This window comes from Coleofasciculus sp. H7-1, assembly GCF_057473865.1.
On sequence record NZ_JBYCCT010000026.1, the window covers coordinates 137824 to 195494 of the forward strand.

Sequence of the window (57671 nt, forward strand, 5' to 3'; positions counted from 1 at the left end):
AATTACTTATTTTTAGTGTTAATAACAATAACTTAGAAAAATCCCAACTTCTCCAATTATGAATTTGTTTAAAATGGCTTTATTTTTAATCAAAAATGATTAAATTGGCTCTATTGAACACAGTCAAATAACGACTGCTGTAACCAATAATAGACCAATAAAAATACCCCAGACTAAGCTGGGGGTGCTTCCTAAATACTAGATGGTAATTAAAAAGGAACCTTTACTAAGCGCTCTGCCGAGTTAACAAGCCCCACAGGAAGAGCAGAACCATTGCGCCCAGCACAGCAAAAGCAATACTAGGTACCGTCAACGGTGCCGAGGCTGCGCCTCCCGATATCCCCAGGAAAGTTTGTCCTAAATAGCCACCAACCAGGGCACCTAAAATACCTAACGCCATTGTAGCGAGAATACCGCCGCCTTGATGACCGGGATAAATGGCTTTAGCAATTGCACCCGCAATCAGACCTAAAACAATCCAAGCAATAATTCCCATTTTTTTGCTCCGTTCTTATTAATGTTTTTTGTTGATGTTGTTTATTTTTGTTGTTTCTAGAATAACAAGCTGGATTAAATGTCTACCTCTATCAGAGGGTATAATCAAAAGGCATAGATCCTGAAGGCATTGCTTAGGTTTGTTTATATATAAAGAAGTAGTGCCTAGGTGAATCCCAACCCCGAAATTTTCCAGTCAGACGTTTTCAGCAAGCCTCCCTACAATCGCTCGCGCAGCGCTCAGTCAACCCCAGGAACCCTGCCATCCCCGGCGAAGGCTCTAACCCGGCTGCCACAGAAGGGATGATGCCCACAAGTAGTAACTTGGTTGCGCTTGCTGCCCAAAATGGTTCATTCAAAATTCTGACTGCTGCCTTGGAAGCCGCAGGTTTGACAGAAACCGTTATATAATACCTATGCAAAACTATGCAGAGTTAGACAAATCTAAGCTAGGTAAGTTTTGCTGCTCACTTCCTGTTTCACTCTGGGGTGTCGGCACTTACCAGTCCACAGGCTATTCACTGTCTAACTGACAGCTACACACAAATTAATCGATGCGTTTAAGTCGCGATCAATCTCCAGACCACAGCATTCGCAATTGAACACTCTTTCACTCAGTGAGAGTGTTTCTTTCTTAGTGCCACAGCCAGAGCAGGTCTTGCTACTGGGGAACCATCTGTTAACTACGACTAACTCACTACCGTACAGTTCACACTTGTAAGTTAACTGACGGCGGAACTCAAAAAAGCTCATGTCTGCAATAGCTTTGGCTAGCTTGTGATTAGCTAACATTCCAGACACGTTTAAATCCTCAATCCCTATTGAGCCGTGGTTCTTGGCAAGATAGGATGTCAATTTGTGCAATGTGTCTTTGCGGATGTTGGCAATTTTCTGATGTAGCCTTGCTATCTTGCGCTGTGCCTTTTTCCAGTTGGATGAGTCGCGCTGCTTGTGTCGGCAGAGGTACTGCAAGCGTGAGAGTTTCTGCTCATATCTGCGGTAACTCTTGGCACCTTCAAACACTTCACCCGTCGATAGCGTAGCAAGTACCTTGATTCCTAGATCAACACCAACAACAGGGACTGGTTTAGACTCATTGGTTGGCTCAATCTCTATTTTCCAACTTACATACCATTTATCGGCAGTGCGGCTGATTGCGAAAGACTTAGGCTGATAATCCATCGGTAATCGCTCGTATGTTTTGAGCCAACCAATCACAGGTATCTTTACGCGGAAGTTGTCAACTTTGAGCGCACCGTCAACGGTAAAACTATCAGACTTGCCTCTTTTCTTGAATCTGGGTGGTTTTTTAACCTTCTTAAAGGCTTGCTTCCAGGCTTCTGCTAGTTGCCTGAGGGCATATTGAGGAGCGCATTTACTGACTTCGTAGTACCAAGGACACTCAGGCTTAACCATTGCAACTAACCACTTGTGCAAATCTACCGCAGTCGGAAATTTAACCTTGTCAGTAGGATTAGCTTTGTTGTGATCTAAGATATTTTTTGTCAAAGCCAGTCCCCAATTCCAGGCATGACGCGCAACACCACAGTGCTTGGCTAGTTGTGTCCTCTGATGATTGTTGAGTTTCAGTTCGGTCTTAAAGCCTAAAAGCATTACTGGACATCCTTTACGGCTTGAGTCATGCCGTCAAGCAACTTCTTATTTTTCTTAGAGCGGGAGCCGTACAAACGAGCTGAAAATACTGTAATTAGTTCAATCATGTCTTGCACCAACTCTTGCTCAAATGTCATTTCCTCATGAGATTTGTTGACGATAACCACTTCGGTTTCAAACTCTTCACACATCGCAAAAACTAACTCGGCTCCAAAGCGCAAAAGTCGGTCTTTATGAGTTAGAACTAGCCTGCCTACATCGCCTTGCATGATGCGCTTGAGTAGCTTTTGCAATCCTTTCTTGTTGTAATTCAGCCCACTTCCAAGGTCTTGAATGGTTTCATATTGCCAACCATTAGCAGCACTGAACGACTCTAAAACCTGTACCTGTCTCACTAAATCTTGCTTTTGGTCGTGACTGCTAACACGAGCGTAGTTGATGGTGATGCGCTCATCTAACTGCTTAAGTTCTCTTGGTGTCAGTCTTTTGATATCTCCTAGGTAAAATCTTCTGTGTCCGCTAGGAGCGCGAATACTTTTTAGCTTTTGGGCGTCCGCCCATCTCCGTATTGTGTCAACAGAGACGCCTAGTTCCTTAGCTGCCTCTCCTATGCTTAACGTCACGTCCTGAAAGTTCTCCATATAATCCTTACTTTACTTTTTTCTCTCGATTATATGGGCAATCAAAACGATTTACATAGACTTGCATAGAAATTATCTTGCAGCTTCTAGCCCTCGAACAACAAGGACCGTTCACGGTTTTTGCACCGACTGATGCAGCATTTGCGGCTTTACCCGAAGGCACTGTCGAAAAGTTGCTGCAACCAGAAAATAAAGCGATGCTGGTCAAAATTTTGACCTACCACGTCATTCCCGGCAAAGTTAGTTCCTCCCAGTTGAAGTCTGGAGAAGTGACTACAGTTGAAGGCAGCCCAGTCACCGTTAAGGTTGGAACCGATGGAGTGATGGTGGGGAACGCCAAGGTCTTGCAGGCTAACATCGAAGCCACCAATGGCATTATTCATGGGATTGACAAGGTGATTATGCCACCTATGCCGACCAAGTAGGCGTGAAACATAGTCATCGTTTGTAACGCTAACGTCTTAAAAGAATAAACCCGGTTCCGAGAAGGCTTGGGACTGGGTTTTTTATCTCTGGCTATCAATAATTCGGTACTGAGGAAATTCAGGATAAATTAGAATAAAATCGACACAAACATGGAGCATTTTGCTTCATGGGCGCTGAGGAGTGGGGAAATGGAGGGTTTCAAGGGTTTATTTTTGCAAGAAGGAGCCGCCCTAGAAGGGGACAGGAAAAAGGTAAAAAAAAGCCTTTTTTACTTTTTACTCTTTGGGTTCTACTTTTTGCTTCCCGTAGCCGATTCGGCTTCTGGTAGGATAGGGTTTGCTTTTTGTCAGCCAGCATCGGCTCAGGCAGCATACGGCAGCTACGTGGGCGTTGGTGCTACGGTGGGGATTAATGAGAATGATTTTGGAGAAGGTCGCCAGATAGGTGGGGTAGTTGCTGTACGCTACAAACTCCTGCAAGCTCCCCTTTCCTTAAGGGCACAAGCGCTGATTGGGGCAAGTCCAGCGGTTGTGCCAACGATTTCCTATGATGTCCCCCTCAACTGGCAAACAGATGTCTATGTGGGCGCAGGCGTTGCTTTTGGGAGTGGGAATCGGACGCCTTCGCCGGTGGGAGATAAAACCAGTTTTGCTATCCAACCGGGGATTGATTACGTCGTTCCTAACAGCAATGCTGTTCTTTTTGGCAATGCGATTATTGCTTTTGACGCCTACCGCGATGGCGGTGGTACTGCTGTTTCAGTGCAGGGTGGTGTGGGTTTGAGATTTTAGAGATTGCCTGTGGCGAACCAGCGGATTTGGAATGAGATGCGATCGCCAGCTTTAGATTTCTAGACGCCTGCGAATCTGCTGCACAATTCCGTCTAGCGGCTCGGAAATGTCCACCCAGAGGGCATTGTGTGGTTCTTCAAGGGTGTCAAACTGGCTTTGCAGGAGTGTTTTGGTCATAAAGTGGCTTTGGCGCTCTTCCAGCCGCTGCGCGATCGCCTCGAAACTTCCTTTGAGATAAACGAGCCGCATTTGTTGTGGATCTCGCCACAGCATCTGACGATAGGATTCTTTTAAGACAGAACACGCCAGTACCCTATTGTTGCCTTCCTGTAGCCATTGGTCGATGGCGTGTTGCATTGCTTGCAACCACGGCATTCGGTCGGCATCGGTCAGAGGAATGCCTCGGCTCATTTTTTCAATATTAGCGCTCGTGTGGAAGCAGTCGGCATCGCTAAAATCCCAGTTTAGTTCTTGTGCGAGTAGCTGGGCGACAGTAGATTTGCCGCTGCCAGAAACACCCATGACGAGAATAATCACTTCTCACAACTCCAAGTGTAGGGATTTTACAGTGCGATCGCTTTCATAAATTTGTCGATTTTAAATGATTAAAATTAAGCGATCGCGCCATAAGTTGCGCCGTATTGCCTAAAAATATAATATTAAATAATTTAAACACTAACTTAATTGTAATCATGACTGAGAAAACCCATAGACGAGTGCCGCGTGGCAGCAGAATTTCTCCTGACCGCCCACCGCTTTCCTCAGAAGAAATAGCCCGACGGAAGGCTGAAGATGAAGTATTTGTCCAGCGATGCCGAGAGATTTTTAACAAAGTTTACCCAGAATTAGTCGCGGCTCATTACAACTGGTTCATACATATTGAGCCAGAAAGCGGAGACTATTTCATTGATCCCGATGAAATAGTCAGTTTTCAAAAAGCCAAGCAGAAGCACCCTACAGCAGTGCTGATGGCAATGCGCCTGAATAAAACCGGGACTTGCGGCAGAATATGATCCAAGGCTATTTTGGCGAGAAGGGCGATCTATTTTTTGAGATTGACTTAATCGCGGATGATGGTTCATTAGTTACAGTTAATGCGTTACTAGACACCGGATTCACTGACTGGTTAGTAATAGATATCCAAGATGTGGAGAGTTTGGGATGGTCATTTGTCAAGAAAGAGCAAATGCAGACAGCAAGGGGAGAAGCAACGTTTAATCTTTATCGAGGAACTGTTGTGATGGAGAGTCAAGAGTTTACTATTCCCGTTTTAGGAGGTGAAGAAATTACGGAAGTTTTACTGGGTTTGCAGTGGCTAGAAAATCGACGATTAGTGGTAGATAGAAAAGCAGGTTTGCTGACGTTAGGAAAAGATGGAACAGAAAGCGATCGCATTCCCAGCGCTTCATAAAGAATAACGGCGATTTCTCTAATTTTCCATCACCATTTCCGCTACGCTGCGATCGGGAACTGCTGGCGACGAGACTTGTACGCTTCAATTACCTCCGGGCTAGTCTGGGTCATTTGCCAGGTAGCACGCTTCGACAAGCGTTCAGACCAAGCACTCAGTTTTAGATAATCACCCATAGACACACCTATTCCAGGTAAGCCGGGTATCACAGTTCCGGCAACAATATCAGCTAGGGTTAGGCGATCGCTACCAAAATATGGATGTTCGCCAAGTAGATTCTCAAAGAAGGTCAGCACCGTATGTGCTTGCTGCTTTGACTGCTCAAGTTTCTGCTGTTCGTCACCAGCAAGCGCCCATCCATTGCCGACTCAGCGGGGCTATGCCAAGCATCAGTTCATTGACAGTGACCATTTCCACCATCCGCACAGTTGCTCTTGCCTTGGCATCCGCAGGCAGCAAGGTAGGCATCGGATACTTGGTCTCTAGGTAGTCAAGGATTGCTAAGGATTCCACTACATTAAAGCCGTCATCCACCAAGACTGGAATGTGATGAAAGGCGTTAATCGCCAAGGTATTAGTCCTCTGAGGACTTCAGCTATAAGCTGTGGGGTTTGAACCCCTGGCGGGCTTTCAACACAAGTGCAAGAACTGAATCTAACTTCACTGATTTTTCTGTCATTGAAGTTTTCGCAAGAGCGCCATTATCCCGATCATTGCTGCAACAGCTTCAAGAGATTTTCAGGGTTGTCCATTTTGTCCATCACCACTTCAATAAAGGCAAGTTTGTCCCTATTTTGTTCGGCTTGTTGCAGCGCCGACTCTAACTCTGACTCAGTGCTTACTTTAATGCTCCAGCTATTGTTACCAAAAACTTCAGGAAGTTTGTGATAATTCCACCGCTGGATGTCGTTGTATGGCATCTTCTCACCGTGTATATCGCGCTCGATCGTGTATCCATCATTATTGATGAGAAAAATAATTGGCTTGAGGTCATAGCGTAATATTGTTGATAGTTCTTGTGCCGTCATTTGGAAGGAACCATCACCAATGAATAGGATAGACCGACGTTGGGGAGCAGCGATCGCACAACCGAGAACTGCGCCAAGCGAGTAACCTATAGAAGCCCAAAGCAGTTGTCCAACGAAGGTGGTTCCCTTTGGCAAAGGAATTTCTAAGGCTCCAAAAAAAGCCACTCCAATGTCGGCGACAACAATATCATTTTCTTGGAAAAAATGAGCCAGTCTTTGCCAAAACCGCTCCAGCTTAATCGGCGCAGAGGAGTTAGGTTGAAAGCTCGTTGTCAAGCCAGCATTTAAATTGTCTTTGGCGGGTTTTATGTCGAGCGAAATAGCATCCCGATGCTGCAACCGTTTGCTTAAAGCAGGTAGAAAATCCCCCATCGCTACATTATTGTACAAGGCACGCTTTATCTTGAGATACTGCCCATGCACTTCAATAGTTCGACTAGGATCGAGTTGGGCGGAAAACTTTCCGGTGTTGAAATCAGTTAAATAAGTACCGATACTCAACACACAAGCTGCCTCTTCAATACGTGTTCGCACATAGTTTTCACTGACAGCACCGTTATAGATGCCGATATATTGGGGGTGCGTTTCTTCAAGCAGCGCTTTCCCCATGCTCATAGTTGCATAAGGATATCCAGTGGCTGCTAGAAGCGATCGCAATTCATTATGGAGGCGATAGCGATCGACACCTATGTCAGCGAGAATGACTGGTTTTTCAGCCTTCTCCAGCATAGTTACACTGACATCAACTGCCTCATCCAAAGTAGCGCGATCGCTCTCTTCAACGGGAGGCATAAATTCACCTTCAGGTGCAGCTACTTCAGTCGTAGCAACATCCATCGGTAGGCTGATATAAACAGGTTGCTTCTTGAGAAGGCAAGCAGCCAGAACTCTATCGATTTCTGCTGTTGCATTCTCTGGAGTTAAATACGCTTGAGCTACCGTTACCTTCTCAAACATTCGGGCAAACATGGTAAAATCGCCAGTACCAAGGGTATGGTGGAGAGGTGCCCCAGATGATTGCTTTTTGGTAGCAGGAGATCCGGTAATCGCCACAACAGGAACGTACTCCGCGTAAGCGCCAGCAATTCCATTAATCGCGCTGAGTTCGCCAACACCAAACGTAGTAACTAATGCTGAAATGCCATTAATTCGAGCATAGCCATCGGCGGCGTAGGCTGCGTTAAGTTCGTTGCAATTTCCAATCCATTTAAGATTCTCTTGAGCGACAATACGATCGAGAAATTCCATATTGTAGTCGCCAGGGACACCAAAGATATGCTTGATGCCAATTTGCGCCAGACGAAGCAATAAATAGTCGCCAACAGTACAGTTTGTCATTGTTTTAGCCTTGATATTTTATATATGGTTGTATTGCAAAGGTTGTATTGCAAAAACTTTTTGAGGATGAAAGCTCCCCGTCAACTACCTGGCGATGCTCATAATTGCTGCTATTAGTCAGTGGTTATGAGCAAAGCAGACACGCCCTAGTCGGCGTTGCTGGATGCAGGTATGAGTTATGCAGGAACAGGGATATCCCGGAATTTTAAGTAGTGGAGTAGCAATCGAACTGAGTGTTTCAGCATCTCTACGGACTTTGAATAGCACAAGGTCTTGCGATGCAGTCGGGCAAGATAATCTCTTAATCGAGTGTTTTCGCCTTCAACACGAATCATGTAAGTCTTACTGACAATATGGTCTTCGTCTGGGATAAAGAGAGGATAAACGCGATTTCCATCAGTGACATAGAAGAAACAATTCCATAGAGCAACGAGGTTCCATAATGGTTCAAAGGTTTGGGCACTATGATCACCAATGACCCACCCTAAAATACCGCATCTAAAGTGGTCAACGGCTGTCCACAGCCAGATCTTGTTTTTTTTGACCGACAAACGTTTCGAGTTCATCGAGTTTCCCAACTTCAGGAATGGTTTCAGGTGCTACCGTCATCTGGCAAGGTTTGCCCCACGTGCTCGACCCAATCGATCACGGTCGTATGATGCACTCCCTTGACACGTTCGATTGCTCGAAATCCTGAACCGTTGACATACATTTTGAGGCATTCTCGTTTGAACTCATCCGAGTACCCTTTAGGTGGATCATAGCGGTCAATAAATTGGCGACCACAATCGACACAGATGTGATTTTGTTTGCCTCTTTTCTTGCCATTCTTACGGATACGGGTGGAGGCGCATTCAGGGCATTGCATGAAAATTTCTCCTAATTCATACCTTTATTCTGCAACGCCAAATTTCATTCTGCGTTTTACCATGCAAGCGATCGCGCAGAGTAGCAAGATAGCTTTCCTTGTCGCCATCATTTCCTGTCCGCTCAATTGGAAGACGTGGCAATGGCACCATAATAAAATTATCCTGTTCTGTTGCCATCAACAGTAGGCGCAGACACAACAGTTTGGTATTAAACAGGGATTGGTTGATTATCTTGCCATAGCCGCTCTCGGAGGGTCGAATCATTTGGTGCGATAGGAAAACCGCAGCCGCCCTTGCACCAGGCTTGGAGCCTTCCAGACCGTAGATTGCCACCGACGGTTCTTGGGGACGAATTGACTGAGTGCCGCCGATATAGGAACCAGCATAAATTGTGAGATTTTTCAACTGACCGTTGCGGTAAAGATTGCCTCCGGCAGGATAGGGGATATAGCCTAATTTGTGCGGATCTATCGTTGCGGAATCACACTCCCGCATTCGCTGCAACTGCCTTAATGTGTGTTCGTTGCAAGGTACGCGGCTGAAATCGTCTATAAATAGTGGGGAATTTTGCTCGGCAAATTTGTAATCGCGGCGGATGATTGACATCAAGTATCCACCCCAAGCAGCATCGACGTGGATGTTGAACTCTAATCCTTTTTTCCGATAAGTTTCGCGCAATTCTAATATGCTCTCAAGCGGATCGACGGCGCTTTCTTCGACGCTGCCAAGAACGGCTGTGGTTAAAAGTACCGGATTGCGGGAGTCCAAACACTCTTGCAAGCAACGCCCCAGCTTTTGCATATCCATCCGCGCATCGGCATCAACGTAAAGATCGATCTCGTTGTCCGTACCGATGCCAAGAGCCGCCGCCGCCTTGGGCCAAGCATAGTGTTTAGTTGATGATGTTATCATCTTCAACGAACCAACGTCTTGGAAGGCGCTTGACATCCCTCCCCATCCTTGACCGTTGAGGCTGCGCTTCAACAACAAGTCCCAAACGCTATAAACATCTTGCAGTTTTTCGCTCTCACCGCACAGTTCCCAAATTCTCTGCGGCAAAGCGAGAATATCGTCCTGACGGATGTTAAATAGCTGCCATGATGTCGCTTCCAGCAGTTTGGGGTGGCTGCCATCTACAATCGGCACCTCAATGTTGCGGGCTTTAACAAGTGCTGGTTCCTGCCTCAAGGCTTCGCGTGCCGCAAACGGGAAGAATTTCATCTCTCGCGTCGCCCAAACTGCCTCCATGATTGCAATGGAACCGCCCGCTGTAATATGGCTCCAAGGTTAGATTTGGTTATTGGATGGAAAACCAACCATCGCACACAAATCCTGACCCACCTGTAACTCCAGCAATGTTGTTGCTGTTGACATCTGGATAGTCAGTTGGTTGGGATTGTGCAACATGGTCGCGAAATAGCCAAGCATTGCAGGTAGCGTGGTATCCCACAATACGTGACCCTGATAGCGCATACTGAAATAAGGTGTCGCGTACTCGCGCAGATATTCCAGCAATTTGTCATAAGCATCCCTCAAAGCACTCATACCAGCCTGATATTCTGGAGAGGCTTTTACTTCAGGAGTGATGGTTTCCGGATCGCCTGCTAAGTATTCCTGCCGATACTGAATGATATGGTCTACAGCCTTGGCAATTAATTCCTTAAATTCAGCACCATTTTCCGCCCGCGTACCCAAAAACCAGGTGGAAATATCTCCAGGTGGCTGTGGCGAATTGATATTAGGAATCCCAGTTAGACGACCAATGGATAAGTCACCGTTGTCGTCTTGAATGAAGTTTTGGCTAAAGTTTCTGGAAATATTATCAACCATGTTTATCTCCTTTCTTTACCTGATTTTTTTACTAAGATTGAATAAAGTCCCCGCAGGAGTTATTTAAGACAAAACGGCGACATAATTTAACAGTCGTACATTGAGGAAAGTAGGGAGTATGAAGAGGGTAAACTAAAAGCGATTTCCCCGATCATTACTTGCAAAACGAACACCTCCTAACTGGATTTATAAGTTATCTTAAAAGAAGCTGAAACCATTCAAAAATGTGCCCAAAAATACCTACTCTTCAATAGTGCGACCCAAAAAAGGAGTACAAAATGCCAGTTGGGTGAGCTTTTCGCCGTGTCGCAGCTTTAAAGGGCAGTCTTCTAAAATTGATGCTCCCATGCAGCGATAAAACGCTCGTGCAGACTGATTCAAATTCAAAACTCTCCACTTCAACTACCCACAGTTGCGCTCAACAGCTAGCTAGCTAAGAACCACGCACTTATTGATAAATTTTCTATCAAGAATTTAAAATACAGGCTGAGAGTATATATCCCTAGAAAGGGGGATTTGAGTCAAGAAAGAATACCGATCCCGCGAGGGAGGTAAAAACTAGATAAGAAGGCTCACCCGCTTGGTATCAAGCAAAATTTGGTCTCAACGCGAACTAACCATTAAACGCTTGTCGCACTACTGCCATCAAATACTGTGTCAGAGTATACGCATCAACTCCTAACTCAGTACGCTCCTCGGCTGCCAAAATTCCCGCTTGAGCGTGCCACCAAGCCGCACTTTGTACCATCTCTTCTATGGGTAGCTGTTGCTTAGATGCGGTTGCTACCAGTCCACCCATTAGCCCAGTTAGCACATCTCCACTGCCGCCACGGGCTAAGGCGGGAGTGCTTTCGGGAACAATCCATACTGAGCCAGAAGGATGGCATATCGCAGTCCTCGCCCCCTTCAGGAGTACCACTGCCCCACTCTGCTGGGATGCTTTACGAACTGCACTCACCCGGTCTTTCGTGGCATCGGGTGCATCTGGAAACAAACGATTGAACTCACCCGTATGGGGGGTGAGAACAGTTGGTGCTTGTCGTTTAGAGAGGGTCGGGATCGTGTTTAACTGGGCGAGGATATTCAAGCCATCAGCATCTAAAACAACAGGCAAATCGCTAGCTAAGACTTTTTCAACGACTGGCGTGGCATCTTTTGTCAAACCGGGACCGCAAGCGATCGCGCTATAGGAACTCAGATCCGTGTCTTCTGGCAAAGATGCGATCGCACCTGTCTCTGTTTCTGGACAACCAATAATCAGCGCTTCTGGCAACTGAGCCACCAGTAAAGGTTTCAGCGATTCTGGCACCGCAATTGAGAGCATCCCGACGCCACTGGATCTTGCTCCCAAACCGGCTAAAATCGCGCCTCCAGCATACTTGCGAGAACCGCAAATCAACAGCAGATGTCCTTGTTTATACTTATGAGTAACTGCGGGGCGAGGAATGGGAAGATGAGCGATCGCAACTGCCGGTGTCACCCGCTGAATGTTGGGCGTCTCACCCAGTACCGCCGAGATATCCGCCACCGGGATACCAAAATCAATCAGTTCAGCTTTTCCAACAGATTCCAACGCTTGATCTTGCAGAAATGCTAATTTCCACAAACCTAAGCAAAACGTGTGAGTTGCACGAACCGCCGTTCCCAAGACTTCCCCAGTATCGGTATGCAAACCGGAAGGCAAATCGATACTAATCACTGGCTTAGACCACTGATTTAGTTGATGAATAGCAGAGAATATGGGTTCAGCGATCGCTCTTTCCAACCCAAACCCAAATAAACCATCAATAATTAGATCGCACGCTTGCAACGGCTCAATCTGCTCAACACAGGGAATGCCCAAACTCTCAGCATACTGGGCGTGTTGCGAAGTTAATTCCTTCAGCTTGGCAATCGGACGATAGATGACAATTTCATAACCCTGAAAATGCAACTCACGGGCGACCACCAACCCATCGCCCCCATTGTGACCAGGCCCCACCAAAACGCCTACACGTCGCATCTGGGAACGGGGATAAAGCGCTTGAACTCGACTGGCAATCAGTCCCCCCACCTTTTCCATCAAAGCCGCCACCGGCATTCCAGCCGCAAATACGCGCCCTTCAATCTCGCGCATCTGCTGGGCAGTCACCACCATTTGCTGAATCTTTTCCTGCCTCTGTTGCATCTGTGCCACTTTCAGTGCTGATTCCTGTGAGTTCTAAGTTTTATCTTACTCAGCATAGGCATGAGCGGGGTCTCCCCGCCCCTACAGCAGGGGCACGCTATTGACCGAAATAAACCCGTGCATCCATACCATTAGAGCGGAGAAAGCGACTCCAGCGTTCTGCTTGTGAGCGATCCTCAAAAGGACCGACCGCAACGTGGGGTCCGCGTGGTACCTCTCTTTGAAACACCGCATCCTTGGGGAACCCCAGCCGGATCATGTGGGAAGCAATGTCAGGTAAATACTCCTGACTCCCCGGAATCACCACGAAATAAGCAACTTCCTCCACTTCATCTCTACTGGTGACTGGACGAGAATCGAAATTCTCTGCATCAGCATCAAAATTTTGGTCAGAATAAGCACTGATTTGCCCTCGAATGCCCCATTCTTCCAAAACCCGAACCCGCTGCTGGGCTTTAATTTCATCAGCAAATACTCCCGCTTGGATCACACCCCCGCCGTACCGCACAAAAGCTTCGGGTTCTATCTTTCGGACTTGCGCTAACAACAGCGGACTATCCCCATTAATAAAAACCCCATAGAGACGAGAATTCCGACGCACCGGGCGAGGATTCTTATTTCTATTTCTGCTGGGTGTACTTCTGCTGGGTGTACTTCTGCTGGGTGTCCTTCTGCTAGGTGTACTTGGCGGCGGTGCCTGAAATTCAATCTCACGCCTGCCCGCAGGATTCGGTGAAATCGAGGGCAAAGTATCTTGAGGAAACGCTGGCGGAGCATTTGGCGATGCAGGTAAGCCAGGAACCACATCAGGTGGTGTAGGGAGAGGTCTGGCTGCTGCTGGGATCGGGTGTGGAATCAGCAAATATCCACCCCAGAACCAGCACGAGGTAAGGGATAACAGCCAACAGGTTTTTCTTTTTCTGTTGCCATGAGTGAGTAAACGCTGCTGATTGCTCCTCATTTAAAATCAGCTCTCCTCGGCGATCTTCCAGGAATTGTGCGGACAAAATTTGTAGTCAATCTAGCATAATTAGTCATTAGTCCTTCATCATTAGTGATTGAAACGTTGGAATGTTGTCAGGTTGGAACGTTCTAACCTGATAACGCCTACAGACAAAAGACTAATGACTTTAGACTAATGACGATTATCAAAGTGTTAGTCTAGAAAAGAAAAAACTGATAATTCAGTAATTCACTTTTTCGTTCTATGAATAAAGTCGTCGTCGGCCTCTCCGGTGGAGTTGATAGTTCCGTCGCAGCCGCCACCCTCCATCATCAAGGATATGAAGTTGTTGGTCTTACCCTCTGGCTAATGAAGGGTAAAGGTCAATGCTGTTCTGAGGGAATGGTCGATGCGGCTTCTCTTTGCGAACAGTTGAGCATTCCTCATCACATTGTTGATAGTCGGGATGTTTTTCAGGCAAATATTGTCGATTACCTGGTTGCGGGATACGAATCGGGGATTACTCCGTTGCCTTGTTCTCAGTGCAATAAGGCGGTGAAATTTGGCCCGATGCTGCGCTATGCCTCTGAAGAGTTGGGTATTGATAAAATTGCCACGGGTCATTATGCGCGGATCGGGTATGACGCAGAAACGGGACGTTATCAGCTGCGGCGGGCTGTAGATTTATCTAAGGATCAGTCGTACTTTTTGTACGATTTGACACAAGAAATGCTAGCTGGATCGATGTTTCCGTTGGGAGAACTGCACAAGACAGAAACTCGGCGCATCGCCGCAGAATTCGGCTTAAAAACCGCTGATAAGCCGGAAAGTATGGATTTGTGTTTGGTGGAATCCCACGGTTCCATGCAGACGTTTCTAGATAAGTACATTCCTCAGCAAACGGGTGAGATTGTTGACCAGTCTGGCAAAGTGTTGGGTCAACATACGGGTATCCATCACTACACAATTGGGCAACGGAAGGGAATTGGTGTTGCGGCGGCGGAACCGCTGTATGTAGTGGCGCTGGATGCAGTTCGGAATCGAGTGATTGTGGGCGATCGCGCTAGCACACACAAGCCTGAATGCACCGCCGCGCGGTTAAACTGGGTTTCAATTCCCGAACCCACCAGTCCCATCCGCGCCGAAGTGCAAGTCCGCTATCGCTCAAAGGCAGTCCCAGTCAGCGTAATTCCCCTGGAAGATTCGCGAATCAAGCTTGTCTTCGATGAACCCCAGTTCGGGATTACCCCTGGACAAGCTGCGGTTTTGTACGATGGGGACATTGTACTCGGCGGTGGCATTATCGAAAGGTTTGAGTAAACAGTAAACAAGCAACTTTTTTAGAGGCAAAAGTAAAAATTTTTGCCTCTTTTTAGTTGTCCTCATTTCTTGAGAAAACAGTATCAATATCCCGATAGCCACTAATCACCCGAACTACTTCAATACCGTTTTCAATTGGACGATAGAAAATCAGGTAGTTATCTATTGGAAAACTTCGCAGTGGAGGATTGAGGTCATCTCTTCGGCGACCCATGTTAGGGAAGTTAGCAATATTTTGAAATTTCTCCTCAATTTGGTCTAAAAAACCCTCTGCTGCACCAGGGTTTCTGGAAAAAAGGAAAGAGATAATGTTATCAATATCTTGTTTAGCTGGAGCAGTAAGAATGTAAAATTTACTCATTGGTCGCCGTTAGAGGAGCGTTGGCGAATTTTATCCCGGAGTTCTTGAATTGCTGTGGCTCCATCAACCACTTCCCCTCCTTCAGAAGCTTCAATACCAATAGTAATTTCCTTTTGAAGTTCAGCCAATCTAGCTTGATATACAATGTATCGGTCTTGTAGCGATCGCAGCCCCTCACAAACAACCTCACTAGCAGATGAGAATTTGCCGCTCTCAAGTAACTCGCTAACAAACTGCTCCAGTTCAGGTGTAACTGATACAGTGATGGAGCGATCTTGTTTTTGTCCAGTTAAAGTCATAGGTTCTATTTTTAGAATATATAAAAACAATAGCATAATAACTATTAGTATTTCTATTAATTTGTAGATAATGATTAGTCAACTTACCTCTGAGCAAGAAGCCCTGATTCCGGTTTATCGGCAGAAGTGGAGGCGAATCGCACTTTGCACTGAACCAATTGACCGTCAAAAAGCAACAGAAGCCATAAAAGCAGCTTACACATGGATTGGCGAAAAGCCGCCTGAGATTATTTTTTTTGATAGCCCAAAAACAGCTTTGATAGATACTTTGATAAGACTTAGGAAGGAACTGGGCAATGACTGGGATAACCGAGATTTGTGGATGGAATTGTATATTCCTGAAGACCCAGCAAGACAACTGGTGGACATACTTAGGGGCAAGCTCGAAACTCAACTGACCCGTCAATTAGAGAGCCAACTAAATAGCAACTTGAAAAGCAACCTGTTCTGGCAACTGTGGAACCGACGGGAGAGTCAACTGGAGATACAACTGGAGAGTCAACTGTAACTTGAACTGGAACTTGAATTTGAAGAAAATCACTACATTCGACACGATAACTTGTCTTGTAATAACGGTGTATATGATTTTTGTTTTTCCGCCTTAAATTGCGATTGCGATCAAAAAACATGGTATTTGTTTCAGTCTCTTGCTAAAGAGTGTGGCTGGATTTTCCCTTTTGAAAAGATTTGCTTGGTAAGCGATCGCCCTCGCGTCCTCTCCTTCGACAACCAACAACGCCTACACGCAGAAAGTCCCGCCATTCAATTTGCTGATGGATATAGTCTGTATTCCTATCACGGTGTAACCTTACCTGAAAAATATGGTCAAGTGCATCCGAACCAGTGGCACGCACAATGGCTTTTAGAAGAAAATAACGCTGAACTGAGGCGAGTATTAATTCAAGGAATTGGCTACGCCCGAATCTGCCAAGAATTACAAGCTGAAGAATTGGATACTTGGCAGGAATACACTCTATTAAGAATTGATAATGATGTGGATATCGAGCCAATTTATTTATTAAAAATGACTTGTCCCAGCACCGGATTCATTCACGCCTTGCGAGTGCCACCGGATATTAATTCAGCGCGTGAAGCTATTTGCTGGGTAAATTGGGGACTCGCTCCAGAGGAGTTTTTAGTGCAAACTTGAAGAACCTCTCCCTAACCCTCTCCTAAAAGGAGAGGGGACAAGAAAAATATTTGTAGCTGGAAGAAACTCCGGCTCCCCCTTCCCTACTAGGGAAGGGGGCTGGGGGGTTAGGTTTCTTATCTCTCGGTTCTATATATTGGTACGATAAATTTTTGCAGCTAACACATTTAAAATCGATATGAGTCTAGCACCTCACGGCGGTCAGCTAATTAATCGCATCGCTACACCAGAACAACGACAAGAATTTCTCGATAAAGCCGACTACTTGCCTAGAGTGCAACTCGACGAACGGGCGACATCGGATTTAGAACTGATTGCTATTGGTGGATTTAGCCCATTGACTGGCTTTATGGAACAAGCAGACTACGATCGCGTAGTTACTGAAATGCGGCTTGCCAATGGGCTACCGTGGGCAATTCCCGTCACGCTATCGGTGGATGAGTCGGTTGCGGCGAATCTAAGAGAAGGCACTTTGGTGCGCCTGGATGACCCGACAGGTAGATTTGTGGGGGTTATGGAACTCACACAAAAGTATCGCTACGACAAAACCCGCGAGGCGGTGAATGTTTATCGTACCGAGGATGAAAAGCACCCAGGCGTTAAGGTTGTCTACAAGCAAGGAGAAATAAATCTCGCGGGTTCAGTTTGGCTGTTGCAACGCGACTCTCATCCTTTCTTTCCTAAATACCAGATTGATCCTGCTCAATCTCGCGCCATGTTCAAAGAAAGGGGATGGAAAACGATTGTCGGCTTCCAGACGCGAAACCCCATCCATAGGGCGCATGAATATATCCAGAAGTGCGCTTTAGAAACCGTAGATGGCTTGTTCCTGCATCCCTTAGTGGGAGTCACCAAAGATGATGATATCTCGGCAGAGATTCGGATGCGCTGCTACGAGATTATGCTGGAATACTACTACCCCCAAGACCGGGTAATTTTGGCAATTAATCCATCTGCTATGCGCTACGCGGGACCAAGGGAAGCAATTTTCCATGCCCTGCTTCGCAAGAATTACGGCTGTACTCACTTCATCGTTGGGCGGGATCATGCAGGTGTCGGCGATTACTATGGAACTTACGATGCTCAGCATATTTTCGATGAGTTTGAGCTGGGTGAATTGGGCATCACGCCGATGAAGTTTGAACACGCCTTCTATTGCACGCGCACACAGACAATGGCGACGACAAAGACCAGTCCCAGCAGTCCAGCAGAACGTATTCATCTATCGGGGACGAAGGTGCGAGAAATGCTGCGTCGGGGTGAATTGCCACCACCAGAGTTTTCTCGCCCAGAAGTCGCGGCAGAATTGGTAAGGGCGATGCAGGTACCAGAGGAAGCAAGCAAATTTAAGATTGCCAGTTTCAAATTTGAAATTTAAGATTGGAGGCTACTTAAATTTGAAAATTTGCCATTCTTTCTATTTTCTAAACCCTAGCCCCTGATAGGCTGATCGAGTAATAGCTAATGGCTAATGGCTGATATGGGATTGAAGCGGCGGAGTTTTCTGCAACGGGCAGGGTTGGTGCTGGCAGCGCTGGGCGTGAGCGAAACGGTGCTATCTCTACTGGGAGATAAAAGCTTTGCGGTGCCTTTGCTGGATCGCTATTATCAGGCGCTGGCACAACCGAGTGGGCGGAAGTTGGCGCTACTTGTAGGAATTAATCAGTACCCCCGTGGGACACAGACGCGATCGCTCCCGTCTCTACAAGGTTGTGTTACAGATGTGGAACTGCAACGGGAACTTTTGATTCATCGCTTTGGTTTTCACCCTAGCGATATTTTGACGCTGACGGATAGCCAAGCCACGCGGCAGAATATTGAAACTGCTTTTCTGGAGCATCTCACAGGGCAGGCGGCGGCGGGGGATGTTGTCTTGTTCCACTTCAGCGGCTGCGGTAGCCGCGTCAGAATCAGGACTGAGGAGAAAGGACTGAGGACTGAGTTTGGTGCTGATGAATCCTTGCTCAGTCCTCAGTCCATCCTTCGGGAAGGCGAAAGCGTTGCGGCTGCAAAGCAGCTAGCGCCTACACTCTTCAACACTCAGAATAGTTTGGTGCCGGTGGATGGGGTGCTGCTGACGAAGGGGGCACCCGCGAATGATTTGTTGGAAGAGACACTGCTGTTGCTGTTGCGATCGCTTCCCACAGACCAAGTCACAACGGTACTGGATACCAGCTACACTGACGCCGATACTGTCCTCCAAGGCAACTTGCGGATTCGTTCTGCCCTACAATCGCTAGCAGAGCAAGCGAGCGACGAGGAACTCGCTTTTCAGGAACAACTCCTGCTGCGTCTCAAGTCTTCGCGAGAACAGCTCCATAAGCAGCACAAACCCGGTCAAATGCCTGGAATCGTTCTGGCAGCGGCTGGCCCCAGTCAACTGGCGACAGAAGCTCCTTGGGGCGGTTTCAGCGCTGGATTGTTCACCTATGCCCTGACTCAACATCTCTGGCAGGCGACTCCTCCCACTACACTTCAAGTCAGTTTCAGTCGAGTGGCTGGGGTAGTCGAGCAGCTGGTGGGAAAAGAACAACAACCCCAGTTGAGCGGTCAAAAAAGTAACCAGCCTTCCTTGCTACCCTATCAGCCTGAAATCAGCATCGGTGCAGATGGCGTCGTTACGGCGGTGGAAGACAGCGGCAAAACGGTACATTTGTGGCTGGCAGGATTACCTGCACCCGTTTTGGAATACTACGGAGCGAATTCTCTGCTGAGTGCTTCCCTACCGATGTCTGAAGCTCAGACTCCAGACAGCAACGCGACTGGTGAAGTTTCATCAGTTCCTGCTCAACTGCAACTACAAATTCGTTCTAAGGAGGGTCTGACCGCCAAGGCGCGACTTGTTGGCACCGCAGACACTTCCAACCTCCAAGTGGGGCAACTGGTTCAAGAATCCGTCCGGGTGTTACCAAAAAATATTGGCTTGACGATTGCCTTAGACGCCGGACTGGAGCGCATTGAACGGGTGGATGCCACCAGTGCTTTTGCCAGCGTTCGCTCTGTATCATCCGTGGTGACGGCAGGAGAGCAACCCGCCGATTATTTGTTTGGCAAGGTGCAGACGCCCAATTATTTAGGGAGATATGGGCTGTTTTCTCTCGGTCGGGACTTGATACCCAACACCGTTGGGGAATCGGGTGAGGCGGTGAAGGCGGCTGTGAATCGGTTAGTGCCCAAACTAAGGACGTTGCTGACAGCAAAGTTATTGCGTCTGACGGTCAATGAAGGGTCTTCCCGCTTGGGAGTCGGGGCAACGTTGGAGATGATTTATCCCGCCCAAAAGGTGTTTCTGAAACGCGAAACGCTGCGGCGGACGGGGGACGCAGTTGTTGATTCAAACCCCAGACGCGATGACTCGCGCCTCTACAACTCAAAAATTGCTTCCGAGGGAGGCATCCCCACCATTCCCATCGGTAGCCGCATCCAGTACCGAGTTCAAAATTACAGCGATCGCCCGATCTATTTGATGCTCATCGGCGTTGATAGCAGCGGCTCTGGCGTTGCTCTCTATCCGCTGCAATTTCCCGAAGTTAAGGACAGTCCGGACGCGAAACCAATGGTCAAAGATGTGGTCGTCGAGGCGGGTGCTACCCTCGTTGTGCCACAACCTTCTGCCTCTTTTGAATTGACGATTCACGGCCCTTCTGGGTTGGAAGAAACCCTTCTAATTTGCTCCTGGGCACCCTTTACCCAGATGGCAACTGTGGCATCGGTTCGCGGGTCTAAGGGAGAGGGAGTGGGCGAGTTGTTTAAGCCGCTGACTGTGGCGCAGGCGGTGCTGCAAGATTTGCATCAGGCGAGTACGTTAGCGAAGCGGCATGAAGTGGAGGGGGAAGCGATTGCTTCGGTTCCTGTCGAAACGATTGGTATCTCTTCTGACTCCTACGCTTTAGATGTGAAAAGCTGGGCAACGCTCAGCTTTATTTATCAGGTGGTTTAAAAGTTATTGCGCTACCTTTACATTTCAGATGTGCAGATTGGTTGGGACTGGTAATGGGGAATGAGAGTTATGAGTTCAGGACTTACGCAAAGCTTATACATACAGCGTTTTGTAGGGGCAATCCCCCTGTGGTTGTTCTCAGATGTGGTGATGTTGCGTAAGTCCTGAGTTGTAGAGATGCGATTTATTGCGTCTGAGTTTTGAGTGAGAAGAGCGTTCTTTAATTCAAAATTCAAAAACCTGTCCTTGAGCGAAGCCAAGGGACATAACTTAAAACTTTTTACCCATTACCAAACCTCTGCGACTAATATGCAATTTAAACGCACATCGGCTGATAGTTTTGGCACGGATTGGGAATACTAAGATTAAAGCTAACAGGATGAAAAATGAAAATTCCGAATCTGGTTGCGTTCGCCAAGCGTGCGCTTCCTGCACTTGCGCTTTCTTCCCTGCTACTATCTGCCGTTGCTACCACTGCCCAACCCCAGCCTAATTCACCTCCAACCCTGTCGAATCAAGAACGCGAGGAACTGGAACGACTGCGGCAAGATCAAGAAATACGCGATCGCGTCCAAGCTGAAGTTGACCGCGCCTTTAGCCGCACCACCACGCTGCTCAATACTTTGTTACTTGTTCTGACGCTGTTTCCGATTGCGATCGCTGTTAGTATTGTTCTACTTCGTCGCAGTATGATCGAGCAGATAATTTCAGATGCTCAAAAGGAATTAGCGCAGCTACAAGAAAAATTTACTAGGCAAATAGAAGAGACAGTCAATGCTAATTTAAAATTAGAACAATCTGCTTTGCCGCAAAAAATCAAGCCTTTTCCAACCGATAGTTTAAGTCAATTAAATACAATTTTAACCCAATCTCAGACTATATTAGAAGACCTGAAAGAACAGAAAGAAAGTGTACAACAAGAAATTGCCCAACTCAGGTACGCACAAGCTGTTAAAACTCCGACCGTTATACATAGAGAAATCGAAACCTCTAACTTTGAGCATTCTTATCAAAATTCCGAGCTGGTTTCTGATACTCAATCGGAGTCTGTAGCCCAAACAAACAATGCAGAGTCTGAGCAAAGGGTGACACAAACCGAATCTGCCAATCTAAATCTTGATTTGAACGCCAACGATTACTTAATTTTAGGAAATTCTTGCTTCTCTGAAGGTCGGTATTTAGAGGCAAATCAATCTTACAACTTAGCTGTTAAGATTGAACCAAACTTTTCGGAAGCTCGGTATAACAATGCTCGCTGCTATGCAATGCAATACCGCCTCAATCTAGCAGTAGGAAACCTACAATGGGCAATTGATATTGAGCCTAGGTATAAAGAAATCGCCAAAACCGATGAAGCTTTTAGCGCCATTCGAGGAGAAGAAATATTTAAAAAAATACTAGACGAATAGCTTCCTCGAAGCGCTATTTATAGGTTTGTTGATTAAGCATTAAATTTTATAAAAAGACACGCTGTTCCTCCAGGCGCGAGGGCTTTGAAGCGCCTTAATTATTTATCATTAATTATCATAAATAGAACCTTAAAGTACCAATACGGTTCGGTTAAAAATAATTGTAGGTTGGGTTGAGGAAGGAAACCCAACAAATGCTTATATTTTGTTGGGTTTCCTTCTTTAACCATTCCCTACGCGAACTTTGGTGTTTTTCACTTTATTCGTCTCTACGGTGTCTTGGCGTGACTACAAATACTTCTTCAACAGCAACCCCATTTTCTCCTTCGTTGCTGCTGGAACGTTATCCAGTCGCGTGAGAATTGCATATTTTAAAGCTGAATGAGCATCAGATGGCGGTGGATTTTCGCTCAATCTTCGCACCGTTTCTTGAATTACCTTTTGGGCATTCACTGCATTACGTTGTAGATTAGCAATCACCATTTCTACCGTCACGCTATCGTGATCTGAGTGCCAACAATCGTAATCTGTCACTAACGCTAACGTTGCATAAGCAATTTCTGCTTCTCTGGCTAACTTCGCCTCTGGTAAATTAGTCATGCCAATGATTGTGGCACCCCAACTGCGGTAAAGATTTGATTCAGCTTTCGTAGAAAATGCTGGCCCTTCCATACAAATATAAGTGCCACCGCGATGGAGAGTGACATCGGGTAAGTTTAAAGATGCGATCGCATCTGCCACAACTCCAGCCAATTTATTACACACGGGATCGGCAAATGCAATATGAGCCACAATCCCTTCCCCAAAAAAGGTAGAAACTCGATTCTTGGTGCGGTCAATAAATTGATCCGGCACTACCATATCTAAAGGTTTCGCTTCTTCCTTGAGAGAACCCACCGCAGACGCAGAGATCAGATACTCGACGCCTAGCTGCTTCATGGCATAGATATTCGCTCGAAACGGCAATTCAGAAGGCAACAGCGTGTGATTGCGACCGTGACGTGCCAGGAAAGCCACCCGCGTTCCTTCCAAAGTTCCCAATATCAAGGCATCAGAAGGGAAGCCAAAAGGCGTGGAGATTTGCACCTCTTCCACATCTTTGAGCGCCTCCATCTTGTAGAGACCGCTGCCACCGATAATCCCAATCCGAGCCTGAGTCATTTTTTTGCCTTCTTGCTACAACGCCAAGTTATTTTACGGGAAATTAGGGAGTGTTTTAATAGCCGACCTGATTTGTCAATGATGAGAATCACTAAAATATAAAGAAATTGTTACATTTTCTCTATGATGGCGATCGCTTAGGTTTGTAAAGAAATATTGCAACATCTGTCATATCCCCAGAATCTCCTTGAGCGGGATTCGCAGCATTATTGCATAAAGTTGCTAAAGAACGATGCCAGCTTCAGCTAGTTTACCCGCAGTCTCAGTCAAACAAATCGTTGAGCGAATCTTTGTCTTTCGCCAAATTACTCGTACCGATCAACGTCTATTGATGTCAACATTCCTATCGCAGGAAGCCCTGAGTGAAGCAGAACACCTGCTAATTAATCGGGTGTTTGATGCACTGAAACAGGAATTGTTGAGAGTAGTGGATTAATTAAGAACGCTTCAGCATTTTAAAAGTTTAAATAAATATCACAAAATCTCTTAGTTGAAATCTAGTCGGTTAAAGTAAGACTAAATTTACATCAGTGCAGACGCACTTATCAATAAACATGAGCAATTCGAGAAACTCTCTCACAGCGATCGCACTGCTATGTTTCTATACCACTAGCTTGCAGCTAATCGCCCAGACAAATGCGAATGCAGCCACGCCAACTTTACAGGCTCAATCGAGGCTTGCACAAAACACGAATATCTGTTCATTTATTAATGGGAATAATGTCAATATCAGAAAAATTCCCAGCACTAAATCGCAAGCGATCGCTAAACTCAATAGAGGCGATATTGTTCGGGCGGTGCGAAGACAAGGTAACTGGGTTCAAATCTCTGGAAGAGTAACATCACAACCTGGAGTGACTCCGGAGGTGGTTAAACCTCTGAAGGGTTGGGTACTCAATACTTATATCAATGGATGCTCAGAAGATCAATTTGATAGATGGCGGAAATAGGGAAGCCGCTCGTTTTAAATATTATTTGACTTCCCCAATTATCCGTAGAATGCTAATCGCTAATTAGCGCCATCTAGTCCCAACGGGGAATATCGGCATCTTCCCCACCAATACCGATTCCGGTGTTAAATATTTCGGCATCAGTAATGTTAAGCTCATTCATTGATGCCCCATACACGTTAGCGTCATAAATCTTAGCGCGAGTCAAGTTTACTTCGTTAAGATTTGCTTGCTGAAAATTGGTATTCGTTACAAAAGCTGACGTTAAATTAGCTGCTGTTAAGTTTGCATTCGTCAAGTCAGCGCCTTCGAGGTTCGCATTCGTCAGGTTAGCTCCTTGCAAATTGGCTTCTCTCAAGTCAGCACCAATCAAATGTGCGCCACTGAGATCGGCTCCTGATAAATCGCACCGAACACATTCCCCCGTTGACAATAGCTGTTTTAGGTGAAGGGGATTCTCCGCTTTCACTGGGCTGGTTAAAAATAATGGAGCGAGTAAGGTTAGAGTCGCTAATAGTTTGATCATAATACTCCCCCTTTATTAAAAAGGTTGTTTCGTTTTCTTCCTCACACCTTTATTATCTCACTAAGATTCTGTGGTAGACATTGATTGATGCCACAGGTAAGTTGTGATAGAAAACATACGATTTAATCACTCGTTAGCAGGATTACGGTAGTGCTTAATTGAGATAAAATATAACGAAGTGCTACCGCTGTTGCATTTTCAACGTGGGTTGAGCGTACCGGGTGCAAAGCGCGATCGCATCAATCAGCCTTTAATCTATATTTTGGTATAGGGACAACCTCAATCCTCTCCTCCCAACAGCCAAAACCCGCTATAAGTCATCCCCGACTCATCCGGTTGCACCAGCAAAAAGTGCAATCCCCGACTCTGCTGCTGGCGCTGTTGATAAGCTTGAGCTGCTGCCCTAACTTCTTTATCCTCAAAAGTAGCAACAATCCAGCGGTCAACCAATCCAGCTTCTAATACCAACCCATCGGGGGCACCCGCAATATAATTGAGAGACACGGGACGCGCTTCTTGTAGCCAACGCGCCAAACGCATCGATTGCCGCCCACCGTAAATTACCACACCGGGAACTGGAATTGTTGACGCTAACCCCAGATTAATCGGCAAGAGAAATTCTGGCATCTCCAGAATCGGAATCGGGCGTTCTGCAAAAGCTGCTACTAAATCTCCCGCAGGAAGTTTAGCAAATCGCCATTGTTCCCCCCAAAGGTTTTCTGGTAACGGTACTGGCGGCGGTTTGTCCAGAGGCGAGAAAGGTTCACCAGTGTAAGTGTAATTATCTAAACTGGGGTATTGTTTTAAGCGCTCTTGTAAATATTCTTTCAAAGCATGAGTGCGTCGCGTCGGTTCCACTACAATACCCAGTTGTTTCCCAGCAGCTTCAAGCAAACTCAACGACTGGGGACGAAAAACTTGGATGAGATTCGGCAGATTTCCACCCGCTGCTTGCTGTAACTGAGAAATCAGCCAAATAGCATTCGCTTCAGATTGAGGACAAAAGGCGTCATAACTAAAACTGCGTGTGGCATCGCAAATCAACAACTCCCACAACACCTGCCCTTTTTCATCTTTCAAAGGACGCCGATAAAAATCAGCTTGCCAAATACGCATCTCGTTCCAGCTTTAAAGATAAGGTGAACCACAAAAGCACAAAGGCACAAAGAACACTTCGTCAGGACTTACGCAAAGCTTATACATATAGCGTTCTTGTCGGTTCAATCCCTCTGTGGTTGCCCTCAGATGTCGCGCAAGTTGCGTAAGTCCTGTTCGTGTTTCCCTTAGTGTCTTCGTGCCTTCGTGGTTCATTTTATTCCTTTCACCGCACCCCTACGCCAGCGCACTTGCCAGAATCGGTTCGGTACCTACCGAAGTTCCCGGCGCGTACACCTGAGTCACGTAGTCTGCAATCATCCGGTCAGTGTTGAATAGCGGCGAATTTGTCTTAATCGACGCCTTCATCATCTGAATCCAGCGATGAGGAATTCCATTCTCATCTTGGTCATAGTAGAGAGGAACGATTTCCTCTTCTAGTAGCTGGTAGAGAGATTCCGAATCAATCCGGTCTTGCAACTCCTGGTCGCTGGTGTGGGCATCTTCACCGATTGCCCAGCCATTGCTTCCCTTGCCATCTTGCCCTTCTTGATAGCCTTCGCACCACCAGCCATCGAGGACACTGCAATTAATGCCGCCGTTGAAGCAGACTTTTTGCCCACTTGTACCGGAGGCTTCTAGAGGGCGACGCGGGTTGTTCAGCCAGACATCAACACCTTGCACCAAATGTTGACCCGTGTAGATGTCGTAATCTTCAACTAAGGCAACTCGGTTGAGAATATCGGGGTGCTTGCACCACTCCATCAACCGCTGGATAATCCGCTTGCCTTCTTCGTCGTGGGGGTGCGCTTTACCGGCAAAGACAATTTGCACGGGTCGTTGGGAATTCCCAAATATCCTCAAGGCGCGTTCGGCTTCCCGCAGCAGCAAGTCACCCCGCTTGTAAGGGCTGAAGCGTCGCGCAAATCCAATCGTCAGCACGTTGGGGTCTAGCAGCTGGTCGGCGGCATCAATGCGGAATTGCTCTTCACCGCGACTAATCCTTGCCAATTTCACCTTAGAACGGGTATGAGCAATCAGACACTCTTTGAGAACTTGGTGCCGCCACCAGATTTCCTCATCGGGAATTCCGTCCACCTTTGCCCACATCTGTTTGTCAGCCATGCGGGTTGACCAATCTTCACCCAAGTATTGGGAATACAGGTCGCCCATTAGGGGTGCTGTCCAGGTACGCGCATGGACGCCATTGGTAATGTGACCAATGGGCACTTTCTCTTCGCTACGGTCGGGATAGAGAATGTTCCACATCTTGCGGGAAACCTGACCGTGCAGTTCGCTGACGCCGTTGGCAGTGCGACACATCCGCAAAGCTAAGACGGTCATGCCGAAGGGTTCCCAAGGGTCGCCCAGTCGGCGTGCCCCCAAGGCGAGGAATTGTTCGCGCGACAGACCCAATGTAGGCCAGTAGTGGGCGAAGTAGGAGTCCATCAGGTCTGAGGAGAAGACATCGTGACCTGCGGGAACGGGAGTGTGGGTGGTGAAGACACAAGCGTCGCGCACCGCTGCCTCAATGTCATAGAAAGACTTGCCGGTACGCTGAATTTCTTGTCGCGCAATCTCCAGAGTGCAGAACGCCGCGTGACCTTCATTTAGATGACACACCGACGGAGCAATCCCCAGTGCTTCCAGCGCCCGAACGCCGCCAATCCCCAGCACGACTTCCTGGGCGATGCGCGTTTCTTGGTTGCCGCCGTACAGGTGCCCTGTCAGCCAGCGGTCAATGGGATCGTTGTCGTGTCGGTCGGTATCTAGCAGGTAAAGATTGACACGACCGACTCGCGCCAGCCAAATTTGGGCTTTGACAATCCGTTGCCGAATTTCCATCTCAATGGTGATGGGTTCCCCAAGAGGATTTTTGAGCAACTCCAGGGGCATCTGGTCAAAGGGATTGTTAACGTAGTTTTCTTCTTGCCAACCGCCCCGATTCAAGCGTTGACGGAAATAACCTTGGCGATAACAAAGCCCTACAGCGACCATCGGTACGCCTAAATCGGAGGCGGATTTGAGGTGATCTCCGGCTAAAATTCCCAAACCGCCGGAGTAAATAGGTAGGGATTCGTGGATGCCAAATTCCGCACAAAAATAGGCGACAGGTCGCTGTGGGGAAATTTGCGGCGCGACGCGAGACGCCCAAGAATTTTTTTCGTTCATGTACTTGTCAAATTGCTCAACAAGTGCATTTACCCGTTTGATGTAAGCTGGGTCTTGAGCGAGCTGGGTGAGTCGCACAAAAGAAGCTGATTCCAGGATGGCGACAGCGTTGTGTCCGCAGCGGTGCCATTCATCGGGATTAATGTTCTGAAATAGAGAAGTGCGATCGCTCGTCCAACTCCACCAATAGTTATATGCCAGGTCTGCCAATCGCTTGAGAGGAAACGGTAGCTTCGCACGCAGCGTTTCAATTGTTGTCATAAATTCCGTTGCACTACACTTGACAGGCTTGCTCTTCACATTCGTCTGGATAGGGAGGGTGTTATCTTCGTACTGGTTGTTTGGCTTTTAGCTCAAAAAAGCATCGCTAAGAGCCTGAAAACATCCTGCTATCCAGCCCGATTTATAGCTTTACAGGATTTCCTAGATAAACTGTGTTTTTTTACACTCTTTACATTTTCCCCCTAAAAATTTGTCAAGTAATTTAAGAAAGATTATGGTTTTGTTAAGTTTTGTCAGATAATGCCCAAACCGTGCGTAATCTAAACAGCCGGTTCCGCGATCTCAACCCCAGACTGGCTGTACTTGTGCCAATTAGTCATGAAAATTACAGTTAAATTGGTTAGAGTACCAACGATTCACTAAATTAACTAAAGGGGAAAAAGCCTCAACTGACTAGGCAGATCCCCGGTTGTTAAACTCTCAATTTTCAAAGTTGCTTTAGCTTATGAATCCTGCCCTGACTCAATTTGGCGATTGTATGTCCCACCTAACCGGGGTGCGGGCAATTATGAAGGATATTAAGGAAACCCTGCAAGCAGGTATTGGACAGGAATATATTAATTTAAGTCCTGGGAATCCAGTGATTTTGCCAGAAGTAGAGCAGTTGTGGCGGAATTACACTGAAGAATTGCTCGCTAGCTCAAATTACGGTAATGTGGTTTGTCGCTATGGTGATTCTCAGGGCTATGAGCCGTTAATCGAAGCGGTAGAAAAGGATTTCAATCGCCGCTACGGGCTAAATCTGACTCATCGCAATATTTTGATTACCCCCGGCAGTCAAACGCTTTATTTCTTTGCTGCGAATGCCTTTGGGGGGTACACCGCAGGCGGTCAATTAAAGCAAATTATCCTGCCCCTGAGTCCAGATTACACGGGTTATGGGGGTCTGACCTTAACTCCAGAGGCATTATTCGCCTATAAGCCAGCTTTAGACATTGATGCCGCTGCCCACAGGTTCAAATATCGTCCGGACTTCAGCAAACTGAAGATTACAGAAGATACGGGTTGCGTGTTATTTTCGCGTCCTTGTAACCCAACCGGCAACGTCCTCACGGATGACGAGGTGAAAAAAATTGCCGATTTGGCTGCGCCTTATGATGTGCCAGTCTTGATCGATTCAGCGTATGCACCTCCGTTTCCGGCGTTAAATTTTACCGAGATGACGCCGGTGTTTGGAGAGAACATCCTGCACTGCATGAGCTTATCGAAAGCGGGGCTACCCGGAGAACGGATTGGGATTGCAATTGGGGATGAAAAGTGGATTCATGTGCTGGAGTGTTTCCAGACGAATATGTGTATCCATTCATCTCGGTATGGACAAGCGATCGCTGCCCGTGCGATTGAATCGGGAACGCTTGCAGAAATCGCTACCACCGTGATTCGCCCCTACTACCAGAAAAAGTTTGATGTTGTGGAAAGCAGCATCGAACAGGCAATGCCCAAAGATTTGCCTTGGTTCCTCCATCGCGGCGAAGGAGCAATCTTTGCGTGGCTGTGGTTCCAAGATTTACCCATTACAGACTGGGAACTGTACCAGCAGTTAAAGCAAGTCGGTGTCATTGTAGTGCCAGGTAGCTCTTTCTTCCCCGGATTGCGCGAAGAATGGTCGCACAAGCAACAATGTATCCGGATTAGCCTCACTGCCACAGACCAGGAGATTGAAATCGGGATACAGCGCTTAGCGAAGGTGGTCGAGCTGGTTTATCAAAAAGCGATCGCTTATTAGAGTTGAGTTATGAATGATGAGTAACGCAGAAATTAACTCAGAACTCCAACAAGAGTGGTTAGAAATTGGCACAATTGTTGCCGCTCAAGGAATGAAAGGGGAGTTGCGGGTGTATCCTGACTCCCAATTCCCAGAACGCTTTGAGAAACCGGGAGAGCGTTGGATGTTGCGACCAGGCGAGACAGAACCGCAGCCAGTGAAATTGGTGAAAGGGCGGTATATAAATGGTAAAAATCTATACGTTGTGCAGCTTGCCGAAGTGGAAGATCGGGATCGGGCGGAGGCGCTGGCTGGAACCAAGTTAATGGTGAAAGCTTCCGATCGCCCTATCTTGGCAGAAGATGAATACCATGTTCTAGACTTGATTGGCTTGGAAGTTTTCCTTCAAGAATCGGGAGAAAACTTGGGCGTGGTGGTGAATGTAATTCCGGCTGGCAACGATTTATTAGAAGTGCAGTTGCACCAGCAACCAGCATCAGTTCCCGCAACAGATGAGCCGGAACCACCCCAGAAAGGGGAAGTAAATCGAACCAGTAAAAAACGGAAATTTCGACCCAAGCCGTCGAAGCCGTCTACAATTTTGATTCCTTTTGTCAAAGCGATCGCGCCCGTGGTAGACCTGGAGAATCGGCGAATTGAAATTACGCCGCCGCCTGGATTGCTAGAAATAAATCAGGAAGCTTGAATTTTTTCAGAATCCCAGCGCGATCGCCACCAAGTATCTATTTCGCAAAATAACCATGCCGTCCTTTAGGGGACGACATGGCTACGTTAACGATTCTTTGTTAATTGCTCAAGAATGCTGAAGTAATTACCAAAGCGCTCGCACAGGCGCTGCCTCAGTCGTCTGCGGTTCGGTTTGAGTCATTGTATCTGGAGTGGTTGTTGTCTCTCCAGTGGTTGTTGTCGGAGCAGGAGACGGTGTTGTCTGCACCGTTCTTCGCTGAATCGTCGTCTCTTCCACCCGACGGGTTCTATTGAGGCGAGTGGTATCTGTCGCATCGACTTCAACCATACTCACATTGCTAGCCATATTCTGGTCATCCAATGTGGCGCTAATCTCCATTCCCGGCATGAGGTTCAACCGGGTTAGATCCTCTGGTGTGAGCATCATATCTGTGGTTGTACCGTCTGGCAGTGTCAGCGTGACCATATTGCCTTTAATGCTTTTGACGGTACCTCTAACTACTTGATTGGTGTTAGTTGGGTTGGGAGTGGTTGTGTCGGTGTTTGTTTGGCTGATGAGCTGCCTTGATTCACCTTCATCTGCGGGGCGAGCGATCGCTGGCAACACTGATACTGCCGAGAGTAACAGTGTTAGCATCGTACCTGTCAATACTTTGGTTTTTTGCAAACGCATTACACTCTCACTTTGAAAATATTTGGGTAATAAACTTGACTATTGGCAACAGTTGTAGTTAACAACGGATGAAAATACCTAGATTACTGCCCAAATGCTATCCATCTCTACTGAAGATTCAATCTACCGGAATATATAAGTCATGAGGAGTAGAGCTGGGAATAATATCAGGACTTACGCAAAGCTTATACATATAGCGTTCTTGTCGGTTCAATCCCCCTGTGGTTGCCCTCAGATGTGGTGATGTTGCGTAAGTCCTAAATATCTTACTTTGTGAGACTTGACAATACTGAGAAAATCCCATTTCAAACAAGTCAGCCAGCGAGAGTGCGATTTACAGTTTTGATCTCAGATAATAATTCGATAAGAGTCGTTGACCACGGAAAAAAGAGGACAGGAATGCTCGGAGGTAAATTACCATCTGGAAGCTTCAAGCTGCTGTGCTTCAGTGCAGCCATTCTATTGCTGGGCGTTCGGCAGCCAGCGGTTGCCTCAGTTCCAACAGAAGCTGTAGCAACTACCAGAGAGGCAACAACGATTGAATTGCCTTCGGAACCACAATTGCCTCCTTTGGGGGCACCTTCTCTCTATCTGCCTTTGGAGAAACTCTCCCCAGCGAGTACCACGCCCGATACTCGTTTGGTGATTAAATTAAGCGATCGCCGCGTCTATGTCTATCGAGACAATCAGGTGAAAGCAAGTTATCCCATCGCAGTTGGTAAAAAGGGTTGGGAGACGCCTACAGGCACGTTTAAGGTGATGCAAATGCTACGCAATCCAGCTTGGCAGCATCCCTGGAATGGAAAGGTCATCCCTCCAGGCGCAGATAATCCTTTAGGAGCCAGGTGGATCGCTTTTTGGACGGACGGACGCAATTTTATCGGGTTTCATGGCACCCCCCAGGAAAAACTGGTGGGACAGGCAGTTTCCCACGGCTGCGTCCGAATGCGTAATCAGGATATCTTGGCTTTGTATGCACAGGTAAACATCGGAACACCTGTAAAAGTAGAGCCTTAGAGTCTTTAAAATTGCCAAATTAAAAATTAAAAAGCCGCTTTCTTTTTAATTAAACCAAGGGCAACAAAATCTCAAATTCGGTGCCAATGCCTGGTTTGGCTTTTCCGCTGGAATTGCTAGGAGTAGTATACCCCTGGGGAGATCCACCCTCAGGGAATACGCTGCGCGATCGCATTCTTAATTTTCCCCCGTGTTTCGCCGTCACAATCTGATAACTCACTGATAAACTCGTTTCTTTAGCAGAGCGTTTCTCTACAGAAAAAGACTCAAGAATTTGCTGCTGTACTTCTGGAGACATCCCAGGGCCATTATCGGCAATGCGAATCGAAACCCAACGCGAATCAGAAATTCCTGTCTGGCTTGCCTTGTGCGAACAAACCTCCGTAGTGATTTCGATCCGAGGCTTCTCTTGCGTATTGGGTGGCAATGTTCCTCGGAAATCTTGAGTAAACTGCTGAACCACTGCTTGATTAATCAATGCATCAATCGCATTCGTGAGGATATTTATGAAAACCTGGTTCAATTGACCCGCGTAGCATTGTACCGGCGGCAAATGACCATAATTTCTAATAATTTCAATCTCGCTGTTTATCCGACTTTTTAAAAGTAAAAGAATACTATCTAAACAAGCGTGTAAATCCGCAGGCTTAGGATAAACATCATCAATATGGCAGAAGTTTTGCAGACTCATCACTAGCTTTTTCAATCGTTCAGCTCCGGAGCGGATGCTGGCAATCGAGCGGGGCAAGTCTTGTTGTACAAAATCAAATTCTATCTCTTCTTTCAGAGCAGCAATTTCTTCAGGAATCTGCGGCAGATGTGTCTCATAAGCAGACAGCAATTCTATCAAGTTCTCAGTATAAGCTGAGACATAGGTTAAGTTCCCCCAAATAAAGCCAACCGGGTCTAAAATTTCGTGAGCAACTCCGTCCACTAAGCGCCCTAAGCTTGCCATTTTCTCGCTTTGAATCATCTGAGCTTGGGTGCGTTCATATCGCACCTGAGCTTCGATTCCCCGGATTTGCCAGGAAACAACATTCAAGTCCTGAACATCTAACAGCCGATAGTCAGATTCTCCCACTTGCACCACGACGGGTTCTCCCAAAAATTCAGGCGATCGCCGCAGCGCCTGCTGGGTTGCCGTCAAAATCGGCGTACTATCGGGAAGGATTAAAACCTCAGAGTGAGCGTACTTGTAGAGTACGTGCAGCGGTTTGTGCAAAAATAGTTCTAGTCGATGAGGACGGATCAGGTACTCCAAAAGCCGCCGCCGCGAAATCATCCCGGCAAACTGACTCTGTTCAAGCAAGATGGCTCCTGGCAGTAGGGGATTCTTCTCAAAAATCCGGGCAACATCCACACCCAGGCAGCTGGTTTTCACCAAAAAGGTGTACAGGGGCAGTTCCCCAAGAGTTGAGTCTATAGAGAGATCGCGATCGCTCCCTTGGGATAAGGACGGAAGTGATATAAATCCGTTTGGTACCGACACACAACGCCCACAAATGCAGCAGTGAAGCTGGAATCAGCTATGTCCATAGACTACCATTTTCAGCAGTTCTCCACCCGTCCTTGAAGTTAAGTTCTGCTGCTATTTTCCGAAAAAATTGTTGACGAGCGCTTTAAACGAGCGGCAATCGGATCTCGAATTCTGTGCCCATCCTTGGTTGTGAATCTTCTATCCCCCTTGTTGGATTGGCTAGCAACGGAGCCGCTGCTGGTGCCTCGCGTCCGCTAGCCCCAACACAGAGCCTTTCTTGTGGCGGATACGAATCTGCTATTCCTACTCCTACGGGGGAAGCTACAGGTACCGGCAACGCTTCAACTACGGAGCCACTATGGGGGGAGGTGCTAGGAGCAGCATATGCTAAGGAAGAGCAGCCCAGAGGGCACACACTGCGCGATCGCACCGATAAATGACCCCCGTGCTTCTCGGTAACAATTTGATAACTAATTGCCAATCCCAACCCCGTTCCCTTGCCCATCGGCTTTGTAGTAAAGAACGTCTCAAAAATTCGCTCCTGAATTTCTGGTGGAATTCCCGGCCCATTATCCGCAATCCGAATTGCCACCCATTCAGAATCTTGGATTTCTAAAACTTCCGTCGTAATCTCTATTTGGGGTTGCCAATCCGACCCATCAGCTACTTGATCCTTGAGCGCATCAATCGCATTACTAATGATATTCATAAATACCTGACTCAGTTGACCTGAGTAGCAATTTACCTCTGGTAAATCGCCATAATTCTTAATGACTTTAATCCCCTGTTTGATGGGATTATTTAAAATTAACAAGGTACTTTCAATACATTCGTGCAAGTCAACGGGCTGCCGCCGTGCCTCATCCACATGAGAAAAATTTCGCAGACTGCCAACGATTTTTGTTAATCGCTCTGCACTCAGCTTCATACTCTCTATCAACTTAGGCAAATCTTCTAGAAGAAAATCAAGTTCAATTTCTTCTTTCAGTTCCTCAATTTTACTTGAAGGTTCGGTTTCTTTTTCATAAGCTGCCAATAAATCTATTAAATTTTTGTAATAAGTTTCCACAAAGCCGAAATTTCCATTAATGCAGTTAATGGGATTTCTAATCTCATGGGCAACCTCAGCAACCGTCCGTCCCAAACTCGCCATTTTTTCTGTTTGCAACATCTGAGCTTTGGTTTGCTCATTGAGCAACTGGGTTGTCAGTTCATGAATTTTTGACTGTGCCACCAGTAATTGATGTACATCCAGTAATCGGTAAATTCCCGGCGCTAACTCTACCACAATCGGTTCATAGAGTAACTCAGGAGGTCGTTGCAAAGACTGCTTTGCTGCCGCTACAATTAACGTATCGCCAGAAAGTTTCAAAACATGGGTACTGGCGAATTGATATAAAGATTTTAAGGGTCGCTTTAAAAATAATTCCAGTCCATAAGGACGGCTCATTTGTTCTAAAAATCGCCGCCGCGAAATCATTCCCGCAAACTGACTTTCTATCGTTAAAATGACTCCTGGTAGCAGCGCATTTGCTTCAAATTCTTTATTGGCTTCCTGGCCCAGATTAGAGGCTTCTATCTGAAAATCATATAGGGGAAGCTCTTGAAGCGTTGACTCCAAATTGAGGTTATTTATCTGGGACAGAGGGAGAACTGATAATTCCGACGGGGATTCTTGCCAAGTCACCATAAATTACCTCAATCAGTTCTTATTCGCTGTATAGGAAAATGCAAAATTTACTTTATCCCCACATTTTACTGATTATAAGTTATAAATTTTACAGCCATAATCTTTATTGATTTTTAAATTTAATTTGAAGATCAGATTAACTTTTGGTTAATTAAATTCTGCTTAAGATGGTTTTTAAATCCTAAAAAGCTAGAAAATTTTATAATTTTTAGTAAAATAGAACATTTGTATATATTTTAAATCAAATATTTTTTTATTCAAGAAGTTGCAGATGGCTCAAAAACGGATGAGCGATCGCGCGGTATGCAAAGCAGATGACCTTGAGCTTGATCTCGCCCTGTGTGTTTTGCCCGATACAGCTTTTCGTCCGCCGCCGCAATCAGCATTGCCGGTGAAAAAGTTGAGCTAGGAAAGATCGTGGCAACTCCTAAACTTAGGGTGATGTACTCGCTTACTTCTGAGCAAACATGGGCAATCTTCAAGGCTTTCACACTCAGTCTGATACGTTCTGCGACCTGAAGGGCATCCTCAAGCGACGTGTGCGGCAAAATCACGGCAAATTCTTCACCCCCATAGCGTGCCACTAAATCTTCCGGACACTTCACCGCTTGCTGAATGGCACCTGCTACCTGTCGCAAAGTATCATCACCCGCTTGATGACCGTAGGTATCGTTGTACTTTTTGAAGAAATCAACATCGCACAAGATCAGCGATAACGCTGAATTACTAGCTTGCATCTGTTGCCAACAGGAATCGAGATAGCCATCAAAACGGTGTCGGTTAGCAACCCCAGTCAAACCATCAGAAGTGGCAAGGCGCAGCAATTGTTGGTTTGCTGCTTCCAGATGAGTATAAAGTTGAGTGAGCAGTTCAGTTGCCAATTCGTGAATTTGCGATTGAGCGATCAGTAATTGATGTACATCTAATAACCGATAAACTTGCGGCGCGACCTCCACCACAATCGGTTCATAAAGTAACTCAGCCGCTCGTTGCAAAGATCGACACGCCGCCGCCACAATTAACGTATCGCCACTCAGAATCAAAGTTTCCGTTTCGGCAGAGCGATATAAACACTCAATGGGACGCTTGGAAAATAGTTCCAATCCGTAGGGACGGCTCATGTATTCCAAAAATCGCCGCCGCGAAATCATCCCAGCTAATTGACCCTGCTTCATCAAAATGACGCCTGGGAGTAGCGGATTGGCTTTCAAAGTTTGAGTCACTTCCCAGCCAACTTGATGATATTCAATCTGACAATCGTGAAGCGATAGCGATCGCAGCGTGGACTCCAAACACAGATTTTGCTGGCTTCGATTGGATGACAAAGGAAGTGATAAAAATGCGTTTAGCACAGGGTACCCCGCTGCATGAAAACGCAGCAATGGAAGCTTGAGTATACTTCAAGCATAGGATAGCATTTTTACCAGAGATGGTTTGTGTTACAGACTACAAAGTTTCGGTAAACTCCGTAAATTTACGGTAAAGCAACGGGTAGATTGGGGATAAAGTGAGCAACTTTTGGTAACAGGTTTCGTCCACTAGCACATTCATCAACCCTAGTGATGAGTAGTAATAACCGTTAAAATGGCTTGGCAACCTCATAAAGCTAAAAAAGGCTTCTCACGATCCAAAGCATGAATCAACTGCACAACGCTTTCACCTTGTTTTTGAGTTTGCTGGTAGAGGCAATGCCTTTCTTACTGCTGGGGGTTTTGCTCTCCGGTTTGCTGCTGTTGTGGATCGATGAGCGCCAGCTGATTGCTGTCATGCCGAAAAACCCCATTTTGGGGGCATTTGTGGGCAGTTGTGCGGGCTTTTTGTTTCCGGTGTGTGAGTGCGGCAACGTGCCCGTGGCGCGGCGGTTGCTGATGCAGGGAGTGCCTGCGCCTGTGGCAGTGGGGTTTTTGCTAGCGGCACCGACGATTAATCCGATCGTGATCTGGTCAACCTGGGTGGCGTTTCGAGATCAGCCGGAAATTGTAGTGTTGCGGGTGGTATTTTCTCTATCGATCGCGACGATTATTGCCTCAGTTTTCAGCGTTCAGTCCAATCTGAAGCCGATACTGCAACCCGCGATCGCTTGCGCCTTACCTCAGATGAAAACTCAAACGGCAGAAGACGAAACTCCCACTTTATTAAAATCCGGCACGTTTTGGCTGGGACAACCGCAACCGGCAATGAGCGCCGTTGGCATCACAGGCGGCGGGATAATGGGTCAATCGATTACGTCAAAACCCCTGTCTTTCAAGCTGCGGATGTTACTTGAGAATACAGTGCAAGAGCTGCGGGAATTGGGAGGCGTGTTAATTTTGGGAAGCGCGATCGCAGCGGCGATTCAGGTACTCGTTCCCCGCGAACTGATCCTCAGCTTGGGTCAGGGGCCAATCGCCTCCATCCTTGCCATGATGGTACTAGCGGCTTTAGTGTCAATTTGTTCAACAGTCGATTCTTTTTTTGCCCTTTCCTTTGCCACAACATTTACCAGCGGCTCCTTGTTAGCCTTTCTGGTATTTGGCCCCATGATTGACCTCAAAGGCATCGGTTTGATGTTATCCATTTTCAAACCCAGAGCCGTGTTTTACCTGTTTGGTCTGGCAGCTCAGATGACTTTTATAATGACTCTCTTGTATACGTACTTTTTCTAAGATTATGGGTGAGTTGCTAATGGAACAAAGGTTTTTGAACAATTAGCAATTAACCAGTCTTCAATTAGCCATTAGCACGCTTACCAATGACCAATCAACCAAAAATTATTTCTCAAAAATTTATAATTCCCGGTTTGGATATCTTGGCACTAACTGCTTGGGGAACCTTGCTACTGAAATATTGGTTCACGGGTCAGTTATACCTGCTGATTCACCGAGATTACTTTAAATATGTAGTTGTCACTGCCATCTGCTTGTTAATTATGGCGGCGTTGAGCGCCTTGCAACTGATTGGGAAAGTGTTGAATCACCGGAAGGAAAATCGGTCGGTGGCAGTTCTTCAGCACATTACCCTATTTCCTCCCGGTTGGAGCAGTGTATTGTTGCTGTTGACGGCAATCGTCGGTTTACTGGTTGCCCCCCGCGCATTTACCTCAACCACAGCACTCGATCGCGGGATTGCGGACTCTTTGAGCTTGACACGAGCGCAACCCCAATCATTTCGCTCTTCAACAAGACCAGAAGAGCGATCGCTCATCGACTGGGTGCGGACGCTCAACTTCAACTCAGAACCCGACACCTACACGGGTCAGAAAGTTAAAGTGAGGGGATTTGTCGTCCATCCACCGAAACTCTCCGAGCAATATCTGTTAATTTCGCAATTTGTGATTACCTGCTGTGCCGCAGATGCTTATCCCGTAGGATTGCCGGTAAAACTAACTGAAAACCGGGCAGCTTATACCCCTGACACTTGGTTAGAAATTGAAGGTGAGATGATCACCGAAACCCTAGACGGCAAACGCCAACTTACCATCAAGGCAAACTCCCTCAAAAAAATAGAAGCACCGAAGAACCCGTATGATTATTAGACGATTTTAGATTTTAGATTGGCGAGGCGAAGGCAGTGATGAATCGAAAATCAAAAATCGAAAATCGAAAATGGGTGCAACCCGTTGATCGTCTGGCGCTAGCGCTGATGCTGGTGCTAAGCGTGCTGATTGGGCTAGTGGTGTGGGGTGGCGATGCCTGCGGTCCGAACTGTTTTTTAGTCACCGGGCCTCGCGTGCGGGATTTCAACTGGCAGGGTGAAAAAGTGGGTGTCGAGGATACTTCCTTTATTCTCACCTTTAGCCGCCCGATGGAACACAGCAGCGTGGAAGCAAATCTGCGAATCGCTCCACCCCTGCGCGGTAAATTCAGTTGGGCGGGGCGGAAGATGTCTTATACCCTCACTTCCCCAGCATCCTATGACACCGACTATAAAGTGGAATTGCAGGGGGCGCGAGAGCGCTTGGGGACTCAAGGGAAAACGGGGAGGGCAATTGTACCGTTTACGAGTCAGTTTCGCACCCGCGATCGCGCTTTTATCTACTTGGGCGTTGAGAAGGAAGAACAGGGACAGTTAATCCTCTACAACCTCACCCAAAACAAAAAAACCGTTCTGACGCCTAAAGACCTAGTGGCGATCGACTTTAAGGTGTATCCAGATGGCGACAAGGTTTTGTTTTCTGCCACCGACTGGACGAGTAACCAACCCGGTGTATCGGCACAACAACTGTACACCGTCACCACAGGACTCAATTACAAAACCGAAGGAAAAGCTGACAAGGATCTCGATCCAGCAGGCAGAATGAATCTGGTTTTAGATAATAAAAACTACCAGAATCTCAAATTTGACTTAGCTGCGGATGGGCAAACGATTGTGGTTCAGCGGGTGAACAGCCAAAATCCAGCCGAATTTGGCTTGTGGGTACTCCGACCGAATGCACCGCCGCAACCGCTGAATAACCAACCGGGCGGAGATTTTTTGATTGCGCCAGATAGTGCCTCGGTGGCAAGCGCACAAGGAGAAGGCATCGCCATTCTGCCGCTGACACCTGGAGCCAAACCGTTAGATTTTCTGCCCAAGTTTGGGATGGCGCTAGATTTTGCCAGAGATGGCTCGGCAGCGGCGATGGTGAAATTTAATACAGATTACACGCGATCGCTCTTTTTAGTCACCAACCAAGGCGTACAGAAAGAACTGCTGCGGACAAATGGCTCAATTCTCAACTGTCAGTTTGCCCCCTACAAGGAAACGCTCTACTGCCTGCTGACTCAGTTACTGCCAGGACAAGAGTACCAAGAACAACCTTACATTGCGGCAATTGACCTCCAGACAGAGGCAGGGACTCTGGATGCAAAGGCGATCGAGCCGCTGTTGCTTTTGCCCATCCAGCGGGATATTCAGATGAGTCTGGCACCGGATGGGTTAGCGCTGCTGTTCGACCAAATTGTTGCCACCGGGACAGCACCCACGGCAGACGGTTTGAGAACCAATGAAGGAGAGGCGATCGCTACCAGTCGCCTTTGGCTGCTTCCCCTAAGCCAGCCAAAAGCTGGAGAACCCCCAACCCAGCTCCAACCAGAGCAGCTGCCTTTCCCTGGATTTCATCCCCGCTGGATACCATAAAAGAGCCAAATTTTACTCATTTCAAAGGCAAAATAAAGAAGGAAATCCCTAAAAATTTTGCCTTTTTAATTTTTTATTTTTAAAATTTAATAATTTTTATCCTTCAAGGGTGTGCAAATACATAACTTCCTCGATCGGTACCGACAAGGAGAACGCGATTTTTCCTATGTAGACCTCAGTGGAGCCAGCCTCGGTGGGGTCAATCTCCGGGATATAAACTTAACGGGAGCCAACTTGAGCGGTGCCAACCTCAGCTGGGCTTGTCTGAACCAATCCAACCTCATCGGTGCTTGCCTGCACCAAGCCGATATGCGGAGCGCTACGCTCACAGGTGCCAATCTTAACCAGGCAACTTTGAGTCGCGCTCGGATGGTTAAAGTAGACTTGCGTTTAGCAACTCTCCAAGACGCCGACCTCAACTGGGCGGTTCTTCAGGAAGCAGACTTGAGCGGTGCTGACTTGTGTAGGGCGAAGCTGGATCAAATCAATCTCGAAAATGCCAAACTCAACGGCACTCAGTTAATCGAAGCCGAGTTGATGGAGGCAAATCTCCGTGGCGCTAGCTTGGTTGGTGCCAACCTCAGCGGCGCAAATCTCCGGGAAGCGCATCTAGAAGCCGCGAATTTACGAGATGCGATTTTAGTGGGCACCAACTTGACGGAAGCCGACCTCAGCGCCGCCTACCTGCGGGCGGCAAATTTGACTGAGGCAGACTTGCATCGGTCAATTCTCATCGGTGCCGATTTGAGCGAAGCGATTCTCAATAGTGCTGACTTGAGTCGGGTGAATTTGACTGGAGCTTATTTACTGAAAGCCAGCTTGCGAAAAGCTTATTTACTACGAGCGATCTTGCAGGATGTGTATTTGTTACGTGCCGACCTGAGTGAGGCGAATTTACGCGGGGCGGATCTGCGAAAAGCTGATTTGAGCGGGGCATACCTGGGTGACTGCACGATGTCTGAGGCAAATTTGAGCGATGCCTATCTTCTAGAAAGTCATTTGATTCGCACCAATCTCGACCAGGCGCAATTGACTGGCTGTTGCATCAGCAACTGGCACCTTGAGGATGTCGATCTTTCTAAGGTGGAGTGCCGTTATGTTTTTACCCGGTTTAATTACGCGACTAAAAAACCGACTGAGCGCTTTCCGGTGGGTCGGGATTTTGAGCCGGGGGAATTCGGCAGGGACGATAGCACAGGGGACGCGGACGGTGCGGAGGGTGCCACTACCATAGAAGTTTTTTTGAAAGAGGCTCCGAACTGGGAAGCGCTGGTGTTTACTCTGACTCAGGTGCAACTCGATTCTCCTGACTTGCAACTGAGGATTAAGTCTTACCAACCCCAGGAGGAGCAGTATCTGCTAAAACTGGCGTCGAGTCATTTTGTGAATGGGAAAACTCTGTCTCAACGAGTTTTGCAGCTATACCCGGAGATGCTTCAGTTGGTGGAGTCTAAGCGACAAGCGATCTTGGAGCTGCTGCAAATCAAGGCTCACCCAGAAAATCTCGTGACGCTGAAGGTACCGCCACCGCCACTGCCGCCACCGTCGCCTCCACCCGATTATCGGCTGCGGATTTATCAAGAGGTGGTGAAACAGATCCAACTGATTATCCTCTCCCAAGCGCCAGAGCAGTTGGTCGGAAGCGTGCAGCGGTTGTTGAATTTCCTTAAGAACGAGGGCATCTCGACGGAAGAAATCCAAAAGACAATGATTAGTCAGGCGCTTGTGAAGCGAGCCAAGCAAGACCAGATGTTCCAAAAGCAGTTGTTGCAGTGGGAGAAAACGGCGGATGAAACGGCTCGTTTTTCGATGGTGGGGGAGTCACTACGGCTAGCGATCGCGCTAATTTGGCCCCATCTTCCGCAAAAATAGAGTTGTCTATGTAGATCAGAGATCAGAAAAGGGTAGCGGATCGAGATCGGTTTCTGGCATCCGGGAAGGGTGAGAAGCGATCGCCACCGAAAAAGCAAATGTTTGCCAATAGACTCGGCAGCAGATTATCCTAAAGAACGCAATTTATGAGTTTTGGGTGGTTAAGAACCATTGTTTGAAAATATTAATGTTTCTACGGGTAGCAGAGGCAGTGACAGCAAAACCGCTGCTCATCAGTTTGATGGTTGGTCGCTAGAAGATCGAAATCCCGATGCGATTAAAGCTTGGATGCCGGTGTGGGAATGGTTCTACCGCTACTATTTTCGGGTTCAAACGGATGGCTGGCATCATGTGCCCCCAGAAGGGAAGGTACTGATTGTCGGTTCCCATAATGGAGGCTTGGCTTCGCCGGATACCTCGATGTTTCTGTATGACTGGTTTCGCCGGTTTGGCTACGAACGCTTAGCTTATGGACTAATGCATCCTTCTGCTTGGAAAACTCCTATCTTCGCGGTGCCAGCTGCCCAAGTAGGGGCACTGATTGCTCATCCGAAAGTAGCGATCGCTGCCCTTGGGCGGGGTGCTGCGGTACTCGTCTATCCCGGCGGGGCTGAAGATATGTTCCGTCCTTACAACCAGCGTTATCAAATTCACTTTGCAGGGCGTAAGGGGTTTATCAAACTGGCACTGCGGGAAGAAGCGCCAATTGTACCGATTATTTCTCATGGTGCCCACGAGACGCTGATTGTTCTAGCAGATTTCTACCAGCAGGTGCGACAACTGCATGAATGGGGCTTTCCCTGGAAGTTAGACGCTGACACGGGTGTATTTCCAGTTTATTTGGGGTTGCCTTGGGGACTGGGGATTGGCCCGATACCAAATTTTCCGCTGCCAGTGCAAATTCATACCCGCGTCCTCTCCCCGATTGTATTTGAACGCTATGGTCGTGCAGCAGCTAGCGATCGCGCTTATGTGAATGCCTGCTATGAAAAAGTCTGTACTCAGATGCAACTTGCACTAGACCGTTTAGTTCGAGAGGTTAGCGTGACTGGGCAATCATCGGTACCCTAAAAACGCACAGGAAGAAACGAACTGCAAAGAACAAGCGAGAAAAGAATACAAGAGGGCGATCGCACCGGGGATCTTCCCCTGCCAACCAACTTTTTCAACCAGTAGCGGCGAATTGATCGGAGCGAAGCGTGCTTGAGAGTAACCAGGACTCGCCGCACATCACCACATCTATGAGGGCAACCACAGGGGGATTGAACCCGAAAAAACGCTATATGTATAAGCTTTGCGTAAGTCCTGAGTAACGCTGCTTTGCTATCCCGCTACTAAATCATATATCTTGATTCATCCTCTGTATCGTGTTAGAGATGAGGACTTGAGGCTGCCAAGACTCAAGTGAATCTAGCAGAAGCAATCGAGATGGAAACAAGGGAATTGAGATGAGCATAGAGAGTTATGCACCACCAGTGAACCAGCTGCTCACCTATGGCAATTGCGCCGAGATGGACTTTGACAATTGGCCTGACTATCTAGAACTAGGTATTGCCCCCAAGGACATTCCTGACTTGATCCGCATGGCAACAGACAACGAGTTATACCGGGATGATGAAGATACTCTCGAATCCTGGGCACCCATTCATGCCTGGAGAGCATTGGGACAACTCCGCGCTGAGGCTGCCATTGAGCCGCTCATGGGCTTGTTTGAGAAACGGGAAAGCAACTACTGGGAATGGATTGCCGAAGAACTGCCATTAGTCTATAGCACGATCGGGCCAGCGGCGATTCCGGCTCTGGCAGCTTATCTAGCGGATACCTCTCAGGCGATATTCCCTCGCACAACTGCTGTTAACTGTTTGGAAGAGATTGCCATCGATTATCCTGAGGCTCGTGATGAGTGTGTTACGATTCTCACCCGTCAACTGAAATCGTTTGCAGAAAACGGTCCAGAATTTAATAGCTTTCTCATGGCTTCCCTGGTCGATCTGAAGGCGGTAGAGTCCGCGCCGTTGATGGAGCGTGTCTTTGCTGCCGATACCGTGGATCGTTTCTTGGTAGGAGACTGGGATGATGTGCAGGTGGAATTGGGCTTGAAGTCGCCTGAAGAGTTACCGAAGAAAGAATTTAACCGGAGCTTTCCAGGAAAGGGGGTCAGCGATCCTGGCTTCACGGGTTCATCAATTTCTCAGGAAACGAAAGGCTTTCGCTCTGGCAAGAGCGAAAGCAAACAGAAGTCTAAAAAAAAGATGTCCAAGGAGTCACGCAAGAAAAACCATAAAAAACGGAAGTGATTTGATTCGGGGTTGGCGATTGTTGAGGTGCGAACTGACTTTTTGAAGCGCTTGGCGATCGCCTCGGACTCAGCTGGGGTCAACTATATATACTTTTGATCCAGTGGTACGTTGTGCGATCGCTCATCATTTGCCTCTGCCTCTGATTCGGTATCAGCGATCGCTGGCACAGTCTCTATAAACTGGCTATCTAGCAGAAAAATTCCTCTGGCAAAGCGGACGCTCCAAAATCCCCCTGGACGCCGGTCAACGACAACACCCTCTTCCCCAAGCTGAATCACATCAGGAGGGCGCAGCATCGGCATCGGTTCCGCTGTTTTGACGTAAGGTGGCAACGCTACCACACGGACTCGCTCACCAATTACAAATTCTTTAGACATCGGTTTTTAGGTAATGAGTAGTTGGGAATTGTCAGTAGTCATTAGTTCTGAGTTCTTTGCTAGTGACACCAATGACTAATGACGACTGACTAATGACTACCTATCAAATATTCAAGGCGCTTGCCAAATCTTTTGATGATATTGCTCTACATTTCTGTAGGGATCTTCAGCAGCGTGAGCATGATCGTGACTATGGTGATGCCCATGCCCATGCCCATGATGAGAATGCTCGTGGGCGGGAGTGTGCCCGTTACTATTGCTAATGGCTGCTATCCTGAATTTGCACATTTCGCAGTTCATTTGCACTTGCCCCAACTGCGTCTCAATTTCTCGTTCTCTTAATACAGACAACAACTGAGGGTGAATGCCCATTTCTGGCAGGCAAGTCATGGAAATATCCGGGTATTGCTCCTGCTTTTGCGCGGTGATGTCAAAAATCTTTTTAACTAAGACTCCGGTAAATAGGAAGTACGGCAGGACGATAATTCGTTTAGGCTCGTAGAGTCTAGCACGACGGAACCCTTCTTCCAGACGGGGATGGGTAATGCCGATAAAGCAAGTTTCAACTGTGGCGTAGCCGCTACCTTCCCACAAAATCCGGGCAAGCTTATAAACATCGCTGTTAGCGTCAGGATCGCTGGAACCCCGACCGACAAAGAGCAGCACCGTTTCTGAGCGATTGTACTGGGGTTGGTCTAATTCCGAAAGACGCGATCGCCACAAATCCAAAATCCCTGGCGTAATCCCAAAATGACGCCCATAGTAAAACTTTACCTGGGGATGTCTAACCCTTGCCCGGTCTAACTCATTCGTCACATCAAACTTATTGTGTCGAGCTGCAAATAGCAGAATCGGCAATACCGAAAGTTCCGTGTAACCCTCTTCTACACAGCGATCGACCCCCTCCTGTATCGTAGGAGCAGTGAGTTCCAAAAAACAAGGTACAACAGGACGCGACGTGTCTAAAGCTTGATACGCGGCGGCAAAATCTAAAAGACTCTGCCGTCCATCCTCATCTCTGGTGCCATGACCAACCATCAACAACGGACGGTGTAAAGGCAGCGGCGGCAATTGAATCGACTGGGGAGTAGGGGATTCTAGCCCCATCAGATCGGTTGAATTTATACTAGGCATCAATTTTATTGCTCCTTTCCCGTGCAAGGCAGGAAATTAGACTGTATGAAGGTACTAGGTACTAAGTAGGCATTCTGGCTTACGAGAGTCGCCTCGTTTACAGCTGCCGCACAGCCCCGGACTTACACCGGCGTTTCCCCACGTTGTTACCCTTTACGTGTGCCTTGATATCTTAGCCGATCCGGTCACAGCTCAAAATCCAGGGGGAGGGGGTATCCCCAAGACGCTCTTCTATGCAAATTGTTTCATTCAAGAAGGGAAAATGAAGGAAAATTTTTACAAATTTATCGAACATCTTTCTAAAGTCAAGTCTTCCAACCAGATGTTTTATCAATATTTTGATGAATTGATAGTTAAGATAGCAATTCTCGTTTGGATGGAGTACGATTTGATCCCACCCCGCTTTTCCGGAAGGGGTTCAATATTCCCCCTCCCCGCTTTTCGGTGATGGGGTTGGGGTTCCGAGTCTATTGCCTGACAAATCTCGGATGTGTAGGCTGGACTCTTGGAACGAAACCCAGCACTAGTGCAGTTTGCCCTAGTTACTCTCCCTTGAAGGCTAAAGCCTTACGGCATGAACGCGCCTACGCTTACGCTCTACCATTCCCTACGATTTTTCTAAGGGTTTCAGGAGTTTTGGATAGTCTTTCAGGGTTTCGAGTCTATTGCACGCTTAGTCAGAACCGCTATAAGGTAAAAAGGCATTTTTTGTTTCAAGTGTAAAAACAGAATTAACGCTTAAATAATTGCAGAGCTTCTTCTTTTAAAAGTCCTTTTGTCAGTTTTATTTCCTTTAACCCTTTTTCAATAATTTCTTCGCTAGATAAGTTGATTTGGGAAACACCAGCCGCAATTAAATCTTGAATTGAAGCTCCAAATATAATTTCAGATATCCCTGCCCATATACAAACCGTCGTACACATTGGGCACGGTTCGCAAGTTGTATACAAGGTATAACCTTCTAAAGAAGGATTTTTTCTTTCTTTTGTTAAACGGCGAATCGCGTTAACTTCTGCGTGGGCAGTTGGGTCATTATCCGTTTTGACAGTATTGTGTGCTTTAATAATTACTTGATTATCTTTAACAATTACTGCACCGTAAGGAGCATCTCCTAGCTTTGCTTCTTCCAAGGCTATCTTCATAAAACTTTCTGGTTTCATCTAACTCCTGTAGCTAAAAAATAATCTTTCTGGATGCAACCTTCTTTTACCCTTTTTTAAGGTTAGGACTTACGCAAGAACTCTCTGAAACTCTTATTCCTTCGTGTCCTTTGCGTCCTTCGCGGTTCGTTTTTCCATGACTTTGCGTAAGTCCTGAAGGTATAGGTAGCGGTTCAAACCTTAAGTTAACCTAACAAAATGATAGGAAATCCTAATTATTTAATCTTTGAGCCTCAGCAAGCCATGTCGGATGCCGTAAAGCACTCTATCAATCAGAATATGTTCTGCTTCTTTGAGTGAATCCTGCAATAGCCCTGCTCTTATTTGTTGCTGGTCGGTACGAGTAATTTTACGCGATACCAAAATTTTATCGCTCAGTGTCGTGACCGTGTATAGGGTTGAACGGCTAGAGCTAGCATCACAATTCTAGAACTCTTTAATAGATCGGAAATTATTTTTTATTTCCTTCCCCGTGATGTTACCCTAAGCGACAAGGTGAATGTCTTCTTCCTATAGAGTGATACGTGTCACTCTATTATTTATTAGCGCCTTGAATGCTTCTGGAAACTCTACTATGCGCTTGACTTCGCTCGATGTATTTCGAGGTATTGCCATTGCGGGAATGATTTTAGTTAATCAGGCGGGAGTCGCCGACCAAGTATATCCTTTCCTGGAACACGCAGAATGGCACGGCTGCACCCTCGCAGACTTGGTATTTCCCTTCTTTCTATTTATTGTCGGCGGGGCAATGACCTTTTCCCTTTCCAAATACGCGGAAGGGAACCGCCCTACTGCCGCTGTTTATAGACGAATTTTACGCCGAGCGGCGATTCTTTTTGCCCTCGGTTTGCTGCTGAACGGCTTCTGGAATTATGACTTCAGCACCATCCGCATCATGGGTGTCTTGCAGCGGATTAGCCTTGCCTACCTGCTGGCTGGTCTGATAGTTCTTAACGTGCCACGCAAAGGACAGTGGGCACTAGCAGCACTGCTACTAATTGGGTACTGGGTGGCGATGTCTTTTATCCCTGTTCCCGATTATGGAGCTGGTGTCTTAACGCGGGAAGGTAATTTTGGGGCTTATATCGACCGCCTGATAATTGGCACAGCGCATCTGTATAAGGGAGATAATTTCAACTCTATGGGAGATCCGGAAGGTCTTTTCAGCACTCTTCCAGCGGTTGTCACCGTCCTCACCGGCTACTTTACGGTTGACTGGATACGCACCCAACCAATACAGTCGCGCACCAGTATCGGTTTGGTCTTGTTTGGCATTGCTTGCCTAGTCGCTGGATGGGCGTGGGGGTTAGACTTCCCCATCAACAAGAAACTGTGGACGAGTTCTTTCGTTCTTTTCACTACTGGTTGGGCGTTGCTGTTGTTGGCAGCTTGTTATGAATTGATGGAAGTGCGGAAGTTCCGCCGCTGGGGGAAGTCGTTTGAAGTCATGGGGTTAAACGCTATCTTCGCGTTCGTCGCCTCAGTTCTGCTGATTAAAATCTTAGTTAAAACCCACGTCGGAACCGGCGAAACCGCCCCAACTACTTACAACTGGATCTATGAGAATGTCTTTGTGTCTTGGGCGGGAGCGATGAACGGCTCTTTATTGTTCGCCATCGTGACATTGTTGTTCTGGTGGGCGATTCTGTACGCCATGTATCGCCAAAAGTGGTTTTTGAAAATTTGAGGTACCACTTCCTAACGACTCCAGAAATGACCGGGATCACTTAGTTTTTAAGCTGTTGTCACAATTTTTTCTAGCTGGCATCACTGGGGATGGTTCGGAAAAAGCTGAGAGTAGATATATTAAATTCTTGATTTGACAATGACAGCTGAGTTTTTTCCGACCCAAGTGACTATCGAGGATCTAGTTGCTCAGATATTCGTCTCCCGCCGGATTACTCCTGTGAACCAGTACCAGCTGAAAACTGTCCTGCTCACTAAAGATTGGCTAGACGAAGAAGAACAAACCATGCTCAACCGGCTATTTTATGGTGTCCGGCATGGTTTGCTGAAACTAGGGGAATGAGTCGAAGGTATTGGTCAAAAAGCTGCTAAGAACGGCATACGCTTAGCGATCGCTCTCTAAATTAACGAACCGCCAAGGACGCAGAGGACGCAGAGAGAGTTAGGAAGAGAGAACGATGCGGCGGATGCCGTCTTTGAGGAGAGGGACGTTGAAGTTGATGAGCAGGGCAAGAGGATAGTTAGTCATTTTAAGGTAGGAGAGGACTTGGGCTTGGTGAATAGGATCTAAGTTTTGGACAGCTTTCAATTCCACAATTAGGACATCGCCAACAAGAAAATCTAATCTGCCTTCACCAACTTGATGACCTTTATAAGTAACAGCTAGCGTTTTCTGAGGTTTAGAAAATATTCCCCGCAACCGAAACTCCACTTCCAGCGCCTCCTGATACACAGACTCCAAAAATCCCGGTCCCAACACTCGATGCACCTCCATCGCCGCACCTATCACAGCATACGCAAGTTTATCCACCTCCTGACTTGGCTCTCTTCTCTTGGCGTCCTTGGCGTCTTGGCGGTTCGTTCTCATATACCCTCCCCTACCGTATGGCAAAATTTATGTAAAGCCGTCTTCATTTAGTCTTCCCAGCATGACCGCAACAATCCCCGCCCTCGCCAGCCAATACGACCCCACTACGACAGAAACCAAGTGGCAGAAGTTCTGGGAAGAAAACCAAGTCTTCAAAGCCGACCCCAATCATCCAGGCGTTCCTTACTGCATCGTCATTCCGCCGCCCAACGTCACGGGTAGCTTGCACATGGGACACGCCTTCGAGAGTTCCCTGATTGACACCCTCGTGCGCTACCACCGGATGAAGGGACGCAACACTCTGTGGGTACCGGGAACCGACCACGCCAGTATCGCGGTGAACGCCGTACTGGAAAAACAACTTCAGGCAGAAGGAAAAACTCGCCATGAGGTGGGACGCGAGAAGTTTTTAGAACGGGCTTGGCAGTGGAAAACCGAATCTGAGGGAACCATTGTTAATCAGCTGCGGCGTTTGGGCGTCTCAGTAGATTGGACGCGGGAACGCTTCACGATGGATGAAGGCTTATCCAAAGCAGTGTTGGAAGCTTTTATCCAAATGTATGAGGAAGGATTAATTTATCGCGGCAATTACTTAGTGAATTGGTGTCCTGCAAGTCAATCTGCTGTGTCTGACTTGGAGGTGGATAATCAAGAAGTCAACGGGCATCTGTGGCACTTCCGCTATCCCCTCACGGATGGCAACGGCTATGTGGAAGTGGCGACGACTCGACCGGAGACGATGCTGGGCGATACAGCGGTGGCGGTGAATCCCAACGATGACCGCTACAAGCATTTGATTGGGAAGACGCTGACGCTGCCAATTATGGGGCGAGAAATTCCGATTATTGGCGATGAATTGGTTGACCCGGCTTTCGGGACGGGTTGCGTGAAGGTGACACCCGCGCATGACCCCAATGACTTTGAAATGGGTCAGCGTCACTCTTTGCCGTTTATCAACATTATGAATAAGGACGGCTCTTTAAACGAAAATGCCGGAGAATTTCAGGGGCAAGACCGCTTTGTTGCCCGGAAGAATGTGGTACAGCGACTGGAAGCAGACGGCGTTCTGGTGAAGGTGGAGGAGTATAAGCATACGGTTCCTTATAGCGATCGCGGAAAAGTCCCCGTCGAACCTCTCCTCTCTACTCAGTGGTTTGTCAAAATTCGCCCTCTGGCTGACCGGGGGCTAGAGTTTCTGGACGATAAGAATTCACCGGAGTTTGTGCCAGAACGCTGGACGAAGGTTTATCGTGACTGGCTAGTAAAATTAAAAGATTGGTGCATTTCTCGCCAACTGTGGTGGGGACACCAAATCCCGGCTTGGTATGTGGTGAGTGAAACAGGCGACGCAATTACCGACGAAACGCCGTTTGTGGTCGCACGTACCGAGGCAGAGGCACAAGAAAAGGCACTGGCACAATTTGGAGAAAATGTCAAGCTAGAACAAGACCCAGATGTTCTCGATACCTGGTTCTCTTCTGGTCTGTGGCCTTTTTCTACTCTGGGTTGGCCCGAACAGACGCCGGATCTCACAACCTACTACCCCACCACAACCCTCGTGACTGGCTTTGACATCATCTTCTTCTGGGTTGCCAGAATGACGATGATGGCGGGGCACTTTACGGGAAAAATGCCTTTCCACGACGTTTACATCCACGGCTTAGTGCTGGATGAGAACGGCAAGAAAATGTCTAAATCTGCCAACAATGGCATCGATCCGCTGTTGCTGATTGACAAATACGGCACCGATGCTCTGCGCTACACCTTAATTAAAGAAGTGGCTGGGGCGGGTCAAGATATCCGGATGGAGTACAATCGCAAGACGGATGAATCGGCAACGGTTGAAGCTAGCCGCAATTTCACTAACAAATTGTGGAATGCTGCCCGGTTTGTGATGATGAATCTGGATGGCAAGACGCCGCAACAATTGGGTTCTCCCCCCACTCCTCACTCCTCAGTCCCCAGTCCTCACTCCTCAGTCCTCACTCCTCCGCCCTCAGTCCTCACTCCTGACTCCTCACTCCTCAGTCCTCAGTCCTCACTCCTCACTCCTCACTCCTCAGTCCTCAGTCCTGAACTATGCGATCGCTGGATTCTCTCCCGCTACCATCAAGTGGTGCAGCAAACCGGCGACTACATCGACAACTATGGTCTCGGTGAAGCCGCTAAGGGAGTGTATGAATTCTTTTGGGGCGATTTCTGCGACTGGTACATCGAACTGGTCAAATCTCGCCTGCGCCCGGATGCCCCCGCCTCCTCGCGGTTGGTTGCTCAGCAAACTCTCGCTTATGTGCTGGAAGGAATTCTAAAATTACTCCATCCTTTCATGCCACACATTACCGAGGAAATCTGGCAGACGCTGACTCAAGCGGGTGAAGGCAAAACCTTGGCGTTACAATCTTATCCCACAGCCGATTCGGCACTCATTAACCCGGATTTAGAGCAACAATTTGAGCTACTGATTGGCACAATTCGGACGATTCGCAACTTACGGGCAGAAGCAGATATTAAGCCAGGGGTGAAGGTGTCAGCAATCTTGCAGACCCAAAGCGATAAGGAACGGCATATCCTCTTGGCTGGGCAATCTTATATTCAAGACTTGGCAAAGGTGGAAGAATTAACCATCCCAGGAACAAAATCTACCACCACATCCGCCGAGACACCCAATCAGGCGATGTCTGCCAACCAAAAAGGCAACTTTAAAATTAGCCCAATTTTCTTGCCATTTTTACTGTTGCTGCCCTTGTTCTTTTTGGTGAGTATTGGTGTAATTGCCCTGGCAAAAGTGGCAAAACAAATTCTCGGAACCAGTGTCTCAGAAGTCAAACAAGTTGGTGCTACGAATCCTCCATCCACCGTCCCTCCCTCAGAATCGGCGAGTACTGCACAAGCAGATACGCCACAAGCGATCGCTGGTGTCGTGGGTACGGTGCAAGTTTTGATTCCCCTGGCTGGTGTCGTCGATGTGGATGCTCTGCGTGCCAAACTAGAGAAAAATTTGAACAAAGTTGAAGCAGAAGCAAAAGCCCTTTCGGGACGTTTGAGCAATGCCAATTTTGTTGATAAAGCACCCGCTGATGTCGTCAAGGGAGCGCGGGACGCCCTTACCGAAGCCGAGAAACAGGCAGAAATTCTGCGCGAACGACTGGCGCGACTGTAGAAGCGATCGCGTAGGGGTTCATATATCTCGCCCCTACGAATCCCGCTCTGGGTTACACTCTCCTCCTGGCGGGGGAAGAAGAAAAGGGTTGTTTAAAATAAAATACGCCCGTAAAGTTAGGGTGCCCAGTTTTATTAATTTAAAGACAAAATAGCAATGCGATATTTTGCCGAAGTGCAAAAAAATGAATCATCAGGCAGCATGGAACTGCGAATCCTAGCTCAGCAAACCTCTGACAATATCTGGGCAGTGGTTGATAAGGAATCTGTCGTTCCTGCCTCTGAGATTCCATCCTTAAGCGAAGGTTTGTTGGTTCTAGCAGACCTGGGCGAGAATCAGCAGATTCTAAGTATCCACGAGGCCAAAAACTGGGTTTTGGATTTAGTGCAGCAGTACCTGACAAGTAGCATTACTCCTGCTTTTTTGCAGCAGGAAGCCGAACGGGCTGAACACTGGCGGCAAGACCTGACTTTACAAAGTCAGGAATTGGCTCGCAAAAATTTGGAAATGGAAGCGCGTCGCGAACAAATTCAAACTTTGGAACAAGAACTCGAACAGAAGAAGAAGCAATTAGAAGCCTTAGAAGCAGACCTAAAAAAAAGAGGCAGCAACTAGAGGTAACGCCGCATCAGGGAACGTTTGCAACCCTTGGCAATACTTTTCGGATAAGACAACCCTAACCCCCCACCCCTTACAGAGAACGGGTGGGGCAGAGGTGAGAAACCAAAAACTAAGTTAAAACATTATCGTTGGCAACCCTTGGCGAGGGCTTGGGGAGAAAGACGCCCGTGGTGGTTCGTTGCGGCTCCCCTAACAGCACCACAGAGCAAGTGAGATGCTGAACCAGCTGCGTGGTGACATCGCTAACTTCCAGACCCCCCGCAGTGCGGTATCGTAGCGATCGCAAGACAATCAAATCAAAAGAGCGAACTGTATTGAGAATCGCTGCTGCCACATTCTCATGCTGAATCACTTCAATCTCAAAGTTCGTTTCCGGTGCCCACTTCGAGGCTAAAAGAGACAGTTGCGATCGCGTCCACGCTATCTTAGCAGCCGAAGTTCTAGAATTGCAGACGTGTAACAACGTCACCTGAGCTTGATTGGACTCGGCTAAGATTTTCGCAAACCGTAACGGTTGTATCCCTTGCCCCGTCAAGTTTTCCACCGGCACCAAGATGCGGTGAAAATTCAGAGGCGAATCCAAAAGGCGTGTCACCACAACTGGACAATGGGACGCCCACAGCACGCTATCAATCACATTGCCAAATAAACGCGCCCTGAAGCCCGTCCGCTTGCCCCAGCCCATGACAATTAAACTCGCTTTTTGTTCGCGACTGGCGCGGCTAATTCCGTGAGCAATGTCGTCATCCAGGCGCAGCAGCGGCTCCGCTTTCACACCCAGTTCGCCAGCGAGTTCCGTAGCTCGCTCAAGTAGCATCTCACTGCGTTGGAACGCGGCTTCCATCTGCGGTGCGTCCATCTGAGCATTTGTTGTCGTAATGGCTAAAGGCACAATTCGTCCAGCTTCATGCCGCGCCAATAGCGCCGCCATTTCCATCAAATACTTCTCAGTCTGCGGATTGTAGACGGGTACAACCACTGTAAAAGGATGGCTTGCCGATGCATTTCCCTCATCCAGTCGAGTTTTATCGCTCTCAAGTGGCTCAGCTTCCGTTACGGTTAGTCCAGGTGCGACCCGACTGGTAATCAGCGGCCCTAGCGTTGCCGTTACCAGCATCAAAACCAGGACGCTGTTTAAGACACCCTCGGTCAGGAGCCGCTCACCCGCCGGGTTGAGCGCCCGATAGCCCACGAGCGTTGCTGCCAACGTTGCCGCCACCTGCGGTAGCGACAGCGACCACATCGTTAGCATCTCGCGCCAGTTGTAGCGGTAGACGAATTTAGCCAACAGAGCCGCTAAAAACTTACTACTAATCAAACCCACCACAATCGCTAGCGTTAGCCAGATAGAGCTGAGCGTTTTAATAAAAGCCGGGATATCAATCAGTAGCCCCATATCCACAAAGAAAATCGGGATAAACAGGACGCTACCGACAAAAACTACCTTTTCCTTTACCGGCCCTTCCCCCACAACATCATTCACCGCCAGACCGGCAAGGAAAGCTCCGACAATTTTTTCCACGCCGATTAACTGGGCACCCAACGCCGCCAGAAATAGTGCCAGGAGTACAAATAAAAATTGATTGCCTTCTTCTTCCCCAGTGCGTCGGAAAAACTCTCGACCCGCCCAATCAAAGCCAAACAAAATGACCGCAGAGTAGACAATCAACGACCCAAAAAGGGTGAGCAGCTTCACAATCGTGAAGTCGCCTCCATGAATTCCTACACAAACAGCCAATACCAGTAGAGCGCCAACGTCAGTGAAGATGGTCGCTCCAATTGTCACCGTGACGGCTTCGTTCCCCACAACGCCTAGACGACTCACAATCGGGTAAGCCAAGAGGGTATGGGAGGCAAACAGAGAGCCAATCAAAATTGAAGCGTTCCAGTCAAAGTTAAATACACGCCCCACGATTGTTCCCATAATTAGAGGCACTAAAAAGGTAAACGTGCCAAAACCGGCAGAGCGATGCTTAGTTTTGCGGAACTGTTCAATGTCAACTTCTAGCCCTGCCACAAACATCAGGTAAACTAACCCGATGTCTGATAGCAGTTGCATCGTCTCTGATTCATTCTGAAGCAGCTTCAACCCATTAGGCCCAAGTACCACTCCAGCTGCCAGCAAACCAACCAGTCCTGGCAGTCGCAGCCGCTCAAAAAAGATGGGCACGGTCAAGATGACTACTAGCAAAAGAGCGAAGGGAACTATTGGTTCCTTTCGGAACACTTCCAAAATCGGTTCCATAAACAGCGGCTTGGAGATGAGTTTGAAGCGATGCTTTCAAAAGTCAGCAACGACGCTGACTTTTGCAGCATGGTGGTATCACTGGAGACATCCTACAGAAAAACCGTTTTTTGCGCCCTACCTCTAAAGAAATAGCGGTGCATGGTGCAGTAGATGAATATATTTTGGATCTACAGGGTGCCCCAACGGATGCGCCCCTAAGCGCGAACGACCGCTATTTTGAGGATAAAACATCTCAGGACTCGCCGCACATCACCACATAGTGTGGGCAACCACAGGGGGATTGAACCCGAAAAAACGCTATATGTATAAGCTTTGCGTAAGTCCCGATCTTTCATTTTTGGGCGTTAAGCTTCTAGGGTGTCCACTGCCTATAAACGGATTTGGCTCAAAATATACCTCAAGCGGTCGTAGTCGTCCTTGAGAAGGACGCTGAGGGTTCGTCCTGCCTTCACTAACCAGTCACGGTCAGCCTTGCGTAGTTGATAAATTTCTCGAATCGCTGCTGCAATCAGCGCCTCCACGGGCGCACCCATGACCTGCAATAAGGTTCTTAAGAAATCCATCTGTTCGCTGAAGTGAACAATTTCCTCCGGTTCGCAGTGGTAAACCGCTTGATGAATTTGCGGCGGACGAGGCGGCAGGTACTGATAAATCGTTCCACCAAGTCGCTTAGAACCATTGACCCCTTGATGGGTGGCTTCAAACCCAACAATAGCGGCGCGGAACTCGGTTTTCAGCATGGCAAATATTTGAGGTTGCTGCTCTCGCAGTTCCTGCAATGATAGCCCCAAGGCTCTTGCCCGGTGAACGGAATCAATTGGGCTGGTGCAGGCATGATAAACAACAGCAAAGACGAGATTTCCCGACTCTTCATCTGTAGCCTTGACCCAGCTGCCAAAGGGTGGCATGACGGGGAAGCTCAAGTCTTCCGGATCGAGACATTGTGCCAGGAATTCAGTCGTTGCCGTCTCAATCACCTCAGCAATATGGTTGGCGGGGCGATCGCCCGTGGCAAACTGTGGCAGGGGAAGTCGCATATTTTTGGTAATGGATAATCGGTACTGGGTAATCGGTAATCAGTAGTTCATGGTTCGTGGTTCATTGGGTAAGAACTATGAACCATGAACCATGACTAATTACCAATTACCTTTTTCCCAATCTTATTTTGCTTTTTTGCGACCCGCTGTTGTCTCTACAAGTTCTAATTCTGATAGTTGGAAGGTGACGATTTTATCCCAATTGCCCCCTTCAAATAGGACTGCTGCCTTGCCCTCGCTAACCCGTTGGACTAGCCCTTTAAAGCCGTAGTAGATATCGTTAGTATTCTTTACTCGAACAGCCGTTCCAGGCAGAATCATGATTTTTTCTCGCTTAAGTTTTCATTTATTAGCTTAATAGCAGTTAGGAGTCATTCGTCATGGGTCAAACGAGTGACGAATGACGAATGACAAAAAGCTAAAACTTCAATCGGTGTCGATAATTGGCCACAGACTCTACAATCCCCAGCGCTAAAAAATTCTTCAACATCGCTGAACGACCATAACTAATCCAGGGAAGGGGAATGCCGGTTACGGGTGCAAGTCCCATCGTCATGCCTAAGTTGACAACCACCTGAAACACAATCATCGATAAGACGCCAATTGCTAATAGAGAGCCAAAG

Annotated in this window: 56 protein-coding genes, 2 pseudogenes and 1 riboswitch (1 of these 59 running past the window's edge); of the genes and pseudogenes, 25 read left to right on the forward strand and 33 right to left on the reverse strand. The window is 47.5% G+C overall.

Annotated elements, in window-relative coordinates:
• Positions 1-226 precede the first annotated feature (226 nt).
• The 3 genes from AC2VDX_RS07470 to AC2VDX_RS07480 all read right to left on the reverse strand — a co-directional run bounded on the left by AC2VDX_RS07470 (position 227) and on the right by AC2VDX_RS07480 (position 2750).
• Positions 227-496: a GlsB/YeaQ/YmgE family stress response membrane protein gene (locus tag AC2VDX_RS07470; RefSeq protein ID WP_378177616.1), complete on the reverse strand. Its 270-nt coding sequence runs from the start codon at positions 494-496 to the stop codon at positions 227-229.
• 524 nt (positions 497-1020) lie between these two features.
• The gene (locus AC2VDX_RS07475) at positions 1021-2109 is read right to left on the reverse strand and encodes an RNA-guided endonuclease InsQ/TnpB family protein (RefSeq protein ID WP_378177613.1); all 1089 of its coding nucleotides are present in this window, start codon (positions 2107-2109) and stop codon (positions 1021-1023) included.
• Positions 2109-2750 (reverse strand): IS607 family transposase, encoded by a 642-nt coding sequence (locus tag AC2VDX_RS07480; protein ID WP_378177609.1) that lies wholly within the window; start codon positions 2748-2750, stop codon positions 2109-2111. The genes AC2VDX_RS07475 and AC2VDX_RS07480 overlap by 1 nt, the downstream gene beginning before the upstream one ends.
• Positions 2751-2827: 77 nt before the next feature.
• On the opposite strand from AC2VDX_RS07480, the gene AC2VDX_RS07485 reads away from it, so the two are divergent.
• Both AC2VDX_RS07485 and AC2VDX_RS07490 read left to right on the forward strand, forming a co-directional pair.
• Positions 2828-3175, forward strand: coding sequence for a fasciclin domain-containing protein (locus AC2VDX_RS07485; protein ID WP_378177604.1), 348 nt, complete (start codon positions 2828-2830; stop codon positions 3173-3175).
• A gap of 189 nt (positions 3176-3364) precedes the next feature.
• Positions 3365-3967, forward strand: a complete 603-nt coding sequence (locus tag AC2VDX_RS07490; RefSeq protein WP_378177601.1) for a hypothetical protein — start codon at positions 3365-3367, stop codon at positions 3965-3967.
• Between the two features lie 51 nt (positions 3968-4018).
• Here AC2VDX_RS07490 and AC2VDX_RS07495 read toward each other — a convergent pair whose 3' ends face one another.
• Positions 4019-4504, reverse strand: a complete 486-nt coding sequence (locus AC2VDX_RS07495) for a gluconokinase (protein WP_378177598.1) — start codon at positions 4502-4504, stop codon at positions 4019-4021.
• A 155-nt stretch (positions 4505-4659) separates the two neighbouring features.
• On the opposite strand from AC2VDX_RS07495, the gene AC2VDX_RS07500 reads away from it, so the two are divergent.
• Both AC2VDX_RS07500 and AC2VDX_RS07505 read left to right on the forward strand, forming a co-directional pair.
• Entirely contained in the window at positions 4660-4980 is a 321-nt protein-coding gene (locus AC2VDX_RS07500) for a hypothetical protein (RefSeq protein WP_378177595.1), read from the forward strand.
• Positions 4977-5378 carry an aspartyl protease gene (locus AC2VDX_RS07505; RefSeq protein WP_378177592.1) on the forward strand — a complete coding sequence of 134 codons (402 nt, stop codon included), beginning with the start codon at positions 4977-4979 and terminating at the stop codon, positions 5376-5378. The genes AC2VDX_RS07500 and AC2VDX_RS07505 overlap by 4 nt, the downstream gene beginning before the upstream one ends.
• 41 nt (positions 5379-5419) lie before the next feature.
• Here the strand turns inward: AC2VDX_RS07505 and AC2VDX_RS07510 are convergent, their stop codons facing one another.
• The 10 genes and pseudogenes from AC2VDX_RS07510 to AC2VDX_RS07555 form a co-directional block, all read right to left on the reverse strand.
• Positions 5420-5674 (reverse strand): glutathione S-transferase family protein, encoded by a 255-nt coding sequence (locus tag AC2VDX_RS07510; protein WP_378177589.1) that lies wholly within the window; start codon positions 5672-5674, stop codon positions 5420-5422.
• Positions 5675-5717: 43 nt separating this feature from the next.
• Positions 5718-5948, reverse strand: a complete 231-nt coding sequence (locus tag AC2VDX_RS07515) for a glutathione S-transferase family protein (protein WP_378177586.1) — start codon at positions 5946-5948, stop codon at positions 5718-5720.
• A gap of 140 nt (positions 5949-6088) precedes the next feature.
• Positions 6089-7744, reverse strand: a complete 1656-nt coding sequence (locus AC2VDX_RS07520) for an alpha-keto acid decarboxylase family protein (RefSeq protein ID WP_378177583.1) — start codon at positions 7742-7744, stop codon at positions 6089-6091.
• Positions 7745-7920: 176 nt separating this feature from the next.
• Positions 7921-8612 (reverse strand): annotated as a pseudogene (locus AC2VDX_RS07525) (IS1 family transposase).
• A 16-nt stretch (positions 8613-8628) separates the two neighbouring features.
• Positions 8629-9861 carry a pyridoxal-dependent decarboxylase gene (locus AC2VDX_RS07530; protein ID WP_378177580.1) on the reverse strand — a complete coding sequence of 411 codons (1233 nt, stop codon included), beginning with the start codon at positions 9859-9861 and terminating at the stop codon, positions 8629-8631.
• A gap of 39 nt (positions 9862-9900) precedes the next feature.
• Positions 9901-10443 (reverse strand): hypothetical protein, encoded by a 543-nt coding sequence (locus tag AC2VDX_RS07535; RefSeq protein ID WP_378177577.1) that lies wholly within the window; start codon positions 10441-10443, stop codon positions 9901-9903.
• A 240-nt stretch (positions 10444-10683) separates the two neighbouring features.
• The gene (locus tag AC2VDX_RS07540; protein ID WP_378177574.1) at positions 10684-10824 is read right to left on the reverse strand and encodes a hypothetical protein; all 141 of its coding nucleotides are present in this window, start codon (positions 10822-10824) and stop codon (positions 10684-10686) included.
• A 232-nt stretch (positions 10825-11056) separates the two neighbouring features.
• Positions 11057-12610: an NAD(P)H-hydrate dehydratase gene (locus AC2VDX_RS07545; RefSeq protein ID WP_378177571.1), complete on the reverse strand. Its 1554-nt coding sequence runs from the start codon at positions 12608-12610 to the stop codon at positions 11057-11059.
• Between the two features lie 97 nt (positions 12611-12707).
• The gene (locus tag AC2VDX_RS07550) at positions 12708-13415 is read right to left on the reverse strand and encodes a hypothetical protein (protein ID WP_378177568.1); all 708 of its coding nucleotides are present in this window, start codon (positions 13413-13415) and stop codon (positions 12708-12710) included.
• Between the two features lies 1 nt (position 13416).
• Positions 13417-13617: a hypothetical protein gene (locus AC2VDX_RS07555; RefSeq protein WP_378177565.1), complete on the reverse strand. Its 201-nt coding sequence runs from the start codon at positions 13615-13617 to the stop codon at positions 13417-13419.
• A gap of 200 nt (positions 13618-13817) precedes the next feature.
• Between AC2VDX_RS07555 and mnmA the strand changes: the two genes are divergently transcribed.
• Complete coding sequence (gene mnmA, locus AC2VDX_RS07560; RefSeq protein ID WP_378177562.1) at positions 13818-14873, forward strand: tRNA 2-thiouridine(34) synthase MnmA; 1056 nt, start codon at positions 13818-13820, stop codon at positions 14871-14873.
• 52 nt (positions 14874-14925) lie between these two features.
• Here mnmA and AC2VDX_RS07565 read toward each other — a convergent pair whose 3' ends face one another.
• Complete coding sequence (locus tag AC2VDX_RS07565; protein WP_378177559.1) at positions 14926-15234, reverse strand: type II toxin-antitoxin system RelE/ParE family toxin; 309 nt, start codon at positions 15232-15234, stop codon at positions 14926-14928.
• A complete protein-coding gene (locus tag AC2VDX_RS07570) occupies positions 15231-15533 on the reverse strand; it encodes a type II toxin-antitoxin system ParD family antitoxin (protein WP_378177556.1) in 303 nt (100 codons plus the stop codon). The genes AC2VDX_RS07565 and AC2VDX_RS07570 overlap by 4 nt, the downstream gene beginning before the upstream one ends.
• A gap of 70 nt (positions 15534-15603) precedes the next feature.
• Between AC2VDX_RS07570 and AC2VDX_RS07575 the strand changes: the two are divergent.
• From AC2VDX_RS07575 to AC2VDX_RS07590, 4 genes and pseudogenes are all read left to right on the forward strand, one after another.
• A pseudogene (locus AC2VDX_RS07575) lies at positions 15604-16683 on the forward strand (DUF6745 domain-containing protein).
• 178 nt (positions 16684-16861) lie between these two features.
• Positions 16862-18061: a sulfate adenylyltransferase gene (gene sat / locus AC2VDX_RS07580; RefSeq protein ID WP_378177553.1), complete on the forward strand. Its 1200-nt coding sequence runs from the start codon at positions 16862-16864 to the stop codon at positions 18059-18061.
• A gap of 102 nt (positions 18062-18163) precedes the next feature.
• A complete protein-coding gene (locus AC2VDX_RS07585; protein WP_378177977.1) occupies positions 18164-20623 on the forward strand; it encodes a caspase family protein in 2460 nt (819 codons plus the stop codon).
• 386 nt (positions 20624-21009) lie between these two features.
• Positions 21010-22032 carry a TPR end-of-group domain-containing protein gene (locus tag AC2VDX_RS07590; RefSeq protein WP_378177550.1) on the forward strand — a complete coding sequence of 341 codons (1023 nt, stop codon included), beginning with the start codon at positions 21010-21012 and terminating at the stop codon, positions 22030-22032.
• A 288-nt stretch (positions 22033-22320) separates the two neighbouring features.
• On the opposite strand, the gene AC2VDX_RS07595 is transcribed toward AC2VDX_RS07590, so the two are convergent.
• Complete coding sequence (locus AC2VDX_RS07595) at positions 22321-23193, reverse strand: S-methyl-5'-thioadenosine phosphorylase (protein WP_378177547.1); 873 nt, start codon at positions 23191-23193, stop codon at positions 22321-22323.
• Positions 23194-23425: 232 nt separating this feature from the next.
• On the opposite strand from AC2VDX_RS07595, the gene AC2VDX_RS07600 reads away from it, so the two are divergent.
• Entirely contained in the window at positions 23426-23629 is a 204-nt protein-coding gene (locus AC2VDX_RS07600) for a hypothetical protein (protein ID WP_378177544.1), read from the forward strand.
• 118 nt (positions 23630-23747) lie between these two features.
• Entirely contained in the window at positions 23748-24143 is a 396-nt protein-coding gene (locus tag AC2VDX_RS07605; protein ID WP_378177540.1) for an SH3 domain-containing protein, read from the forward strand.
• A gap of 73 nt (positions 24144-24216) precedes the next feature.
• Here AC2VDX_RS07605 and AC2VDX_RS07610 read toward each other — a convergent pair whose 3' ends face one another.
• The 3 genes from AC2VDX_RS07610 to glgP all read right to left on the reverse strand — a co-directional run bounded on the left by AC2VDX_RS07610 (position 24217) and on the right by glgP (position 28197).
• Positions 24217-24672, reverse strand: coding sequence for a pentapeptide repeat-containing protein (locus AC2VDX_RS07610; protein ID WP_378177973.1), 456 nt, complete (start codon positions 24670-24672; stop codon positions 24217-24219).
• A gap of 276 nt (positions 24673-24948) precedes the next feature.
• Complete coding sequence (locus tag AC2VDX_RS07615) at positions 24949-25785, reverse strand: Tab2/Atab2 family RNA-binding protein (RefSeq protein WP_378177538.1); 837 nt, start codon at positions 25783-25785, stop codon at positions 24949-24951.
• A gap of 216 nt (positions 25786-26001) precedes the next feature.
• Complete coding sequence (gene glgP / locus AC2VDX_RS07620; RefSeq protein ID WP_378177535.1) at positions 26002-28197, reverse strand: alpha-glucan family phosphorylase; 2196 nt, start codon at positions 28195-28197, stop codon at positions 26002-26004.
• 466 nt (positions 28198-28663) lie between these two features.
• Between glgP and AC2VDX_RS07625 the strand changes: the two genes are divergently transcribed.
• Together AC2VDX_RS07625 and rimM are read left to right on the forward strand one after the other, a co-directional pair.
• Positions 28664-29944, forward strand: coding sequence for a valine--pyruvate transaminase (locus AC2VDX_RS07625; protein ID WP_378177532.1), 1281 nt, complete (start codon positions 28664-28666; stop codon positions 29942-29944).
• Between the two features lie 13 nt (positions 29945-29957).
• The gene (rimM, locus tag AC2VDX_RS07630) at positions 29958-30629 is read left to right on the forward strand and encodes a ribosome maturation factor RimM (RefSeq protein WP_378177529.1); all 672 of its coding nucleotides are present in this window, start codon (positions 29958-29960) and stop codon (positions 30627-30629) included.
• 126 nt (positions 30630-30755) lie between these two features.
• Here the strand turns inward: rimM and AC2VDX_RS07635 are convergent, their stop codons facing one another.
• Positions 30756-31304 carry a hypothetical protein gene (locus tag AC2VDX_RS07635; RefSeq protein ID WP_378177526.1) on the reverse strand — a complete coding sequence of 183 codons (549 nt, stop codon included), beginning with the start codon at positions 31302-31304 and terminating at the stop codon, positions 30756-30758.
• A gap of 399 nt (positions 31305-31703) precedes the next feature.
• Between AC2VDX_RS07635 and AC2VDX_RS07640 the strand changes: the two genes are divergently transcribed.
• Positions 31704-32321: a L,D-transpeptidase gene (locus AC2VDX_RS07640; RefSeq protein WP_378177524.1), complete on the forward strand. Its 618-nt coding sequence runs from the start codon at positions 31704-31706 to the stop codon at positions 32319-32321.
• Positions 32322-32370: 49 nt separating this feature from the next.
• Here AC2VDX_RS07640 and AC2VDX_RS07645 read toward each other — a convergent pair whose 3' ends face one another.
• The 3 genes from AC2VDX_RS07645 to AC2VDX_RS07655 form a co-directional block, all read right to left on the reverse strand.
• A complete protein-coding gene (locus tag AC2VDX_RS07645; protein WP_378177970.1) occupies positions 32371-33789 on the reverse strand; it encodes a sensor histidine kinase in 1419 nt (472 codons plus the stop codon).
• 151 nt (positions 33790-33940) lie between these two features.
• Positions 33941-35488, reverse strand: a complete 1548-nt coding sequence (locus tag AC2VDX_RS07650; RefSeq protein ID WP_378177521.1) for a sensor histidine kinase — start codon at positions 35486-35488, stop codon at positions 33941-33943.
• Between the two features lie 257 nt (positions 35489-35745).
• Positions 35746-36780 carry a diguanylate cyclase domain-containing protein gene (locus tag AC2VDX_RS07655; protein WP_486928131.1) on the reverse strand — a complete coding sequence of 345 codons (1035 nt, stop codon included), beginning with the start codon at positions 36778-36780 and terminating at the stop codon, positions 35746-35748.
• A gap of 342 nt (positions 36781-37122) precedes the next feature.
• On the opposite strand from AC2VDX_RS07655, the gene AC2VDX_RS07660 reads away from it, so the two are divergent.
• From AC2VDX_RS07660 to AC2VDX_RS07685, 6 genes are all read left to right on the forward strand, one after another.
• Positions 37123-38133: a permease gene (locus AC2VDX_RS07660; RefSeq protein WP_378177514.1), complete on the forward strand. Its 1011-nt coding sequence runs from the start codon at positions 37123-37125 to the stop codon at positions 38131-38133.
• 86 nt (positions 38134-38219) lie between these two features.
• The gene (locus tag AC2VDX_RS07665; RefSeq protein ID WP_378177511.1) at positions 38220-39002 is read left to right on the forward strand and encodes a TIGR03943 family putative permease subunit; all 783 of its coding nucleotides are present in this window, start codon (positions 38220-38222) and stop codon (positions 39000-39002) included.
• Between the two features lie 38 nt (positions 39003-39040).
• The gene (locus tag AC2VDX_RS07670; RefSeq protein ID WP_378177508.1) at positions 39041-40585 is read left to right on the forward strand and encodes a hypothetical protein; all 1545 of its coding nucleotides are present in this window, start codon (positions 39041-39043) and stop codon (positions 40583-40585) included.
• Between the two features lie 111 nt (positions 40586-40696).
• Complete coding sequence (locus tag AC2VDX_RS07675; protein WP_378177505.1) at positions 40697-42457, forward strand: pentapeptide repeat-containing protein; 1761 nt, start codon at positions 40697-40699, stop codon at positions 42455-42457.
• Between the two features lie 171 nt (positions 42458-42628).
• The gene (locus tag AC2VDX_RS07680; RefSeq protein ID WP_378177502.1) at positions 42629-43528 is read left to right on the forward strand and encodes a lysophospholipid acyltransferase family protein; all 900 of its coding nucleotides are present in this window, start codon (positions 42629-42631) and stop codon (positions 43526-43528) included.
• A gap of 377 nt (positions 43529-43905) precedes the next feature.
• Positions 43906-44754, forward strand: coding sequence for a HEAT repeat domain-containing protein (locus tag AC2VDX_RS07685; protein ID WP_378177499.1), 849 nt, complete (start codon positions 43906-43908; stop codon positions 44752-44754).
• 83 nt (positions 44755-44837) lie between these two features.
• Here the strand turns inward: AC2VDX_RS07685 and sipA are convergent, their stop codons facing one another.
• From sipA to AC2VDX_RS07705, 4 genes are all read right to left on the reverse strand, one after another.
• A complete protein-coding gene (gene sipA, locus AC2VDX_RS07690) occupies positions 44838-45134 on the reverse strand; it encodes a regulatory protein SipA (protein ID WP_378177496.1) in 297 nt (98 codons plus the stop codon).
• Positions 45135-45245: 111 nt separating this feature from the next.
• Entirely contained in the window at positions 45246-46268 is a 1023-nt protein-coding gene (locus AC2VDX_RS07695) for a sirohydrochlorin chelatase (protein ID WP_378177493.1), read from the reverse strand.
• A gap of 47 nt (positions 46269-46315) precedes the next feature.
• Positions 46316-46451, reverse strand: a riboswitch (cobalamin riboswitch).
• Positions 46452-46999: 548 nt separating this feature from the next.
• On the reverse strand, positions 47000-47428 hold the full coding sequence (locus AC2VDX_RS07700) for a nucleoside deaminase (RefSeq protein ID WP_378177490.1): 429 nt from the start codon (positions 47426-47428) through the stop codon (positions 47000-47002).
• Positions 47429-47647: 219 nt separating this feature from the next.
• Positions 47648-47791 carry a hypothetical protein gene (locus AC2VDX_RS07705; RefSeq protein WP_378177487.1) on the reverse strand — a complete coding sequence of 48 codons (144 nt, stop codon included), beginning with the start codon at positions 47789-47791 and terminating at the stop codon, positions 47648-47650.
• 211 nt (positions 47792-48002) lie between these two features.
• Here AC2VDX_RS07705 and AC2VDX_RS07710 point away from each other — a divergent pair, with 211 nt between their 5' ends.
• On the forward strand, positions 48003-49115 hold the full coding sequence (locus tag AC2VDX_RS07710) for an acyltransferase family protein (protein WP_378177484.1): 1113 nt from the start codon (positions 48003-48005) through the stop codon (positions 49113-49115).
• A 138-nt stretch (positions 49116-49253) separates the two neighbouring features.
• On the forward strand, positions 49254-49457 hold the full coding sequence (locus AC2VDX_RS07715; protein WP_378177481.1) for a hypothetical protein: 204 nt from the start codon (positions 49254-49256) through the stop codon (positions 49455-49457).
• 99 nt (positions 49458-49556) lie between these two features.
• On the opposite strand, the gene AC2VDX_RS07720 is transcribed toward AC2VDX_RS07715, so the two are convergent.
• Positions 49557-49982, reverse strand: a complete 426-nt coding sequence (locus AC2VDX_RS07720) for a GxxExxY protein (RefSeq protein ID WP_378177478.1) — start codon at positions 49980-49982, stop codon at positions 49557-49559.
• Between the two features lie 61 nt (positions 49983-50043).
• On the opposite strand from AC2VDX_RS07720, the gene AC2VDX_RS07725 reads away from it, so the two are divergent.
• Positions 50044-53142, forward strand: coding sequence for a valine--tRNA ligase (locus AC2VDX_RS07725; protein WP_378177475.1), 3099 nt, complete (start codon positions 50044-50046; stop codon positions 53140-53142).
• Between the two features lie 156 nt (positions 53143-53298).
• Positions 53299-53757 (forward strand): Atg14 domain-containing protein, encoded by a 459-nt coding sequence (locus AC2VDX_RS07730; RefSeq protein WP_378177472.1) that lies wholly within the window; start codon positions 53299-53301, stop codon positions 53755-53757.
• A gap of 115 nt (positions 53758-53872) precedes the next feature.
• On the opposite strand, the gene AC2VDX_RS07735 is transcribed toward AC2VDX_RS07730, so the two are convergent.
• Positions 53873-56008 (reverse strand): cation:proton antiporter domain-containing protein, encoded by a 2136-nt coding sequence (locus AC2VDX_RS07735; RefSeq protein WP_378177469.1) that lies wholly within the window; start codon positions 56006-56008, stop codon positions 53873-53875.
• Positions 56009-56118: 110 nt separating this feature from the next.
• Between AC2VDX_RS07735 and AC2VDX_RS07740 the strand changes: the two genes are divergently transcribed.
• Positions 56119-56271 (forward strand): hypothetical protein, encoded by a 153-nt coding sequence (locus AC2VDX_RS07740; protein WP_486928132.1) that lies wholly within the window; start codon positions 56119-56121, stop codon positions 56269-56271.
• A gap of 108 nt (positions 56272-56379) precedes the next feature.
• On the opposite strand, the gene AC2VDX_RS07745 is transcribed toward AC2VDX_RS07740, so the two are convergent.
• The 3 genes from AC2VDX_RS07745 to rodA all read right to left on the reverse strand — a co-directional run.
• Positions 56380-57048 carry an HAS-barrel domain-containing protein gene (locus AC2VDX_RS07745; protein ID WP_378177463.1) on the reverse strand — a complete coding sequence of 223 codons (669 nt, stop codon included), beginning with the start codon at positions 57046-57048 and terminating at the stop codon, positions 56380-56382.
• A gap of 123 nt (positions 57049-57171) precedes the next feature.
• Complete coding sequence (locus AC2VDX_RS07750) at positions 57172-57369, reverse strand: NAD(P)H dehydrogenase subunit NdhS (protein WP_378177460.1); 198 nt, start codon at positions 57367-57369, stop codon at positions 57172-57174.
• Positions 57370-57466: 97 nt separating this feature from the next.
• A protein-coding gene (gene rodA, locus AC2VDX_RS07755; RefSeq protein WP_378177457.1) for a rod shape-determining protein RodA crosses the window boundary here: on the reverse strand, positions 57467-57671 show its 3' end. The gene runs 1049 nt beyond the window's last position; 205 of the gene's 1254 nt are visible here — the last part of the coding sequence; its start codon lies off the right edge, out of view; the stop codon is at positions 57467-57469.

What these genes read in the sequence shown, in the direction of transcription:
- AC2VDX_RS07470 (WP_378177616.1), bottom strand. Translation starts at nt 496, where the DNA reads ATGGGAATTATTGCTTGGATTGTTTTAGGTCTGATTGCGGGTGCAATT.
- AC2VDX_RS07475 (WP_378177613.1), bottom strand. Translation starts at nt 2,109, where the DNA reads ATGCTTTTAGGCTTTAAGACCGAACTGAAACTCAACAATCATCAGAGG.
- AC2VDX_RS07480 (WP_378177609.1), bottom strand. Translation starts at nt 2,750, where the DNA reads ATGGAGAACTTTCAGGACGTGACGTTAAGCATAGGAGAGGCAGCTAAG.
- AC2VDX_RS07490 (WP_378177601.1), top strand. Translation starts at nt 3,365, where the DNA reads ATGGAGGGTTTCAAGGGTTTATTTTTGCAAGAAGGAGCCGCCCTAGAA.
- AC2VDX_RS07500 (WP_378177595.1), top strand. Translation starts at nt 4,660, where the DNA reads ATGACTGAGAAAACCCATAGACGAGTGCCGCGTGGCAGCAGAATTTCT.
- AC2VDX_RS07505 (WP_378177592.1), top strand. Translation starts at nt 4,977, where the DNA reads ATGATCCAAGGCTATTTTGGCGAGAAGGGCGATCTATTTTTTGAGATT.
- AC2VDX_RS07520 (WP_378177583.1), bottom strand. Translation starts at nt 7,744, where the DNA reads ATGACAAACTGTACTGTTGGCGACTATTTATTGCTTCGTCTGGCGCAA.
- AC2VDX_RS07530 (WP_378177580.1), bottom strand. Translation starts at nt 9,861, where the DNA reads ATGGAGGCAGTTTGGGCGACGCGAGAGATGAAATTCTTCCCGTTTGCG.
- AC2VDX_RS07535 (WP_378177577.1), bottom strand. Translation starts at nt 10,443, where the DNA reads ATGGTTGATAATATTTCCAGAAACTTTAGCCAAAACTTCATTCAAGAC.
- AC2VDX_RS07545 (WP_378177571.1), bottom strand. Translation starts at nt 12,610, where the DNA reads ATGCAACAGAGGCAGGAAAAGATTCAGCAAATGGTGGTGACTGCCCAG.
- mnmA (WP_378177562.1), top strand. Translation starts at nt 13,818, where the DNA reads ATGAATAAAGTCGTCGTCGGCCTCTCCGGTGGAGTTGATAGTTCCGTC.
- AC2VDX_RS07565 (WP_378177559.1), bottom strand. Translation starts at nt 15,234, where the DNA reads ATGAGTAAATTTTACATTCTTACTGCTCCAGCTAAACAAGATATTGAT.
- AC2VDX_RS07570 (WP_378177556.1), bottom strand. Translation starts at nt 15,533, where the DNA reads ATGACTTTAACTGGACAAAAACAAGATCGCTCCATCACTGTATCAGTT.
- sat (WP_378177553.1), top strand. Translation starts at nt 16,862, where the DNA reads ATGAGTCTAGCACCTCACGGCGGTCAGCTAATTAATCGCATCGCTACA.
- AC2VDX_RS07585 (WP_378177977.1), top strand. Translation starts at nt 18,164, where the DNA reads ATGGGATTGAAGCGGCGGAGTTTTCTGCAACGGGCAGGGTTGGTGCTG.
- AC2VDX_RS07590 (WP_378177550.1), top strand. Translation starts at nt 21,010, where the DNA reads ATGAAAATTCCGAATCTGGTTGCGTTCGCCAAGCGTGCGCTTCCTGCA.
- AC2VDX_RS07595 (WP_378177547.1), bottom strand. Translation starts at nt 23,193, where the DNA reads ATGACTCAGGCTCGGATTGGGATTATCGGTGGCAGCGGTCTCTACAAG.
- AC2VDX_RS07600 (WP_378177544.1), top strand. Translation starts at nt 23,426, where the DNA reads ATGCCAGCTTCAGCTAGTTTACCCGCAGTCTCAGTCAAACAAATCGTT.
- AC2VDX_RS07605 (WP_378177540.1), top strand. Translation starts at nt 23,748, where the DNA reads ATGAGCAATTCGAGAAACTCTCTCACAGCGATCGCACTGCTATGTTTC.
- AC2VDX_RS07615 (WP_378177538.1), bottom strand. Translation starts at nt 25,785, where the DNA reads ATGCGTATTTGGCAAGCTGATTTTTATCGGCGTCCTTTGAAAGATGAA.
- glgP (WP_378177535.1), bottom strand. Translation starts at nt 28,197, where the DNA reads ATGACAACAATTGAAACGCTGCGTGCGAAGCTACCGTTTCCTCTCAAG.
- AC2VDX_RS07625 (WP_378177532.1), top strand. Translation starts at nt 28,664, where the DNA reads ATGAATCCTGCCCTGACTCAATTTGGCGATTGTATGTCCCACCTAACC.
- rimM (WP_378177529.1), top strand. Translation starts at nt 29,958, where the DNA reads ATGATGAGTAACGCAGAAATTAACTCAGAACTCCAACAAGAGTGGTTA.
- AC2VDX_RS07635 (WP_378177526.1), bottom strand. Translation starts at nt 31,304, where the DNA reads ATGCGTTTGCAAAAAACCAAAGTATTGACAGGTACGATGCTAACACTG.
- AC2VDX_RS07640 (WP_378177524.1), top strand. Translation starts at nt 31,704, where the DNA reads ATGCTCGGAGGTAAATTACCATCTGGAAGCTTCAAGCTGCTGTGCTTC.
- AC2VDX_RS07650 (WP_378177521.1), bottom strand. Translation starts at nt 35,488, where the DNA reads ATGGTGACTTGGCAAGAATCCCCGTCGGAATTATCAGTTCTCCCTCTG.
- AC2VDX_RS07660 (WP_378177514.1), top strand. Translation starts at nt 37,123, where the DNA reads ATGAATCAACTGCACAACGCTTTCACCTTGTTTTTGAGTTTGCTGGTA.
- AC2VDX_RS07665 (WP_378177511.1), top strand. Translation starts at nt 38,220, where the DNA reads ATGACCAATCAACCAAAAATTATTTCTCAAAAATTTATAATTCCCGGT.
- AC2VDX_RS07670 (WP_378177508.1), top strand. Translation starts at nt 39,041, where the DNA reads ATGAATCGAAAATCAAAAATCGAAAATCGAAAATGGGTGCAACCCGTT.
- AC2VDX_RS07685 (WP_378177499.1), top strand. Translation starts at nt 43,906, where the DNA reads ATGAGCATAGAGAGTTATGCACCACCAGTGAACCAGCTGCTCACCTAT.
- sipA (WP_378177496.1), bottom strand. Translation starts at nt 45,134, where the DNA reads ATGTCTAAAGAATTTGTAATTGGTGAGCGAGTCCGTGTGGTAGCGTTG.
- AC2VDX_RS07695 (WP_378177493.1), bottom strand. Translation starts at nt 46,268, where the DNA reads ATGCCTAGTATAAATTCAACCGATCTGATGGGGCTAGAATCCCCTACT.
- AC2VDX_RS07700 (WP_378177490.1), bottom strand. Translation starts at nt 47,428, where the DNA reads ATGAAACCAGAAAGTTTTATGAAGATAGCCTTGGAAGAAGCAAAGCTA.
- AC2VDX_RS07710 (WP_378177484.1), top strand. Translation starts at nt 48,003, where the DNA reads ATGCGCTTGACTTCGCTCGATGTATTTCGAGGTATTGCCATTGCGGGA.
- AC2VDX_RS07715 (WP_378177481.1), top strand. Translation starts at nt 49,254, where the DNA reads ATGACAGCTGAGTTTTTTCCGACCCAAGTGACTATCGAGGATCTAGTT.
- AC2VDX_RS07720 (WP_378177478.1), bottom strand. Translation starts at nt 49,982, where the DNA reads ATGAGAACGAACCGCCAAGACGCCAAGGACGCCAAGAGAAGAGAGCCA.
- AC2VDX_RS07725 (WP_378177475.1), top strand. Translation starts at nt 50,044, where the DNA reads ATGACCGCAACAATCCCCGCCCTCGCCAGCCAATACGACCCCACTACG.
- AC2VDX_RS07730 (WP_378177472.1), top strand. Translation starts at nt 53,299, where the DNA reads ATGCGATATTTTGCCGAAGTGCAAAAAAATGAATCATCAGGCAGCATG.
- AC2VDX_RS07735 (WP_378177469.1), bottom strand. Translation starts at nt 56,008, where the DNA reads ATGGAACCGATTTTGGAAGTGTTCCGAAAGGAACCAATAGTTCCCTTC.
- AC2VDX_RS07745 (WP_378177463.1), bottom strand. Translation starts at nt 57,048, where the DNA reads ATGCGACTTCCCCTGCCACAGTTTGCCACGGGCGATCGCCCCGCCAAC.
- AC2VDX_RS07750 (WP_378177460.1), bottom strand. Translation starts at nt 57,369, where the DNA reads ATGATTCTGCCTGGAACGGCTGTTCGAGTAAAGAATACTAACGATATC.